Source organism: Sphingopyxis sp., assembly GCF_016793825.1.
Lineage (GTDB): Bacteria > Pseudomonadota > Alphaproteobacteria > Sphingomonadales > Sphingomonadaceae > Sphingopyxis.
Window position 1 is genome coordinate 511,850 of the sequence record NZ_JAEULM010000044.1, and the last position, 57,671, is coordinate 569,520.

General features: G+C 63.4%; 47 protein-coding genes (2 of these 47 running past the window's edge). 21 read left to right on the forward strand and 26 right to left on the reverse strand.

Annotation, left to right across the window (positions count from 1 at the left end; genetic code table 11):
- A protein-coding gene (locus JNM03_RS15360; protein WP_294037861.1) for an alpha-glucosidase crosses the window boundary here: on the forward strand, positions 1-1,422 show its 3' portion. The gene continues 588 nt to the left of window position 1, outside the view; only the last 1,422 of its 2,010 coding nucleotides appear in the window; the start codon falls outside the window, past its left edge; it ends in the stop codon at positions 1,420-1,422.
- On the opposite strand, the gene JNM03_RS15365 is transcribed toward JNM03_RS15360, so the two are convergent.
- Positions 1,368-2,285 (reverse strand): LysR family transcriptional regulator, encoded by a 918-nt coding sequence (locus tag JNM03_RS15365; protein WP_294037863.1) that lies wholly within the window; start codon positions 2,283-2,285, stop codon positions 1,368-1,370. The two genes, JNM03_RS15360 and JNM03_RS15365, sit on opposite strands and share 55 nt — an antisense overlap.
- A gap of 65 nt (positions 2,286-2,350) precedes the next feature.
- Between JNM03_RS15365 and JNM03_RS15370 the strand changes: the two genes are divergently transcribed.
- From JNM03_RS15370 to JNM03_RS15380, 3 genes are read left to right on the forward strand one after another with little or no spacing between them, the layout of a single operon-like run.
- The gene (locus tag JNM03_RS15370) at positions 2,351-3,910 is read left to right on the forward strand and encodes a glycerol-3-phosphate dehydrogenase/oxidase (RefSeq protein ID WP_294037864.1); all 1,560 of its coding nucleotides are present in this window, start codon (positions 2,351-2,353) and stop codon (positions 3,908-3,910) included.
- A gap of 1 nt (position 3,911) precedes the next feature.
- Positions 3,912-5,315, forward strand: coding sequence for an FAD-binding oxidoreductase (locus tag JNM03_RS15375; protein WP_294037866.1), 1,404 nt, complete (start codon positions 3,912-3,914; stop codon positions 5,313-5,315).
- Positions 5,308-6,726, forward strand: coding sequence for an FGGY family carbohydrate kinase (locus JNM03_RS15380; RefSeq protein ID WP_294037868.1), 1,419 nt, complete (start codon positions 5,308-5,310; stop codon positions 6,724-6,726). The genes JNM03_RS15375 and JNM03_RS15380 overlap by 8 nt, the downstream gene beginning before the upstream one ends.
- A gap of 32 nt (positions 6,727-6,758) precedes the next feature.
- Here the strand turns inward: JNM03_RS15380 and JNM03_RS15385 are convergent, their stop codons facing one another.
- Positions 6,759-7,625 carry a hypothetical protein gene (locus JNM03_RS15385; RefSeq protein WP_294037870.1) on the reverse strand — a complete coding sequence of 289 codons (867 nt, stop codon included), beginning with the start codon at positions 7,623-7,625 and terminating at the stop codon, positions 6,759-6,761.
- 136 nt (positions 7,626-7,761) lie between these two features.
- Between JNM03_RS15385 and JNM03_RS15390 the strand changes: the two genes are divergently transcribed.
- Together JNM03_RS15390 and JNM03_RS15395 are read left to right on the forward strand one after the other, a co-directional pair.
- A complete protein-coding gene (locus JNM03_RS15390; RefSeq protein WP_294037872.1) occupies positions 7,762-9,096 on the forward strand; it encodes an MFS transporter in 1,335 nt (444 codons plus the stop codon).
- Positions 9,093-10,259: an iron-containing alcohol dehydrogenase gene (locus tag JNM03_RS15395; protein ID WP_294037874.1), complete on the forward strand. Its 1,167-nt coding sequence runs from the start codon at positions 9,093-9,095 to the stop codon at positions 10,257-10,259. The genes JNM03_RS15390 and JNM03_RS15395 overlap by 4 nt, the downstream gene beginning before the upstream one ends.
- Positions 10,260-10,467: 208 nt before the next feature.
- On the opposite strand, the gene JNM03_RS15400 is transcribed toward JNM03_RS15395, so the two are convergent.
- From JNM03_RS15400 to JNM03_RS15415, 4 genes are all read right to left on the reverse strand, one after another.
- The gene (locus tag JNM03_RS15400; RefSeq protein ID WP_294037876.1) at positions 10,468-11,535 is read right to left on the reverse strand and encodes an LLM class flavin-dependent oxidoreductase; all 1,068 of its coding nucleotides are present in this window, start codon (positions 11,533-11,535) and stop codon (positions 10,468-10,470) included.
- Complete coding sequence (locus tag JNM03_RS15405) at positions 11,532-12,362, reverse strand: aldo/keto reductase (protein ID WP_294037878.1); 831 nt, start codon at positions 12,360-12,362, stop codon at positions 11,532-11,534. The genes JNM03_RS15400 and JNM03_RS15405 overlap by 4 nt, the downstream gene beginning before the upstream one ends.
- 129 nt (positions 12,363-12,491) lie before the next feature.
- The gene (locus JNM03_RS15410; RefSeq protein WP_294037880.1) at positions 12,492-13,739 is read right to left on the reverse strand and encodes an MFS transporter; all 1,248 of its coding nucleotides are present in this window, start codon (positions 13,737-13,739) and stop codon (positions 12,492-12,494) included.
- A gap of 100 nt (positions 13,740-13,839) precedes the next feature.
- A complete protein-coding gene (locus JNM03_RS15415; RefSeq protein ID WP_294037882.1) occupies positions 13,840-14,844 on the reverse strand; it encodes a LacI family DNA-binding transcriptional regulator in 1,005 nt (334 codons plus the stop codon).
- A gap of 148 nt (positions 14,845-14,992) precedes the next feature.
- Between JNM03_RS15415 and JNM03_RS15420 the strand changes: the two genes are divergently transcribed.
- Positions 14,993-16,093: a putative sulfate exporter family transporter gene (locus JNM03_RS15420; RefSeq protein ID WP_294037883.1), complete on the forward strand. Its 1,101-nt coding sequence runs from the start codon at positions 14,993-14,995 to the stop codon at positions 16,091-16,093.
- Between the two features lie 33 nt (positions 16,094-16,126).
- On the opposite strand, the gene JNM03_RS15425 is transcribed toward JNM03_RS15420, so the two are convergent.
- From JNM03_RS15425 to JNM03_RS15435, 3 genes are all read right to left on the reverse strand, one after another.
- Positions 16,127-16,615, reverse strand: coding sequence for a DUF3237 domain-containing protein (locus JNM03_RS15425; RefSeq protein WP_294037884.1), 489 nt, complete (start codon positions 16,613-16,615; stop codon positions 16,127-16,129).
- The gene (locus JNM03_RS15430; protein WP_294037988.1) at positions 16,608-17,693 is read right to left on the reverse strand and encodes a nitronate monooxygenase family protein; all 1,086 of its coding nucleotides are present in this window, start codon (positions 17,691-17,693) and stop codon (positions 16,608-16,610) included. Before JNM03_RS15430 ends, JNM03_RS15425 begins: the two co-directional genes overlap by 8 nt.
- 262 nt (positions 17,694-17,955) lie before the next feature.
- Positions 17,956-18,843 carry a PhzF family phenazine biosynthesis protein gene (locus JNM03_RS15435; protein WP_294037885.1) on the reverse strand — a complete coding sequence of 296 codons (888 nt, stop codon included), beginning with the start codon at positions 18,841-18,843 and terminating at the stop codon, positions 17,956-17,958.
- A gap of 59 nt (positions 18,844-18,902) precedes the next feature.
- Between JNM03_RS15435 and JNM03_RS15440 the strand changes: the two genes are divergently transcribed.
- On the forward strand, positions 18,903-19,202 hold the full coding sequence (locus JNM03_RS15440; RefSeq protein WP_294037887.1) for a helix-turn-helix transcriptional regulator: 300 nt from the start codon (positions 18,903-18,905) through the stop codon (positions 19,200-19,202).
- A 254-nt stretch (positions 19,203-19,456) separates the two neighbouring features.
- Here JNM03_RS15440 and JNM03_RS15445 read toward each other — a convergent pair whose 3' ends face one another.
- The 10 genes from JNM03_RS15445 to JNM03_RS15490 all read right to left on the reverse strand — a co-directional run bounded on the left by JNM03_RS15445 (position 19,457) and on the right by JNM03_RS15490 (position 31,021).
- Positions 19,457-20,284, reverse strand: coding sequence for a P1 family peptidase (locus tag JNM03_RS15445; protein WP_294037889.1), 828 nt, complete (start codon positions 20,282-20,284; stop codon positions 19,457-19,459).
- 709 nt (positions 20,285-20,993) lie between these two features.
- The gene (locus JNM03_RS15450; RefSeq protein WP_294037891.1) at positions 20,994-21,341 is read right to left on the reverse strand and encodes a DUF3325 family protein; all 348 of its coding nucleotides are present in this window, start codon (positions 21,339-21,341) and stop codon (positions 20,994-20,996) included.
- Complete coding sequence (locus JNM03_RS15455; RefSeq protein WP_294037892.1) at positions 21,338-22,936, reverse strand: PepSY domain-containing protein; 1,599 nt, start codon at positions 22,934-22,936, stop codon at positions 21,338-21,340. Before JNM03_RS15455 ends, JNM03_RS15450 begins: the two co-directional genes overlap by 4 nt.
- Before the next feature lie 4 nt (positions 22,937-22,940).
- Complete coding sequence (locus tag JNM03_RS15460) at positions 22,941-23,192, reverse strand: hypothetical protein (protein WP_294037894.1); 252 nt, start codon at positions 23,190-23,192, stop codon at positions 22,941-22,943.
- A 32-nt stretch (positions 23,193-23,224) separates the two neighbouring features.
- Positions 23,225-24,709, reverse strand: coding sequence for a tetratricopeptide repeat-containing sulfotransferase family protein (locus JNM03_RS15465; RefSeq protein ID WP_294037895.1), 1,485 nt, complete (start codon positions 24,707-24,709; stop codon positions 23,225-23,227).
- 18 nt (positions 24,710-24,727) lie between these two features.
- On the reverse strand, positions 24,728-27,211 hold the full coding sequence (locus JNM03_RS15470; protein WP_294037896.1) for a TonB-dependent receptor: 2,484 nt from the start codon (positions 27,209-27,211) through the stop codon (positions 24,728-24,730).
- Between the two features lie 137 nt (positions 27,212-27,348).
- On the reverse strand, positions 27,349-28,353 hold the full coding sequence (locus JNM03_RS15475) for a FecR domain-containing protein (protein ID WP_367235953.1): 1,005 nt from the start codon (positions 28,351-28,353) through the stop codon (positions 27,349-27,351).
- 66 nt (positions 28,354-28,419) lie between these two features.
- Positions 28,420-28,923 (reverse strand): sigma-70 family RNA polymerase sigma factor, encoded by a 504-nt coding sequence (locus tag JNM03_RS15480; RefSeq protein ID WP_294037899.1) that lies wholly within the window; start codon positions 28,921-28,923, stop codon positions 28,420-28,422.
- A gap of 43 nt (positions 28,924-28,966) precedes the next feature.
- Positions 28,967-29,704 (reverse strand): energy transducer TonB, encoded by a 738-nt coding sequence (locus tag JNM03_RS15485; protein ID WP_294037901.1) that lies wholly within the window; start codon positions 29,702-29,704, stop codon positions 28,967-28,969.
- 150 nt (positions 29,705-29,854) lie between these two features.
- Positions 29,855-31,021 carry a CapA family protein gene (locus JNM03_RS15490; RefSeq protein ID WP_294037903.1) on the reverse strand — a complete coding sequence of 389 codons (1,167 nt, stop codon included), beginning with the start codon at positions 31,019-31,021 and terminating at the stop codon, positions 29,855-29,857.
- A gap of 155 nt (positions 31,022-31,176) precedes the next feature.
- On the opposite strand from JNM03_RS15490, the gene JNM03_RS15495 reads away from it, so the two are divergent.
- The 4 genes from JNM03_RS15495 to JNM03_RS15510 are packed head-to-tail and all read left to right on the forward strand — an operon-like array spanning position 31,177 to position 38,433.
- Entirely contained in the window at positions 31,177-34,074 is a 2,898-nt protein-coding gene (locus JNM03_RS15495) for a TonB-dependent receptor (protein WP_294037905.1), read from the forward strand.
- Positions 34,075-34,127: 53 nt separating this feature from the next.
- Complete coding sequence (locus JNM03_RS15500) at positions 34,128-35,660, forward strand: AbgT family transporter (protein WP_294037907.1); 1,533 nt, start codon at positions 34,128-34,130, stop codon at positions 35,658-35,660.
- Entirely contained in the window at positions 35,657-37,495 is a 1,839-nt protein-coding gene (locus tag JNM03_RS15505) for a CocE/NonD family hydrolase (RefSeq protein ID WP_294037909.1), read from the forward strand. Before JNM03_RS15500 ends, JNM03_RS15505 begins: the two co-directional genes overlap by 4 nt.
- Positions 37,495-38,433: a LysR family transcriptional regulator gene (locus tag JNM03_RS15510; RefSeq protein ID WP_294037910.1), complete on the forward strand. Its 939-nt coding sequence runs from the start codon at positions 37,495-37,497 to the stop codon at positions 38,431-38,433. The genes JNM03_RS15505 and JNM03_RS15510 overlap by 1 nt, the downstream gene beginning before the upstream one ends.
- A 146-nt stretch (positions 38,434-38,579) precedes the next feature.
- Here the strand turns inward: JNM03_RS15510 and JNM03_RS15515 are convergent, their stop codons facing one another.
- Positions 38,580-39,503, reverse strand: coding sequence for a LysR substrate-binding domain-containing protein (locus tag JNM03_RS15515; protein ID WP_294037911.1), 924 nt, complete (start codon positions 39,501-39,503; stop codon positions 38,580-38,582).
- 109 nt (positions 39,504-39,612) lie between these two features.
- On the opposite strand from JNM03_RS15515, the gene JNM03_RS15520 reads away from it, so the two are divergent.
- The gene (locus JNM03_RS15520) at positions 39,613-40,485 is read left to right on the forward strand and encodes a pirin family protein (protein WP_294037913.1); all 873 of its coding nucleotides are present in this window, start codon (positions 39,613-39,615) and stop codon (positions 40,483-40,485) included.
- Between the two features lie 145 nt (positions 40,486-40,630).
- Positions 40,631-41,257: an isochorismate family cysteine hydrolase YcaC gene (gene ycaC / locus JNM03_RS15525; RefSeq protein WP_294037914.1), complete on the forward strand. Its 627-nt coding sequence runs from the start codon at positions 40,631-40,633 to the stop codon at positions 41,255-41,257.
- Between the two features lie 244 nt (positions 41,258-41,501).
- On the opposite strand, the gene JNM03_RS15530 is transcribed toward ycaC, so the two are convergent.
- Both JNM03_RS15530 and JNM03_RS15535 read right to left on the reverse strand, forming a co-directional pair.
- Entirely contained in the window at positions 41,502-42,392 is an 891-nt protein-coding gene (locus JNM03_RS15530) for a hydroxymethylglutaryl-CoA lyase (RefSeq protein ID WP_294037915.1), read from the reverse strand.
- A 9-nt stretch (positions 42,393-42,401) separates the two neighbouring features.
- On the reverse strand, positions 42,402-42,788 hold the full coding sequence (locus JNM03_RS15535) for a nuclear transport factor 2 family protein (protein ID WP_294037917.1): 387 nt from the start codon (positions 42,786-42,788) through the stop codon (positions 42,402-42,404).
- 80 nt (positions 42,789-42,868) lie between these two features.
- On the opposite strand from JNM03_RS15535, the gene JNM03_RS15540 reads away from it, so the two are divergent.
- A complete protein-coding gene (locus tag JNM03_RS15540) occupies positions 42,869-45,157 on the forward strand; it encodes a TonB-dependent receptor (protein WP_294037918.1) in 2,289 nt (762 codons plus the stop codon).
- 21 nt (positions 45,158-45,178) lie between these two features.
- On the opposite strand, the gene JNM03_RS15545 is transcribed toward JNM03_RS15540, so the two are convergent.
- The 3 genes from JNM03_RS15545 to JNM03_RS15555 form a co-directional block, all read right to left on the reverse strand.
- Positions 45,179-45,640, reverse strand: coding sequence for a MarR family winged helix-turn-helix transcriptional regulator (locus JNM03_RS15545; RefSeq protein WP_294037919.1), 462 nt, complete (start codon positions 45,638-45,640; stop codon positions 45,179-45,181).
- A gap of 51 nt (positions 45,641-45,691) precedes the next feature.
- The gene (locus tag JNM03_RS15550) at positions 45,692-46,930 is read right to left on the reverse strand and encodes an acyl-CoA dehydrogenase family protein (RefSeq protein WP_294037920.1); all 1,239 of its coding nucleotides are present in this window, start codon (positions 46,928-46,930) and stop codon (positions 45,692-45,694) included.
- A gap of 69 nt (positions 46,931-46,999) precedes the next feature.
- Positions 47,000-48,163: a CaiB/BaiF CoA-transferase family protein gene (locus JNM03_RS15555; protein ID WP_294037990.1), complete on the reverse strand. Its 1,164-nt coding sequence runs from the start codon at positions 48,161-48,163 to the stop codon at positions 47,000-47,002.
- 124 nt (positions 48,164-48,287) lie between these two features.
- On the opposite strand from JNM03_RS15555, the gene JNM03_RS15560 reads away from it, so the two are divergent.
- Genes JNM03_RS15560 through JNM03_RS15570 form a run of 3 tightly spaced genes read left to right on the forward strand, consistent with a single transcriptional unit; the run spans position 48,288 to position 51,348 of the window.
- Positions 48,288-48,875: a VOC family protein gene (locus JNM03_RS15560; RefSeq protein WP_294037922.1), complete on the forward strand. Its 588-nt coding sequence runs from the start codon at positions 48,288-48,290 to the stop codon at positions 48,873-48,875.
- Positions 48,876-48,877: 2 nt separating this feature from the next.
- Positions 48,878-50,023, forward strand: coding sequence for an alpha/beta fold hydrolase (locus JNM03_RS15565; protein WP_294037923.1), 1,146 nt, complete (start codon positions 48,878-48,880; stop codon positions 50,021-50,023).
- Positions 50,020-51,348 (forward strand): MFS transporter, encoded by a 1,329-nt coding sequence (locus JNM03_RS15570; RefSeq protein WP_294037924.1) that lies wholly within the window; start codon positions 50,020-50,022, stop codon positions 51,346-51,348. Before JNM03_RS15565 ends, JNM03_RS15570 begins: the two co-directional genes overlap by 4 nt.
- Here JNM03_RS15570 and JNM03_RS15575 read toward each other — a convergent pair.
- Complete coding sequence (locus JNM03_RS15575; RefSeq protein WP_294037926.1) at positions 51,345-52,865, reverse strand: long-chain fatty acid--CoA ligase; 1,521 nt, start codon at positions 52,863-52,865, stop codon at positions 51,345-51,347. The two genes, JNM03_RS15570 and JNM03_RS15575, sit on opposite strands and share 4 nt — an antisense overlap.
- 280 nt (positions 52,866-53,145) lie before the next feature.
- On the opposite strand from JNM03_RS15575, the gene JNM03_RS15580 reads away from it, so the two are divergent.
- The 3 genes from JNM03_RS15580 to JNM03_RS15590 all read left to right on the forward strand — a co-directional run.
- Entirely contained in the window at positions 53,146-55,125 is a 1,980-nt protein-coding gene (locus JNM03_RS15580) for an NAD(P)/FAD-dependent oxidoreductase (RefSeq protein ID WP_294037928.1), read from the forward strand.
- Between the two features lie 209 nt (positions 55,126-55,334).
- Positions 55,335-55,832, forward strand: a complete 498-nt coding sequence (locus JNM03_RS15585; protein ID WP_294037929.1) for a hypothetical protein — start codon at positions 55,335-55,337, stop codon at positions 55,830-55,832.
- A gap of 2 nt (positions 55,833-55,834) precedes the next feature.
- On the forward strand, positions 55,835-57,671 hold the 5' portion of the coding sequence (locus tag JNM03_RS15590; protein ID WP_294037931.1) for a PQQ-dependent dehydrogenase, methanol/ethanol family. It continues 386 nt past the right edge of the window; only the first 1,837 of its 2,223 coding nucleotides appear in the window; its start codon is at positions 55,835-55,837; its stop codon lies off the right edge, out of view.

Here is a 57,671-nt window from a genome sequence, read left to right on the forward strand (position 1 = left end):
AATGACGATCATCACGAAATCGAGGTCTGGGAGATTCCCGCGAAGATCGAGCTTTGGGCGCGGCCGCGTTTTGCCGCGCTGGTGTCGGCCCTGTCGGACCGCTTCGGACGTCAGCCGCCGCTGCCCGAATGGCTGCTCAAAGGTGCGGTCATCGGGCTTAAGGATGGCGACAACAGCTTTGCACGATTGAAGGCGTACGAGGAGGCCGGGGTCGCAGTGTCGGGGCTGTGGTGCGAGGATTGGGTCGGCCTGCGCATCACCAGCTTCGGCAATCGCCTGTTCTGGGACTGGCAATGGAATGAAGAGCGTTATCCCGAATTGCCGGCGCGCATCGCCGAGTTGCGCGAGCGCGGCGTCCGGTTTCTTGGCTATGTGAACCCGTATCTGGCGGTCGACGGGCCACTCTATGCTGAGGCGGCGGGACAGGGTTTCATGGTGATGCATCCCGACAGGGACGAGCCTTATATCATCGATTTCGGCGAGTTCGATTGCGGGCATGTCGATTTCACCAATCCGGCGGCGGCGGCGTGGTTTGCGGACACGATCATCGGCGAGAAGATGATCGATTTCGGCCTGTCGGGCTGGATGGCGGACTTCGGCGAATATCTGCCGGTCGATGTTCGGCTGGCGAATGGCGAGAGCGGGATGACCGCGCACAACCGCTGGCCGGCGCTGTGGGGCGAGGTCAACGCCAAGGGCATCGCGGGGCGCGGGCAGACCGGCGAGATGATGGTCTTCATGCGATCGGGAGCGGCCGGTGTGCAGGGGCATTGCCCGATGCTGTGGGCGGGCGACCAGTCGGTCGATTTCTCGCGCCACGACGGCATCGGCACGGTGATCTGCGCCGCGCTGTCGGCGGGTATGCTCGGCAACGCGCATCATCACAGCGATTGCGGCGGTTATACGAGCCTGTTCGATACGACGCGCGACGCAGAGCTGGCGATGCGCTGGGCCGAGATGTCGGCGTTCACGTCGATGATCCGCACGCATGAGGGCAATCGGCCGCGGCAGAATGTGCAATATGACGACGATCCGGATTTGCTCGCGCATTTTGCGAAGATGACGCGGATTTATGCGCATCTGGCGCCGTACATCCGGCGACTGTCGCATGAGGCGTCAGAGATTGGGTTGCCCGTGCAGCGGCCGCTGTTCCTGCATTTCGACGACGATGCGGAAACCTATGCGATCCAGACCTCCTATCTGCTTGGTCCGGACCTGCTCGTCGCCCCGGTCATGGCGGCGGGGAAGCGCGAGTGGACGACCTATTTGCCTGCTGGAGCGGATTGGGTTCATGTCTGGTCGGGGCAGAGCCATACCGGGGGCGCGGACGTGACCGTTGCAGCGCCACTTGGGCAGCCGCCGCTATTCTACCGGGCCGGGTCGGCCGACGCGGCGCTGTTCGACGGGATCGTCTCGGCCTGAGCGACTTCACGCAGCACCGTGACGAACGCGGCGACAAGCGCGCTGCGGCTGCGGTTGCGGAGGAGATGGATGGCGTCGCGCGTGACTTCCGACGACGGGAGCGCGATCATGGCGAGGCCCGATCGCATCGCCAGGCGCAGGGGCACGACGGTGATCGCACGGCCGCTTCGCGCCATGTCGAGGCAGGCGGCGGTCGAGTCCAGCTCATAATCGGGAAACTGTCCCGCCGCGAAGCGAGCGCGGAGAGTACGCGGAAGGTTGCTGCCCGGTGCCGGGCGTGGAAGCGCCCAGGGAAAATCGGCACTATCGCCGCCACCTCTCGCCAGCGGATGGTCGAGCGCACAAACGAGTATCAGCGGTTCGGTCGGCAGCGGGATACAGAGGACTTCGTCGGCGTGGCCCGACGCGGCAAACTTCGCACGGTTGCAGACCACCAGGTCGAGCCGCCGGTCGATGAGAGTTTCGAGCAATTGCTGCGACGGACCGCCGGTAACAGTCACCCGCACGCCGGGATGCAATTCGGCAAAGCGCGCGATCGCGTCGGTGAGCAAGGGCTGCAACGGATAGGGTCCGCTGCCGACCGCGACGGTGCCGCTGCTCGGCTGATCGAGCCCGCGCGCCTCCTGTTCGAGATTCGCCGACGCGGCGATAACGTCGCGGGCGGATCGGATAAGCCGGTCGGCGTCGCTCGTCGGACGCACATAATGGGTGGTGCGGTCGAAGAGGGTGGCGCCCAGTTCCTCCTCGAGCTTCTGGATCGAGCGCGTGAGCGCCGATTGGGTAAGACCAAGTTCGTCAGCCGCGCGCGCGTAGCTGCCGAGGCGGTAAAGCGTGTCGAAATGTCGGAGGCGGCGGAGGTTCATGGCGCGCACCATATCATTCCCATAATGCAATACCAATGCCGCTGTGATGCGCTTAGCGTGAACATATGAGCAGCACCCAACTCGATGCGCGGCGGCGCGCGCAGGTCTTTGCCGAGCTGGAATCCCGGACGTTCGACCTTGCGGTGATCGGCGGCGGGATCACCGGCGCGGGGATCGCGCGCGACGCGGCGATGCGCGGGCTGTCGGTCGCGCTGGTCGAGGCGCGCGACTATGCCAGCGGGACGAGCAGCCGCAGCTCGAAGATGATCCACGGCGGACTGCGATACCTCAGCCAGGGCGATATCGCGCTGGTCAAGGAAGCGGCGTCGGAGCGACAGGTGGTACGGCGGATCGCACCGCATCTCACGACGCTCTCGCCCTTCCTGATCCCGACCACGAACATGGCAATGACCGCGAAATTACGGACGGGCCTCTGGACGTTCGAGAAACTCGGCGGCGTGCCCGATGCCGAGAAGCATGAGGTTATCGGGCTGGCCGAGTTGCAACGGCGCGAGCCATTGATGCGCACCGACAAGCTGAATGGCGCGGTACTCTACCCCGAATTCCTGACCGACGACGCGCGGCTCGTTCTCGCCAATATCCGCAGCGCGCAGGGCGCGGGGGCGGTGGCGATCAATCATGCGGCGGCGTCGGAGCTTACGGAGGATGGCCTTGTCGCGACCTCGACACTGAATGACGGGCTGGGTACGCGGATCAAGGCAAGGCTGGTGGTGAATGCCGCGGGAGCATGGGTCGACAAGGTGCGCGGATTGGAAGCCGGCGAAGGCGACGTGCGACTGTCGCTGAGCCGCGGCATCCACCTTGTCCTGCCGCGAGAGCGACTGCCGATCAACGCGACGCTCATCATTCGCGCGCCCGACAAGCGTAGCATTTTTGCGGTACCGCGTGGCGCCTTCACCTATATCGGCACGACCGACGTGTTCCATGACGGCGCCGATTACTGGCCCGCGCCGACACGCGACGACATCGACTATCTGCTGCGCGCGACCGAAGCGGCGCTGCGCATCGATCCGATCCGGGATGGCGAAATCGTCGCGCTCTGGTCGGGGGTGCGGCCGCTGATCGCGCAGCCAGGCAAGAAGGCGAACGAGGTGTCGCGCAAGGACGAGATATGGACCTCGCCGAGCGGACTGGTGTCAATCGCGGGGGGCAAGCTCAGCGCCTATCGCGCGATGGCCGAGCGGGTTGTCGATCTGGTCGTCGAGCGGCTGGGCGCTACCGCCCTCCCCTGTTCGACCGCCGATGCGCCGCTGCCCGGAGGATCGCGCGGCGTCGGCGATAGCCTGAGCCGCCTAGATCCGCGCGCCGCCGAGCGGCTGGCACGCCTTTATGGCGACGAAGCAAACGAGATCGTGATTGCGGGCGGCGATGTCGCCGCGGAGGCTACGCGCGCGGTGACGCATGAGGGCGCCGCCAGCCTTGAGGATTATTGGGTCCGCCGGAGCGCGCGCGCCTGGTTCGACGAGGGGGCCGGTCTGGCCGCGCTCGCTCCTGCCGCCGAGGCGATGGGCGCGCTGCTCGGCTGGGATGACGCCAAGACGGCAGCTGAGATCGCGCATTGCCGCAAGATCAACGAGGAAAGCCGCAGGCTTTTGGGAGAGTGAGATGAGTTCGATTGCCGAAGCCCTTGCCAGCGCCGTGGGCGCCGACCGTGTTGCGAGCGATACAGATGCGCTGAACGCCCGCCGCTACGACCAGTGGGCGGTCAAGCATCTGCGCGACTGGCGCGGCGAAGCCGTGTCCGCGCCGAGATGCGTCGTACGGCCGCAGTCGGTCGAAGATGTGCAGAAGGTTGTACGCCTTGCCGCCGAGAAGCGCATACCGCTGATCCCCTATGGTCTTGGCAGCGGGGTGTGCGGGGGGATCGAGCCGACGCCGGATGCGATCCTGCTCGACATGAGCGGCATGAACCGCGTGCGCTACATCGACAGCGACGATCTGCTCGCGAGCTTCGATGCGGGACTCAACGGCATGGAGGCCGAAGAGGCGGTTGCGGCGCACGGTCTGACGATCGGTCACTGGCCGCAATCGATTGCGATCAGCAGCGTCGGCGGCTGGGTGTCGACGCGCGCCTCGGGGCAGTTCTCGACCGCATATGGCAATATCGAGGACATCATCCATTCGATCGAGGCGGTGCTGTCGAACGGCGAGCTGGTCACGCTGGGCAAGGCGGTGCGCGCCGCCGCCGGCCCGGACCTGCGGCATTTGCTGATGGGTGCCGAAGGCGTGATGGGCGTGATCACCGGCGTGACCTTCTCGCTGCGGGCGAAAGCCCCGCACCGCGACTACAGCATCTTCTACGCCGACGACATGCGCGCGGGCTTCGAGGCGCAGCGGCAGATCGTACGCGCCGACTGGCGCCCGCCGGTGATGCGCCAGTATGACGGGCGCGAGGTACGGCGCTTGTTCCGCGACTATGAACGCGATGGCAAGGCGATGCTGTTGATGGTCCATGAAGGGCCCAAGGCGCGAGTCGACGCCGAGCTGGCGGCGATGCACGAGATTTGCGGCGCCTCGGGGCTCGAAGCGGGCGATCCGATGGCGGCAAAGCAGTGGATCGAAAAACGCAACCATGTGCCAAGCTGGCGCGACATGTTCGAGCGCGGCTATGTCGCCGACACGGTCGAGATTTCGGGGCGCTGGAGCGAGATCGGCGCGATCTATGACGACAGCATCGCCGCGCTCAACGAAATCCCCGGCGTGATCAACGCATCGGCGCACAGCAGCCATGTCTACCGGTCGGGAATCAACCTCTATTTCAGCTTTGCCGCCAGTTTCGAAGACAGTGCGAAGATGGAGCCCGCCTATTTCGCCGGCTGGCGCGCGATCATGGAAGCGACTGCAAAGCATGGCGGCGGAGTTGCGCACCATCATGGCGCGGGGCGGCTTCGCAAGCCCTATCTTCAACATGATCTGGGCGAAAACGGGGTCGCTCTGCTTCGCCGGATCAAGCAATGTCTCGATCCGGAGGGAATCATGAACCCGGGCAATCTGATACCCGATGCCTGAGCTTCTGCTCGCGCTGGATGCGGGTACGACCGGTGCCCGCGCCATGCTGGTTGATCCGGCGGGCGCGGTGCTGGGTATCGACAAGCGACCGATCGCGAGCCGTTATCCGGGCCCGGGTCTCGTCGAGCAGGATGCCTCCACGGTGTGGGATATCTGCCGCGCCGTGATCGCCGGCGCGCTGGCCGCCGGGCGGCGTACCATCGCAGACGTAGCCGCGATCGGCGTGACGACGCAGCGCGCAAGCGTCGTCCTTTGGAACCGAGCCACCGGCGATCCCGTCGCACCGATGCTGGTGTGGAGCGATTTGCGCGGGATGGACGAATATAAGAAGCTGCGCGCGGCAGGCTTTTCGGGCTGGCCGCAGGTACCATCGGCGAAGCTTCCCGCCGCCATCGCGCTGTCGGGACGTCAGCCGGCGGACCTGCAATGGGGAACGCTGGATAGCTGGCTGACCTTCAAGCTGAGCGGCGCGCATGTCACCGATGCCTCGGCAGCGTGGATGACCGGTTATTATGATTATATGCAGGGCGTCGGATGGGACAGCGCCCTGCTCGGCCATCAGCATCTTTCGCCTGACCTGTTTCCCGCGCAGGTCGAAAGCTGGGGCGCGATCGCCGAGAGCAATCCGGCGGTTCTCGGCGGAAGGGTGCCGATCACGGCCCTGATCGCCGACCAGCAGGCCGCTATGGTGGCCCATGGCGCGCTCGGCCGCGGGGCCTGGAAGGCGACTTATGGCACCTCGGGCGTGCTGATGGCCGGAACCGGCGAAGCGCCCGAATCGATTCACGGCAGCATGCCGGCCGAGGCGCTGGTCTTCGTCGGCGGAAAACCTCGTTTCTGCATCGAGGGCATGGTGATCACCACCGGATCGATGATCGAGTGGCTGTGCGACGGACTAGGACTCTTCGCCTCGCCAGCGGCCCTGGAGATCGCCGCGGCGTCGGTGGCCGACGCTGGCAATGTCTTCGTCCGTCCGTCGCTTGCCGGCATGGGCGCGCCGCACGGACAATTCGAAGCGCGTGGATTGATCGGCGGGCTGAGCTTTGCCGACGGACCGCAGCAGATTGCGCGCGCCGCGTTGCAGAGCATCGCGTTCCGCTTTCGCGAAATCGCCGAAGTGATTGCCGACGCGCTGCCGGTGCCTGACGCGCTGCCGGTCGCCGGCGGATTATCGACGAGCGACACGCTGATGCAGTTGCAGGCCAACGCCTTGCAGCGCCCGGTACGCCGTCATGCTGTGCGCGAGGCGAGCGCCTATGGCGCCGCGCTGGCCGCCGGCATGGGCGTGGGGCTGTTCGCTGAGGACGATCTGAAGCGGCTGGCGCGATACGATGCCGAATTCTTGCCCCAAGTGTCGCGCGACGAAGCCGATACGACGTTTGCCCACTGGCGGGATGCGGTGGCGGTGTGATCCACCACCATAGCCGTGGCAGGGGCACGGAGTCAGATGCCGGCGACTTCCACCCACAGTCCCCGCACGATATCGCGCATTCGCTGCGCCTCGTCCCAGCGGTCTGTCAGTTCGCGACCATCAGGCGCCGTAATCGCGTAGGGAGGAGGTCCGAGTTCGCACATGAACGTCAGCGCGTCATCGTCCCGCGCCTGTTCGAGCCACAGTTCGAATCCGCGCCGCCACCAGGCGACATGCTGATCGAGCCAGCCCTGATGCTGTGGAGCGTCCAGCGCGACCTGCACCTGATGCGTCGTCGAAACGCGGCCATGGAAATTGTGGCTGCCCTGCAGGATCGTCTCGATCGCCGCGAGTTGATCGCCCCGAAGCGGCAACTCCATTTCGCCCGCGACGGGATAATGCGACAGGTCGGCCGTGAGCGGCAGGCCGGGACGTTCATCAAGCAACTGCAATGTAAACAGCAGATCGTTGGTGAGCCGCCCGCGGTGGGTTTCGAACCAGACAGGCAGCGGCGCATCTTTCGTCGCGGCGACAAGGCTATCGATCAAGCGCAGCGCGGCACGAAAGTCGGCGGTTGGGCCGGCGATCTGGACATTGAGGTGATGCGCGCCGAGGCGATGCGCCTCGCCGATCCAGTGGGTGAGCTGAGCCGCGTCCTGGACGAGCACTTGCCCCTCCCACGCAAGGCCGAGCGGGTTCATAACGCGCGCGACACCGTCGGTGCGGGCGGTGCGCGCAAGATTGACCCCCACGCCGTCGAAGCCCGCGACGACGACCTGTTCCAGCGCCTCGTCGAGGCGATTTTCGATGTCAAAACCGGGGCATTTGTCGAGACCCCAGACCGATTGAAGAACGAGCAATTCAGGCAATCGCTTTTCCTTTTCAGACAACGCTGTCATATCGTGTCGAGGGACGGAGTCAACGCTCCGTCGTCATGCCGGTATTGATCCGTCATCCATGACTTCCGGCGCCGTGAGAATGACGCCCGGATCACGTCTGGGGTGACGAGCAAAGAGAAAATAGTGAGAGGATCAAATGACCGCCGAAACCCCCACTTCGCCCCTCATCCAGCCGGTGTCGCCGGCGTACCGCCGCTATGCGCTGACGGTGTTGTTGATCATCTATATTCTGAACTTCCTGGACCGGCAGATCGTCGCGATCCTGGCCGAGCCGATCAAACACGACCTGCATCTCGCCGACTGGCAGCTTGGCGTGATGACGGGGCTGGCTTTCGCACTCTTCTACACCGTGCTCGGCATTCCGATCGCGCGCTATGCCGAGACCGGGCATCGGCCGCGGATCATCGCGGCCGCAGCGGGCTTGTGGAGCCTCTTCACGCTGGCCTGCGGCTTCGCGCAGAACTTCTTTCAGCTCGTGGCATGCCGGGTCGGCGTGGGCATCGGCGAAGCAGGTTGCACCCCACCGGCCCATTCGCTGATCACCGACTATACGCCGCGCGAACGGCGCGCCTCGGCGCTTGCCTTTTATGCGCTCGGAACGCCGCTCGGTGGACTGCTAGGTCTCGCGCTCGGAGGTTTGATCGCCGATGCCTATGGCTGGCGCACGGCCTTTCTGTTCGCCGGCCTGCCGGGGCTGCTGATGGCGCTCGTTGCATGGACGACGCTGCGCGAACCACGCCGCCAGCTCAACATCGACATGGCAGCGCTGAAAGCGTCGCGCCCCGATTTCAAGACTGCGATGGCCGAGATCCGCGGCAAGCGGACCTTCTGGCTGATCGCTTTCGCGGCGGCGATCAAGGCATTCATCGGCTACGGCGCCGCAGCCTTCCTTGCCCCCTTCTTCTTTCGCAACCATGCGGCAGAGCTGACTGTGCTGGCCGGTAACGTCGGCCTCGGCCTCACCGGATTTCTGGGCGTCGCACTCGGCATCGTCCTCGGGTTGACGGGCGCGGTCGGGACCTGGCTGGGGGGCTATCTCGCCGATAAATATGGTGCACGCGACTTACGGGCCTATGTCGCGATCCCGGCGATTTCGACGCTGATGGGCATCCCCTTCTACATCGCAGGATTGATGACAGATTCAGCTGTCTTCGCGCTGATCATGTTCGCGTTTCCACCCGTGCTCAACACGCTGTGGTACGGTCCGGGCTATGCCGCGGTGCAAGGGCTGGTCCGGCCGCAGACGCGCGCGACGGCGTCGGCGGTGCTGTTGTTCATCATCAACCTGATCGGCCTTGGACTCGGTCCGCTGGGTGTCGGTGCGGTCAGCGATTTTCTAAGCGGCCCGATGGGGCTAGGATCGGCCGAAGGGGTGCGCTGGTCGCTGATGATCTTCATCCTGTTCGGCGCGGTCGCGTCGGGCCTGTTCTGGCTGGCACGGAGTTCGATCCGCGAGGAGATGGTAAGTTGAGCATTGCAAGCATCGCCCTGCCCCGCATCCTGCGCATCGGCGCCGGCGCGTCGAAGGAGCTGCCCGACGTGCTGGGCACGCTGGGGCTGGGGCGGCCGCTGATCGTGACCGACGGCTGGCTGGTGAGCAGCGGCCGTGTGACCGAGTTGGTCGACGGACTGGCGGCGGCCGGGATCGCGGCGCGGGTGTTTGCGGATACGGTCCCCGACCCGACGGTGGCGTCGGTCGACGCAGGGGTCGCCTTCCTGAAGGACGGCGAGCATGACTGCGTCGTCGGTTTCGGGGGCGGCAGCCCGCTCGACAGCGCGAAGGCAATTGCCTTGCTCGGAAAATTCGGCGGGGCAATGGCAGACTACAAAGCCCCCCATGTGCAGGATGCGCCGGGGCTGCCGATAATCGCAATCCCCACGACAGCGGGCACCGGGTCGGAGGCGACGCGCTTCACGATCATCACCGACGAAACAACCGACGAGAAGATGCTGTGCCCCGGGCTCGCCTACCTGCCCGTCGCCGCGCTCGTCGATTACGAGCTGACCTTCACCAAACCCAAAAGGCTGACTGCCGACACCGGCATCGATTCGCTCGTTCACGCGATCGAGGCCTATGTGTCGAAGCGCGCGAACCCGTTCAGCGACGGCATGGCCTTGCTCGCGATGCGTGCGATCGCGCCAAACTTGCGTCGCGTGTGCAGCGACCCGATGGACGCGGCGGCGCGCGAGGCGATGATGCTGGGCGCGACGCAGGCGGGGATCGCCTTCTCGAACAGCTCGGTCGCGCTGGTTCACGGGATGAGCCGGCCGATCGGCGCGCATTTCCATGTCCCGCACGGGCTGTCGAACGCGATGCTGCTGCCCGCGGTGACCGCTTGGTCGGCGCCCGCGGCGCTGCACCGCTATGGCGATTGCGCAAGGGCGATGGGGGTGGCGGACGAGGCCGAGGGCGATCAGGCGGCGGTAGCGCGGCTGCTCGACGAGCTGGCGGCGCTCAACCGCGAGCTCGAAGTGCCGGGGCCCGCCGCATGGGGCATCGACGCGGCACGCTGGGACGCGCTGGTCCCGACGATGTGCGCGCAGGCAGCGGCATCGGGGTCGCCCGCGAACAATCCGCGCGTGCCGGATAGCGAGGAGATGGCGATGCTGTATGCGCAGGTTTGGGCCGGATAAGATTTTTTGTTCATCGACAGGCAATCCGCCTCCTGCTTAAGCGCGCTCGCCCCGTCTCCCTCTCTCCTACGTCTCACCGAGGAGGCGGGGCATCCCATTCAAAATCGTCATTGCGAGCGAAGCGAAGCAATCTCCAGCTATCGAACCCGCGCGAGGCTGATAGCGAGAGATTGCCGCGTCGCTTCGCTCCTCGCAATGACGGGAGGCGTCAGAGCCCCAGCGGCCCGTGCGTCATCTTCGGCAGCACATGGCGCGCAAAAAGGTCGGCTTCGGCGGCATGGGGGTAACCCGACAGGATGAATGCCTCGATCCCCATGTCCTGATAGCGGTTCAGCTTCGCCAGCACCTGATCGGGGTCGCCGACGATCGCGGCGCCGCAGCCCGAGCGGGCGCGGCCGACGCCGGTCCAGAGATTATCCTCGACATAGCCGTCGTCGGAAGCGGCCTCGCGGAGCGCGACCTGCGCGTTGACACCAAAGCTCTGCGAATCGAGCGATTTGGCCTTGATCGCCGCGCCCTTCTCCGCATCGAGCTTCGAGAGCAGGCGGTAGGCGGCGGTGCGCGCCTCGGCCTCGGTATCGCGAACGATCATATGCGCGCGGTAGCCGAACTTCAGCGTGCGACCGTAAGCGGCGGCACGCGCGGTCATGTCGGCGATGATCTCCTTCACCACCTCCTCGCGGTCGGGCCACATCAGGAAAACGTCGCAGCCCTTTGCGGCGGCGTCGCGTGCGGCGGGGGAAAGTCCGCCGAAATAGAGCGGCGGTGCCTTCCCGGACACCATGCCGATGCGCGCAGGTTCAAGCTTCAGCTTCCAGAACTCGCCATCATGGTCGAGCGCCTCACCGTTCAGCAGCGTCTTCAGGATATGCATCGCCTCGACCGTACGGCGATAGCGCGGTTCGGACTCCATGGTCTCGCCGGGCATGTCCGACGAGATGATATTGACCGTCAGCCTGCCGCCCAGAATGCGATCGATCGTCGCGATCTGGCGCGCGAGCTGCGGCGGCCATGTTTCGCCGACGCGCACCGCCATCAGCAGGCGGATGCGTTTCACCATCGTCGCGATCGCCGCGGCGAAGGCGGTCGTGTCGATGCCGAGCGCATAGCCCGACGGCAGCAGGATATTGTCGAAGCCAAGGGTATCGGCCTGCACCACGATGTCGCGGCAATGCTCCCAGCTCGATTTGAGCATCGGGTCGGGGATGCCCAGAAATTCATAGTCGTCGTCGCAGAGCGCCGAAAACCAGCTCACTTCGCACGTACGATCGGTCACGGTAAATTCTCCCCCATCGATGTTTGCAGCACCGCGTACCATTCGGCGCGCGTCCAGCGCGGCGCGAAGGCTTGCGGGATTTCCTTGATCCGGTCGGGATTTTGGGTGCCGACGATCGGGATCGGGCGCGCGGGATGCGCCATCACCCAGCTATAAGTCGCCGCGGCGCGCGAGACGCCGTACTCCGCCGCCTTCGCATCGAGCAGTCCAGCGACTGCGCGCGTGCGCTCGTCCGCCGGATCGCCGAGCCGGCCGCCGCCGAGCGGCGACCAGGCGAGGAGGCTCATCCCCTCCGCCATCGACTGATCGAAGATGCCATCGAAGAGCGGGTTCAGGTGAAGCGGGGAAAATTCGCTCTGATGGCTGACCACAGGAACCGGCAGGAATTTGGCGAGCGCCGCGGCCTGCGCGGTCGTGAAGTTCGACACGCCGATCGCACCGATCTTGCCCGCGCGGTGCGCGTCTTCGAGCGTGCGTGCAATTTCCTGCGGATGCGTGAGCAGGTCGGGACGATGAATCTGCCACAATTCGACATGGTCGGTACGCAGGCGTTTCAGCGAGATATCGATCGCAGAGGTCAAATAGGAGGCACTGCTGTCATAAGGCACGCCAAGGATGATCCCGCCCTTGGTCGCAAGGACCATCTTGTCACGCAGCGCAGGCGCTTCGGCGAAGACCTCACCCAGCAACGCTTCGGCCGAACCAAAACCCGCCGGCGTATCGCAGCCGTAAATGTCGGCGGTGTCGAACAGGGTCACGCCCGCTTCGAAAGCTGCATCGACGCGCGCCCGCGCCGTGGGGACATCGACACCGGCAAAGCGCCACATGCCCCAGGCAATGGGTGCGACTTTATGACCGGCAAGAGTCAAAGGGGTGGTGGCGGGAAGATAATCTGACATCGCTGTCATATACTCCATAAGAGAGGTCGAGTGAAGCGGGTTTCTTATATGATCCCGTCAGTGGGCGAAAATCGGGGTATCGTCGATGCCATCCTCGTCGATCGCGACGATCCGGGGCAGGATGAGATGAATTACCGCGAGCGCTACGAGGTAGGTGAAGGCGCAGATGAGCATCATCGGCAGATAGCCCCTGCCTGTGTCGAGCGACCAGCCCGCGAACTCGATCATCGCCATGCCCGACAGATTGCCCGCGAAAGCGCCGATGCCGATTGCCGATCCCACGATGCGCGCCGGGAAAACGTCGGTCGTAAGGCCGAAGAGATTGGTCGAAAATCCCTGGTGCGCGAACAGCGCCAGCCCCAGGATCATCGCGGCGATCCATGCGCTGTCCACACCGACCAGCGACGGCACGGGGAGGATCAGCAGCGCATAGAGGAGCATCGTCGTCTTGCGCGCGGCATTCACAGTCCACCCGCGCGCCATCAGCCAGGACGGCAGGACGCCACCGGTAATTCCGCCCAGTGCCGCCATGAAATAGACAAAGGCGACAGGCAACCCCAACGTCCCCTGCGTCAGACCAAAGACGCGGTGGAACAGATCGGGCATGAAGAAAAGCAGGAACCACCAGACCTGATCGGTGAGCGCCTTGCCAAGTATGACGGCCCATTGCCGGCGATCGCGCAAGAGGCTGCTCCACGCGATCTTCGGTGCAGCCGCATCCGCCGCGGCGTTAGGTTGCTCAGGAATGCGGACAGCAAGCCAGACGACGACCCAGACGAGGCCGAGCCCCCCGGCGATCAGAAAGGTCGCCTGCCAACCCCACATCATCGCCATCAAGGGAATGAGCAAGGGCGTGAGGATCGCGCCGACATTGGGCGCGATCCCCCCAAGGCCAAGAACGAAGCTTCGCTCCTTCGCGTTGAAATAGGTCGCGGCCGTCTTGACCGCAGCGGGGGTGCCGATCGATTCGGCGGCGCCGAGCACGGCGCGCGATGTCACGAAGCCTGCCACGGTCGATGCGAAGGCGTGAGCCATCCCGGCCAGGCTCCAGATCCCTACCCCGATAGCGAAACCCCAGCGCAGGCCTACCTTGTCGATGAACCAGCCGGTACCGAGAAAGGCGAGCGCCGCGGCGAACTGGAAGGCCGAGGCCATGTGACTGTAATCGCGGTCGGACCAGTCGAACTCCACCTGCAACGTGGGCTTGAGGAGCGCGAGAATCTGGCGATCGACATAATTGAGAACGATGGCAACGAAGACGAGCCCCACCACCAGCCAGCGGCGCCGATCGGCGTGCGTCGTCACGTTGCTCTCCCCCGAGTCTCTATCTCTGTCCTTGAAATAAGATAACGCTGTCATACGCGAAAAGACAGCCCTTTTTCTTGTCGCTCGGGCAAAAAAGGAGTTATGCCTGCGGCGGCGCTGTCGAGCCGCGCACGATCAGTTCGTGCGGCAGTTGCCGCCGCTCGATCGTCTCGCCGAATTCAAGCAGCAGGTCCGCCGCGGCATAGCCTAGGTCGCGGATCGGTTGGCGGATCGTCGTCAGCGATGGCCAGACGACCTGCGCGAGATCGGTGTCGTCAAAGCCCGCGACCGACAGACGATCCGGAACCCGAATGCCCATGCGGTGCGCCGCGGCGAGGACGCCCGCCGCCATTTCGTCGCTGCTCGCGAAGATCGCGGTCGGCGGATCGTCCAGCGCCAGCAGCGCGTCCGCCGCGGCCGCGCCCGACTGAAAATCGAACTGGCCCGGAAACACAAGCGTCGCATCGAATCCGATCCCCGCGCGCTGCAACGCCTGACGATAGCCCGTCAATCGCTGCCCGCTTGCGAAATAATTGGCGTGCCCGGTGACCAGCCCGATGCGGCGGTGGCCGAGCGAGATCAGATAGGCGGTCATGTCGTCTGCCGCCTGGACGTTGTCGATGTAAACCGCTGACGTCGCTGTCAAATCGGTCCCCGGCTGGACGCGCACGACCGGGATCTTGCGGCGGAACAGTTCGGCGAGCGCGGTGCCGACGTCGGTCACCGGCGGGGTCATGATGATGCCATCGAGCTGCGCCTGATCGATCAGCGCACCGATGTCGTCGATCAACCCCGGCGAGTTCACGTCGCACGGCTGGATGATCATGCGAAAATTCGCCTCGCGGCAGCGTTGCCCGACCCCGGCCTGCATGTTGAAGATATAATAGGGGCTGGGATTGTCGTGGATCAGCCCAATCTGGAATGAGCGTTTGCCGGCGAGCGTGCGCGCGGCGAGACTGGGGTGGTAATTGAGGCGCGCGACTGCTTCCTCGACCTTTTGCCGCATGTCGTCGCTGACATAGCGTTCCTTGTTGAGAACGCGCGACACGGTCTTGATCGACACGCCGGCGACGCGCGAGACATCCTTGATCGTCGCCCGGGTCATGCGCAATTGCGCTCCGCCCCGGCAAGAGCAATCGACTTCACGGCTCCGTTCCCCTGCTGGCCATCGTTGGCTTGCTTAGGCGCGCCGACAGCCATTCCGCAAGAGAAGCCTTGCGCGCTTCCCCTGCTCCGGATTATGGCACATTGATATGACAGCGTTAGACAGAAATGCCGAAACATCGATGCGCCACGCGCATTGGAACAATCTGCCAAGCGGCGGCGACCTGTTCGGCGAACTGCATCTGGCACAGGTCAAGGCCGGAGCGGCGCCGAAGGGTAGCCTCTTTCCCGGGCTTGCCGCCTGCGCGGCAGGATCCGCTGCCGCAGCATGGCTGTCCGACCATTATGGCTTTCCGATCATCCTGCTTGGCTTGCTTGTCGGCTTGTCGCTCAATTTCATCTCGACCAACGAGGCGACGCATCGCGGCCTCGATTTCGCGTCGCGAACCTTCCTGCGCATCGGCATCGTCGTACTGGGGCTGCAGGTGACGTTCGCACAGATCGCCGTGCTGGGGCCGGTTCCGTTCGGCGCGCTGCTGGTCGTGATGGCGCTGACGATGGGCGCGGGGCTCCTCGGCGCGCGGATTGCGGGTCAGTCTTCGTACGCCGGGCTACTTGCAGGCGGAGCGACGGCGATCTGCGGCGCGAGCGCAGCGCTCGCTCTCTATGGCGTGATCGGCAAACAGCGGCTGTCGCAGGCGCAATTCGCGCTGACACTGGTCGGCATCTCGCTCGCAAGCGCGCTCGCGATGACGATCTATCCCCTGCTCGCCGGCCAATTTGGGCTCAGTGACAAACAGGCCGGTTTCCTGATCGGCGCGTCGATCCACGACGTCGCGCAGGCGATCGGCGGGGGTTACGCCTTTTCCGACGCAGCCGGCGCAAGTGCGACCATCGTCAAGCTCGCGCGCGTCGCACTGCTTGCGCCTGTGGTCGCGCTCGTCAGCCTGTTGCTCAAGCCCGAGAGGAGCGGCGACACGCACTTTTGGCGCCGCCTTGCCCTTCCTTGGTTCATTCTGGCCTTTCTGGCTGTCGTGACGCTGAATAGCGTCATTTCCGTTCCCGATACGGCGCGCGACTGGGCGCTGACGGGATCGAAGGCGTTGCTGCTGCTCGCGGTCACCGCAACGGCGATGCGCACACGGCTCGACCTGCTGCTCGAAATGGGCTGGCGTGCGGCGATTCCGGTGGCGCTGGCGACGTTGACCAGCTTTGGGGTCGCACTGTTCTTTGCCTTTACCCTTGGATAGCGGCGAGCCCAGCACGCCAGACCACGCCGCCGATTACAGGATTTCGAAGATGCTATAGATCGGGCCCGCAGGCCGCCGGTGGCCGATACCGACCGCGACAATCCGGTTGAGCCATTCGTAACGGGGATCGACGGTTGCGAAACGAGGCGACGTACGAAAATAATAGTCGGACGGTTCGACAGGCTCGCCGCGTGCGAGCCGCGCCATGACCGTTGGCGGGCCGACGCGGATGCCGGTATAATCCATTGCGATCACCGCGTCGTCGTCGGTGCGCAGCACGACCCGCGCGTCAAGCAAAAGAGCGCCATCCGCGCGCAATATCTGCCAGTCGGTCCCGCCTGAAAACACCTCGCCCGACAGACGCTCGCCCCTGAAGTGCCCAGCACCAATATCGCCGACCCGCCGGTCGATGCCCGCAGGGCCGCCGATCAAGTGCGTCCGATCGACCCCGATCTCCATCACGAACAGCGGGCGCGTCCTCGGCGGGCCAAGCGCGGTAAAGGCCGTGTCCAGATCACCCAAGACCATTCTCCGCTGCCATCGCCTGCGCTATCTCCGCCGCGAGTACAGCGACCAGATCGGCAGTGGACATCGCACGCGCCATCGGCGCACCCTGCCCTGCCCATTGCGCTCCGAACCCATAATCGCCACGCGCCTTAGCTGCCGCATGCAGCGATTTCCCCAGGTCATAGGCGATCGGATAGGCGGGAATGTCGCCCGACGGGGTTTCGGCATCGAGCGCCGCAAAGCGGTTGCCGAGGATGCGTGCCGGCCGGCCCGACACCGCGCGGACCATCGAGGTAATCCGCGCTGCGTCGCTGGCGAGTGCGGTACGATAACCCGCGTCGGCGAGGCTTTCATCGCTCACGACAAACGCCGTTCCAAGTTGGGCCGCCGATGCACCGCTCTTCAGCGCCGCGACGATCGCTGCGCCATCCATGAGCCCGCCCGCGGCGATAATGGGCAGATCGATCGCGCCGACAAGGCGGCGCGTCAGTTCCAGCGTACCAAGCCGATCGTCGGGGCCATCGGGATCGAATATCCCGCGGTGCCCTCCCGCCTCCCATCCCTGCGCGACGATCGCATCGATCCCTGCGGCGACGATCCGCTCGGCTTCTGCGAGGCTGGTCGCCGAAGCGAGGAGGACAATTCCGGCCGCGCGCAGGGCGCTGATCGCATCGGCATCCGGCAGGCCGAAATGGAAACTGACAACCGCCGGCCGCGCGTCGATCAGCATCCGCAACATGGCGTCATCGGTCACAAAGCTATGGTAGATTTCGCGCAGCGACTCGGGAGGCAACGCGCCGAATTCGACAAACAGCGGACGAAAGGTTTCGATCCAGCGGCGTTCGACTACCTCGTCGGCGACGGCCGGGCGGTGGCAAAAAAGATTGACGTTGAACGGTGCGCTCGTCCGCGCCCGCACGTCGGCAATCATGCCACGGGCGCCAGTCGCATCCGTAGCGCCGACGCCGATCGATCCCAACGCCCCCGCTTCGCTCGCCGCCGCCGCCATGGCGGGCGACGACACCCCTGCCATTGGCGCCTGGATGATCGGCAAACGAATGCCGAGCAACGAGAGCAGGTCGCGGGCAGGCATCGTCATTCCCCTTGTTCGCAATGCCGACCGGACAGCAGGCCCCGATCCTATATGATAGCCGCGACGGCGGAAGAACAGGTTTCCTCAGGGTGCGGCGGAGACAGGATTTGAATCATTCTTCAGAAAAATGGATTGCTCTTCGTTTCCATCGGTTATCTTCCATCAGCGCTCCCGAAAGGCCTTAATAATGCCGGCCGGAACAGTCCCTGAAATCAGGCGTGGAATGCGCGACCTCTGCTCATACTGTCATCAACGGGTCTTCTTACAGGCTGATATGACCTTGCAAGACAGGAACACATGACCCGCTCAAAGTCGCCATTATTCCATCTGCGGTGCGATAGGCCTCAACGCGCAATTGGCTTGGCCGCCCCATTTCGACACCCTGATGAATAGCGAAATTGGCCCTCTCGGTTTCCGGCTCCAGTGAAAGAAGAAAACAGGCAAGGGGCACATTTGCGCTACCGGTTGCCGGGTCTTCCCATGTCCCCGCCAGTGGTGCGAACATGCGTGCGCTTAACGTTCGCCCCTCTCTTGAATAGACATGAACCGGGAAACACCCTGCCATCTCGGGATGAGCCGCCGCGGCAGCGCGAAAGGCCTCAAGGTTGGGCATGCAGCGCCGCAGGGCATCATGTGAGAGTTCGGCTATGGCATATGGAGTGCCGCTTGAAACGAAGATCGGCGGATGGCTTGCCATCATCACATCTTGCGGTTTCAGACTCAATAGGCGGCCGATCAGTTCGGGCTCAAATGTATCACCAATCTTGAGCGGCTGGGGAGCCGCGATCGTGACCGACGTCAGCTGTCCATCGCTTTGCCGGTCGATCCTTACGTCGATGATGCCCGCCGGTATTTCGAATTTCGCATGGCTCAGTTCGGGCTGTTGACTGGCAAGTGCGAAAGCTGTCCCCACCATCGGATGACCTGCAAAAGCCATCTCGGCAGTGCAGTTGAAAATGCGGATACGCGCGGTGTTCGCTGGATTGGCTGGTGGCAGCACGAACGTGGTTTCACTCAGATTGAATTCCGATGCGACGGCCTGCATCGTCGCGGTGTCCAGATTTTCGCCGCCCATGACGACGGCTAGCGGATTTCCGCCAAAGCGCTCGTCGGTAAACACATCAACTGTGGTGAATGGATATGTCATCATTCTTCGCCTCCGATTCCCCCGTGATTGACATATATTTCGTTGATTGGCAAACTAACGATATGACTGACGCCGAACTGTTCCGCGCACTGGGCAATGATCGCCGACTGCAAATCCTGACCTGGCTCAAGGAGCCTACGGCGCACTTTCCGCCGCAGCGGGACGGCGATCTCGTTGAGGATGGCGTCTGCGGTCAACTGATCGCGGAAAAGCTGGGCATCAACGCATCGACACTGAGTGAGCATATGCGGGTGCTGCAAGGCAGCGACTTGGTGACGGCCAAGAAAATCAAGCAGTGGACCTTCTATCGCCGCAATTCCGAGCGGTTGCGCGCAATAGCGTCGATCGTCGATGGCCTCTGACAAGGCGGAAAACGGGATCGTCGTTCAGGGCAAGACAAGGCCAAGAACTGGCCGATTGCTTCTCCACTTACCGGAAATGCATGATCTCTGGCCGCGCGGATTGCGCACGATGGCATCTCCCCGACCTCCGCGAATTCAAAAACCGATAGCGGCTTTCGCGGGCGGACCGCGGGTTCGCTTGCCTCACGGCACCGTTTTCACCATCATTCTCGCCGCAACCATCGTCTGCTGGCTGCGATCCATGAGTCTTGACCCTATTGACGATATCCGTGTTCGGCGAGGATAGCGCGAACGCGCTCGATCGGCAGCGCCGGTACGTAGAAACGATTGGCGCCTTCCATCGCCTCGGCGGCGACCATGGCGTTAACGATGGCTTCCTCGGTGGCGTCGATCACGGCTTCGAACATCGGCGTCAGGTTGAGATTCGGAAAATGATCGATGGCTTGAGGAGCGCCCACCTCGCTCACATTGCCATTTGCCGTCGACAACGCCAGGAAAATATCGCCCGACAAGGACGCGCCCACACCGCCAAGATGACCGATGCCGAGCGCCGGGCGCTTGGCAATACGTTTGAGCTGGTGTGGCAAGAGGGGGGCGTCGGTCACCACGATGACGATGATCGACCCGTCCCCAGCTTCGTTCGGCGCCTGTTGTAGCGTATCATTGTAGGTGCCGAGCCAACGTGCGTACAGGCCGGCATGTTCCGGCGGGATCAGATCGGGGTCGAGTGGGCGGGGCATTTCGTCCTGCAGGCGCTCGCCGACCTTGATCCCTCCAATCCGCAACGAATGTCGGGTGCCGAAATTGCTCTGAACCAGCACGCCGACGGTATAGCCCCCTTGTTCGGCGGGCAGCACGCGCGAAGCGGTGCCCGTGCCCGCCTTATATTCGAACGTCATCATGCCGGTACCGCCGCCGACGCTGCCTTCGGCAATCGGGCCGCCCCGCGCGCCGTCGAGCGCCGCAAAGACATGGTCCGGCCGGATATGACCGCCGTCGATGTCATTGAGCAGCCCGTCGAACGTCTCCGCGACAATCGGCGTCAGGAAAACCGCATCGTTGCCACGCCGGCGGTTCTCCAAGGCGCCGCGAGTTTCGATCGTGCACAAAGCTGCAAGCACATCGCGCGGCGTGATGCTGCGAATAGGGCTGCCGCCCAGTAAGGGCATGTCAGGCACGCGATCAAGCGTGCGGCGTGCGCCGGACTGAGCGTATGTTTCGGGTTCTCGCGCCAAACCAACATCACTACCTCGAACGCCCGCCTCACCGCCTGGTGGCTTAGTTCGACCCGCGGATCCTTGTAACAGGTACCGTGCGCGCCGCCTTTCCTCGCGCGTCCGCTATCGACACGCGGGGATCAGAGCCAAACGATGATGTATTTTCATTGCCTTCATGTCGATATTGGAACCGCTACAACTTGGATCCGCCGGGCTGGATCGAGAGGTAGAGCCCGCCGCCGTAAGATATTTTATAGAGCTTCAGGCAGGGTTCGGCTTGTCGAATAGTTGCTTCACTCAATAGCACCTGGTCACACTCCTTTGTTGGAGAGTCCGGGTGCGCCAAAGAGATCGAGATCGTTTCGCAAGCAGAGGTGCGAATGATGAATAGCCAAATCTGCCGTTAGCCACCCTCTCGGTGTAAACGAGATGCTCTACGATAGCGTCAATGGCCGAAAGCAGTACGGCCGTTCTCAGCACTTCGCGCGTCGAAAGCGGCCATGAACGATATTGGCTGCGACCGGCCAGCGGACGATCTCGATATGCGTCGTCACGCGCCTGCGTCCGTGTCGATCTATCTGGGTGAGCACGCCCTGAGAAATCGCGCAAGTCGTCGATAGAAGCCGGTTATCGGGCGAAGGAGAACGGCCCGATAGCTGAGGCTCATCGCGACGAGGAAAGCGGACAGGGCGAAGAGGAGCGGCCAGGCCAGCGCGGCGAAACCTGGACCATCACGGATCGCGCACGGCAGCAGGGCCGCGAACAGCGCCAACCATCCAGCGCGCCGCGTTATGGCCATATCGGTCGCGCCGAGCGGCTCGCCGACGACCGCGAGCCAGTTGCGCGGCAAACTGAGGGCAAGCGATGCACAACCGAGAAATGCAAGAAACGCCGCGGCAACGAGCAGGAGCCATTCGCTCATACAGCTTGCCCGGCGGCAATGTCCGACTCCTCTCGCGGGCGAGCCGGATCTGTGACGGCACCCTGCCCGCTCCGGCCTAATCGCCGGGCGGCAAGGACTGCGAAAGCCGCTCCTCCAAGTAGCAGCGCGTCCATCGCGGCAACGGGCCAGATTGCGCCGTCGATGGCCGCGACCGGATGCATGCCCGTCGTCAGCCAGTTGAGCAGAACCGCAGCGCCCGCACCGACTGCGATGAAGATACTCTGGTCCCGCCAGGCCTTTTTGCGCCTCAGTGCGGCATGCGCGAAGGTCATGAACCAAGTGCCAAAGAATATTCCGATCTCGATCTCATGCCTCGGCACATCTGTGAAGCCGATAACCTTTGGAAGCAGCCGGTTTGCGATCAGGAACGCGCATGTTGCAACAATGATACCGGTAATCGAGCCGATGCTGATCGCGCGCACGACCCGCACACTGGCCGGATCCATGCGCCCCTTCGAAAGGCGCGCCTCGATCCAGAAGAGCAGGCCCGAGCCGATCATGGCGCATCCCGAAAGTCCCGCAAGGAAATAAAGCCAGCGGAGCGGCCAATGGTCGAACTGGATCCAGTGCAGTCCTTCGATCCAGTTATTGACATAGTTGACAGGCTGCGGCGCAAAACGGCCGATGATATCGCCCGACCGCAGATCGAACGTCAGCTGGTCCGGGCCGATTGCGACGCGCCGATCTGGGAAATAGCGCTCGATCATAACATAGGCGTTGGCGTCTTTCGGGTTGAAGATAGCGATCCACTCGGCCGAACTCGACGCTCTCCCTTCCTCCGATCGCCAGATGGCCTCGGCGCGGTCGCGGTACCGATCGATCGCGGCGATTGCTCCTCCCGGAACGCCAGCCGGCTCGATCTTACGCTCCTCATAGCCGAGCTGGTCGGTGCGGAGCTGCTTAAGATCGCCCTGATAGGGGACCCCCATCGACCAGGGCAGATAAGTGGTCGCGAGGATGAGCAGGCCGCTGAACGGAATGAGGAAATGAAAGGGCAGCGCGATCACCCCAGTCAGATTATGGAAATCGAGGACCGCCCGCCGCGCCCTCTTCTTTGGTCGAAAGGTGAAAAATTCCTGGAAGATCTTGCGGTGGATGAAGATGCCCGAGATGATCAGGATCATCATGCCGAGCGCCGCGAGCCCAACGACATAATAGCCGATGCCGTCCGGCAGGTGCAGCATGAAGTGGAAACGGAAAAAGAATTCGCCCGCATCGCTATCGGTCGGCTTGATTAGCTTACCGTTGTGCGGATCGATCAGTTCCTCATGCGACTCCCCCGCTGCATCGTCGTAGAAAAGGCGAATGACGCTCTGCCGGTCTCGCGGCGGGCCGATCCAGATCACCGAATCCGGACCGGTATCGAACGTCGCAACGCGCTGTAGTACCAGACTGTCGAGCGAGACATTGTCCGCCGACGCGATCCGCAGTTCGGGCTTCATCCACTGGTCGATTTCCTTGTCGAACACGGTCAGCGTCCCGGTCCAGAAGACCGCGAAGAGCACCGCCGACAGGGCGATGCCGAGCCAGGTGTGGAGCCAGCCCATCGACTGCCGGAAGCGCTCGGAGATCATCGACTCACGCCCCTCCCGCCAGCATCGGAGCGAGCAGGATCATCGTGAGCGCTGCAACGACAATGACCAGTGCCGTCCGCAATGGCCGCACGCTCGACGCGACCCATATTATGATGACGAGATAGGCCGGCAAACCCAGTATCGCGCCGAGCGTTGCGGCTTCGACGCGCTCCATCCCCCAATGCGGAAGGCCCGCACCGATCATCGCGACCAGACCGGCGGTGAAGGCGTATCCGCCGATGAGGGCAACCGCCAACCGACCGGATCGCGCAAGGGTAGTCTCGCCGCTCAAATCCCCGCCTCCGCGGCCTCGATCAACGGAGCGAGGTGGCGCTCATACTGCCGCCAGCGCGCCTTCGAACTCTGGTAGATCGGCTGGCGTACCTGCCAGCGGCTGGGAGTCTGCACCGCGCGGTCGTTCTCGTGAAACTGCAGGACGCGCTCGTCCCATGGTAGCTCGACGAAGGCGAGAAGCTGCCGCGCCCGTCCCTCCAGATCTGCGACTGTGTCCTCATAGGAAACGTCCAGAATCTGAAGCCCGCTCACCCGCCGCCAATGCTCCATCAGCCGCCGATAGCCGCGCCAGTAATATGCAATATCGCCAAGGTCGGTCGACCAGCTCTGCTGCGCGTTGAAATTCTGGGTGAAGATCGAAAAGCCGCAGTCCCTGATATCGCGTGTGCAGTGGATGATCCGCGCATGCGGAAGCGCCACCGCGACCAGCCCGAGGTGCCAGAAGTTCAGCGGTTGCTTGTCGACGATCCGCAGCGCAGTGCCGGGCGCCCGTTTGCCAACCTCGGCACCATAGTCGCGGCCCACCGCATCGAAATGCTCGCGCGTCAGCAAGGGCGCGCAGTGTGGCCACGGTGGGTCGTCCGTCCCGCGACGGTCGGGCGTGCCCGTGGCGAGATCAGTCAGGACGCTTAGTTCGCCCGCGCCAAAACATTGCGGATGCGAGGCGATAATCTGCTCGGTGAGCGTCGTCCCCGAACGCGGCAGGCCGACAATGAACACCGGACGGTCCGAAGGGTCGCCCCACCCCTTTCGCTCTTCGAAAAATCTTTCGGAGAAGATATCGATCATCGCATCGACGCGGCGGTCGAATGCGGCCCGATCGAACGCCCCGGCCTGCACGCGCCGTGCCTCGTTGGCGACTTGATAGGCCGCAAAGGCGGCATCGTAGGACTTTCGCTGATCGAGCGCCTTGCCGAATCCATAGCCCAGCAAGGCCCGCGCCCGCTGATCGTCACCGTTCAACTCGGTCGTCGCCCTTTCAATTTCGGCGGACACATCGACATGCCGTCCAAGGCCCAAGAGATTGGCTAGCGCCTCATGCGTGCCGGGATCGCTCTCTAGCGCCACACGATAGGATTGTGCGGCGGATTCCGGTTCGCCGATATCCTCGAACAATTGCCCCAGTCCGAAATGGGCCGCGGCCGAACCCGGATCCTGCGCCAGCACCGTGCGATATTCGCTCAGCGCATCGTCGACATAGCCCAGGCTCTTGTGCGCGTTCGCCAAGTGCAGCCGCGCGACAAGATTATCGGGGCTGGCGACCACCGCCTGCCGAAGACATTCGCGCGCATCCTCGAACTGGCTGTTCGCTTCGAGTAGCTGCGCGAGGCCCATCCAGGGCGCCGCATTCCTGGGATTGAGCCGGATCGATTGACGATAGGCTCCGAGCGCACCGGCAAAATCGCCGGCGCGCCGTAGTTCATTGCCCTTGTCGAACCAATCCCTGGCCGACGGCACCGAAGAGGCCTCGATCGTCATGCGTCCTGCCTAGGCCATCTAGAAACGTCCGCGAAGCGTGAACACGAAGGTCCGCGGCGCACCGAAGGTGTGCGAACCGGTCAGGCGCCCGACGAAGGCGCCCGAGCTTTCCTGATAGAGCTTGTCCGTGACATTCTGGACGTTGAGCGAGGCCGTCAGCTTTTCGCTGAACGGATAGGAGACGACGAGGTCGGCAACCGTGTAATCGGCGAAGGAAATGCCGGGCACATTCGAGTTGCGCTTGCCGACATAGCGCGCGCCGCCGCCGAACTTCAGCCCGGCGAGCACGCCGTCCTGGACCGTATAGGTCATGAAGCTGCTGGCCGTATCCTTCGGGAAGGTGTTCGTCGTGACTTCGTCCTGCCCGGCTTCGAGAATGTCGATGTCGGTGTGGCCATAGTTGAGGTTGATGTTGAGGCCGGCGACGGGAGACCAGTCGCCGCTGAACTCGAGACCGCGGGCACGCAGCTTCCCGATCGTCACGCTGAAGAACTCGTCGACCGTGTTCGTCGGGTCGCTGACCGCAACGCCCTGCCGCATGGTCTGGAAGAAGGCAGTCGCGAACTTCAGACGATTGCCGAACAGATCGCCCTTGGCGCCGATCTCATAGCCCTTCGACAACTCCGGCCCGACCACCGAATTGTCGCGCCGCGTGCCGGCCTGCGGCGTGAAGGCCTCCGCATAGCTCGCATAGAGATTGAACCCTTCGGACAATTTGAAGGTCGAACCGAAACGGAAGGTCGTCTTGGTTCCCTTGAGGCCCGACGCAAAGGCGGTGCCGCGGCGATAAGTGATGAAGGACTGGTCGAGATCGTCGTAGCGCACCCCGCCGACCAGCGTGAGCCACTCGGTCGGCCGGATCGCCGCTTCGGCGAAGACCGAATAGAGCTTGCCGTTGGATTCCATCTGCGGCGACAGCGGCCCGAAATTGGTGAGACCGAGCCGCGGCGTGTCGATGTCGTCTAGATCGAAAGGCCCGATCATCGGCGTCGGCGAGAACTGCCGCTCGAAACTGTCCTTGTTGTAGGCCGCGCCGACGACGATGTCCTGCCGCTGGCCGCCCATCTCGAAATCATAGGCAAGCTGGGCGTCAAGGAAGGTACTGCGGGTCTTGGTCGCGCCTGCGTAGGAGTAGGAATAGACGATCGGATTGTTGAGGCCGATCCCCGGCCCACCGTCGTCATAGTTGTAATTATAGAGGCCGCTGGTGTTCTGATAGTCGAAGTCGGTCGACTGATGGCTGCCGCGCAGCGTCAGCTTCAGATTGTCGAGAAATTCGTGGCGGAACTCGCCGTCGACATAGACGTCCTCGGCAATCCCCTCGCCGTTCGCGAGCCCAGTGAAGGTGCTGGTATCGAAATTGTCGGGAATCGATCCATCCGAGAAGAGCGGGAAGCCCTTGTTGGGATTGATCTTGTGCCGGACGTAGGAGGCACTCGTCTTGAGCGCTGTCGCCTCACCCAGCTGGAAGACGAGAACGGGCCGGATCGCGATGGTCTGGCGCTTGGTTTCCTTGGCGTCATACTGGAAATCGCGCGCCGCCCCGCTGATCCGGAGCTGCACGGCATCGGTCCCGAGTATCGAGCCGGCATTGAGGTCGAATTCCGCCCCGATAGAGCCGAAATGATCGACGCGCAGCTCGAACGCCGCGAAGGGATCGCTTTCCGGAAGCTTGGTAACCGTATTGATGATGCCGCCGCTCGACACCGGGCCGAGCGAGATCGAGGCCGGTCCACGCAGAACTTCGTATCGATCGACGAAGCTGTCGTCGCGCGCGCCCGAACCGCGGAACGCATTCTCCTTGCGGTTGTCGACGAGAACCGGCGCCTCGAAGCCGCGTGCCAGAAACACAGGCGAGCCGACATTCTGAAGGTCGGACACGATCGTGATGTTCGGCAAGGTGGTTAGAATGTCGATCGGACGCGCGAAGTTGCGCTCGTCCATCAGCTCGCGATCGGTGACATTCAGCGTGAACGGTAATTCGATCGGCGCGATCGGAATGCGATCGATCAGCGACTGCTGGAACTGTGCGGTGACGATGATCGTGTCCACCTCACCCGCCCGCTGGCGACGTTCCAGATCCTCGCGCTCTGCCGCGCTCACCTGCCCGTCCGTTCCCGCGACGGCACCGCGCACATCGACCTGCGAAAGCGTCATCGTGCCCGTGGTAGCCGGCGCGATCGTCACGAGGTTCGATCCGGCATTCCGCGCGACAAGGCCCGTCCCGGACAATAGCCGCGACAGCACCTCCGATTGCGTCATGCGGCCGCGCACGGCTTCGCTGCGAAGGTCGCCGGCAAGAGAGGCCTCATAAGAAAGCTGGACGCCGCTCTGTGCGGCAAAGCGGTTCAGCGCTTCGGCCAGCGAACCCGCCGGAATGTCATAGGGCCGCTCGATCTCGGCCGACTGGGCGAATACCGGTGCGGCAAGGCCGCCCGCCCCCAGGATCGTGGTTCCCAAAAGCGACGCCGAAAGCAGCGCGCGAGCCGAAACTTGAAGCATGAACAGGTCCCCCAGACATAAGCATAAAGGGAGCGCAATCGCGCTTGTTGCGACGCACTCTCAATAACTAAGTCGGAGGAAGGTCCGATATGACGCCTACCCTCGCGAAAAAATTTCGCGGAAGCGCCCGGCGCCGATCAGCGACTGAGGACGATCACCCGGTCGGAGAGCCGCAATGATCTCAAATTCAATGTCTTTTCGAGCGCGTCGATAGCCTCAAGCGGATGATCGAGATCGTAGACGCCGCTAACGCGGATAGCAGCGGCATCACCACGAACCGTCCAATAGCCTCGCCGCTGGCGCCCGATCTCAGCCACGACCTCGCCGAGCGGACGATCCACGACGATGAGCCGCCCTTGCCTCCAGGCGGTCGCCGCGGCGACATCGGCGCGGGCCGGGACGCTCACGCGGTCAGCACCGAAGCTCGCGGCCTCTCCCTCCTTCACGACGGCTGTGCGCCCCGCTTCGGTCCGCACGCGAACATCATGCTCGGTCACCGCCAATTCAGCCGCATCGTCCCGCTCGCGTATCCCGAACGCGGTGCCGAGCGCGGTTACCGAACCGACGCCGGTCTCGACCGTAAAAGGTCGGGATTGATCAGGCGCTATGTCGAAATAGGCTGAGCCTTCGAGAAGACGAAGTATCCGCCGCCGCCCGCTGTCGTCGTATGCAATTGCCGAGCGACCATCGAGCGTCACGACCGAGCCATCGGAAAGATTAACCAACAGCCTTTCCCCGGCACCTGTCGCATAGTCTGCGCGCAGCCAGATAGAAAACGCCCCGACTTGGGTGAGCGCCAGCACCGCGAGGCTTGCAGCGATCGCGACCGCGGTGCGTCGGCGCCGCATGATCGGCCAAGGTCGGCCATTGCTCGCGGGATGGCACCGGGCGTGGGGCGCTGGCAGCGCGGGCATCCGAGCACCAGTTTGCTGGTACCGGAGCCAGACCGAACGATGGCGCCGATAGGCGGCCTCGTGGACGGGATCAGCGATCCATCTATCGAATGCGGCCTGTTCGGCCGTGCTCAGCCCGTGCCCGTCGTGCTTGACCACCCAAACCGCTGCCTGAGCATCCATACCGCCAACAAGATCATCCTCACTCGACATCGCGCGCCTCGTCGCTCCGCCCCGATGGGCGAGCATCCTTCCACCCTCTCATTCCCTTAGTCGGAGTGGAATTGGAATTGACGCCTAGCGGCAAAAAAATTCTCAGGGATGATCGTCGGCGAGGAAGCGCGCGCACAGCATCAGCGCGTGCGCAAGTTGCTTGTCGATCTGCTTCTGCCCGATCCCCAGACGCTCGGCAATCTCCGCTTTCTCGAGCATTTCGACATGACGCATCGCAAAGACTTCGCGGCAGCGTGGCGGAAGCGTCTGGGTCGCGGCATGAAGCCGCGCGAGCTCATCGCGTCCCACGACATACGCCTCGGCGGAAGGCGCGTCGTCAGCAATTCGCTCAGCGTCAGCATCATGAACGAGCCAGCTCGACCATCGGTACTGCTGCCGCATGGCATCGGCAGCGAGGTTTCGGGCAATACCGAAGAGATAGCGCGGAACATTCTCGACACGCCCTGCCTTGATCGCGGGCATGGCCTGCGCCCATGTTTCCTGGACGATATCGGCAGGCTCGATCGGCGGACGCACTCGTCGCTCGACGCTGGCCAGCAGGCCGGCGCGGTGCTGCGCGAACAGCGAAAGGGCATCAACGGTCATTGCTCGAACACCGGCGGCATGATCAGGAACCGGATCGGCATCGTCACTTCGAGCTGATCCGGAAGCTCGGGGGGATCGGCGGGAACGGCGCGGAGCGGTGCACCATATCGAGGGTCGCGCGGTCGAGAGCCTTGCTGCCCGTGCTGGCGATGATCGACACCTCCGCCAGGCGGCCAATGCGTTCGATCGTGAAACGGATGGTGCCATTGCCTTCGAAGCCGGCGAGCAAGGCGCCGCGCGGGTAACGGCGCTGGGCACTGATCCGGGCAAGGACCGCGCGCTGATAGCTGTGTGTCACAGCGCCTAGCGGATCCGGCTCGGCGCTGTCCGGAGGAAGCACTTGTACCCGAAGCGGTTCGGAGACTTCGATCGGGCGCTGCGCCTGCGGTTCGGCGGCTGGGAGCGAAATTTCGACCGTTTTCGGCAATGGCGTTGCAACGACTGACATCTCGCGGTCGGGCCGCGCCGTCGATCGATCGACCGAATTGGGCAGCAAGGTAACAACGATGGTGTCGTCAGGTGGGTAGGATGTCGTCGGCCCAGTCCAACTGTGGATCGCGATCGCGACGATCCCGAGGAGGATCGCCACCGAGACCGCTGTCGCAATCAGGCGCCCCGGCCAGAGCACCGGACGATAGTGAGATGGCAGCCTGTCTTCGAGAGCAACGATCGAACCTGCGATCTTTTGACTTCGCCTTTCGACACGATCAACGCCCGCCGCCGCTCTTCCGTCGAGGCAGACTACCGTCGGTTCAGCGAAGGCGAGCGCAGTAGAACGCATGATCTCTGCCATAACAGTTTGCGAACGACTCGCAATAAAGTTCTCATTGTCAACACTTGAGGCTCACCGAAACGGCAGAGCCGTCCGCCAGCCGGACCTTTCAGTGCAAACCTCATGACGGAGTAACGGTGCTCGGCCGCTTGCGGCCTGTCAGCTTTGCGGTGAATTCGGAGAAATGCTGATCGACGTGGCGCCTCGACGGCGCCGCCTGTCCGCTCCGAATCGAACGGAGGAACCGAGCGCTGCATTGAGGCGGGCAAGACGGTCGAGAACCTCGTCCGCCGAGGAACCGGTTGCGAGCCGCGGACTCCCTCTCACACGACGCCCCTTATATTCGATCCCGCCGGCGTCGAGCTGAACCGGGATCAAAGACGTGTTCGTGACGCGGCCGCCGACGACGTCGAGTTGTGCAATCACCGACTGCCATGCCTCCGGTCCATAGGCACCATCGGCTTTTTCCGACTGGAAGATGAAGGACGAGAGACCGTGGAAGAGCGGTGCGCCACGATAATATTCAATGCCCTGCAGTTCGGGAACGCCGTGCGCGACAAAGGTCGCGGCGCCGGCATCGATCGCGCGGCGCGCCAGGTCGCGTTGCCATGCCGGCGTATCCGACTTGCGCGCTTCCCAATAATGGCTGTGCAGATAGGCAATGACTGTCGCCCCGCTGCCCGCTGCAAGGCGGATAGCGGCGAGATAGCGCTCGACGTCGACCGCGACAAGCGCGCCGTCCGGTCCGCGCCGCAGTTCGTTGACCCCCGGCCTTGTGTCGGTGGCTGCTGCTCCGTCACGGATCGCCCCCGCAGCCGCCGAGACGAGCGCAATGCGTTCGCGAGCCTGTAGAAATCCGGGGCTGCTCGCGGCGGCGAGGTCGCGGCCGGTGCCGGCATAAGCGAGCTTGCGGGTCTCGAGAGCGTCGATCGTCGACAGGATACCGCCGCTGTCCAGATCCCAGGCATGATTGTTCGAGGTCGCGACAATATTGACCCCGATCGCCTGCAAGCAGTCGATGACCTCCGGATGGCCGACGTGCAGCACCTCGCTGTCCGAAGGCCGCGTCGACTTCCCGGCCAGCGGGCCCGCGATCACCGTTTCCAGGTCGGTGAAGACCGCATCGCGCCCTTTCAGCAAACGCTGAAACCCGCTGAGCCCGTCCCAGCCGAGCGCACGCAGATCGGTCTTGATCAGCGATTGGCCAAGCAGGCTGATCCGCAGAGGCCGGCTGCCGGCCCCAACCAGAACCGGCAGAAAAACGACCGAAATTCCAGCACCGATCAGGTGTCTTCGGGTCGGCGCGGGCAAGCAGGCTGATGTCATAATCCCCCCTTCCTCTTGCCCCTTCCATACAGACTGCGCCGAAAGACGGGCAACATCATGCACTTTCGTTATGAGACTATCCACGACTGTCATAATGTTTTTCGATGGCACGCATCGCCCTAAGCCGGTGAGCGAATCACAATTTGGGGGGCAATATGACCATCGAATCCGCTCGTTTCGTCCGGCGCCGGCAGGGCGCCAAACTGGCCGCCGCGGCCGGCATCAGCCTTGCCGCGCTGGCATGGCCTTCTCTGGTTCAGGCGCAGGATGCGGAAGAAACGGCCGCCTCGGATGCCGACACCGGCGGCGACATCATCGTCACGGGCTCGCGCATCGGACGCAAGGATGCCGATTCGGTCGGACCGATTCTGACGGTCACCTCGGACGACATAACCAAGTCGGGCACCTCGTCGATCGGTGACCTGCTCCAGAAGCTCCCGTCCGCCGGTGTCAGCCTCAACTCGAACGGAACCCAAGGCACCTCCTACGGAGCGAGTTCGATCAACCTGCGCTACCTCGGCGGCGCCGAAGGCAGCGGAAACCGCGTCCTCGTCCTCGTCGACGGGCACCGCTGGGTCGACGGGGTCGGCCAGCGCGGCTTCCGCGACTTCGTCGATCTCAACACGATGCCGCAGGGCATGATCGACGGCATCGAGATCCTGAAGGACGGCGCCTCTGCCATCTATGGCGCCGACGCGATCGCCGGCGTCGTCAACATCAAGACCGTCCAGCCCTTCGACGGGCTACGCGGATCGGTACGCGCCGGGATCACCAGCCATGGCGATGGTGCCGAACTCGGCGGCAAGCTGACCGTCGGCAAGACCTGGGATCGCGCCTCGGTCATCCTGTCGGGCAGCTATTTCAAGTCTCGCCCGATCCGCACCGACGCGCGCGACCTGACGACGCTGACGCTCGTCCCGCAGACTGCGGTCGGCAACAATCCCAACGGGCTGTTCATCCTGCCGGGACTTGCGAACAACGCCTATTTCGGTACGCCCGCTGGCTTCGCCAGTTCGGCGAACCCGATCGTGCTCAACAATGGCGCGACGATCGGCACCGGCAATACCGCGGACAACGCCTTCCACGTCGGCGCGCTGCCAGGCGATTTCTACAACACGCAGGCTCAGGGCATCTACTCGGCGGGCCCGTCGGAGCGTTACGGCTTCTACGGCCGCTTCGATTATGAACTGACCGACGATGCGCGGATCAAGGTCGAGGGCGTCTATAACCGGCGCAAGTCGAACCAGCTCTTCTCGCCCGTCCTGCTCGACATCGGCGGTACGGCCGGAACGGTGCGCGGCTTTGCGATCCCGAACAATCAGATGTTCAACCCCTTCGGAACCGCGAACGGCGTGCCGGTCGCGAACGCGCTCGGCTTCGCCGCAAACAGCGCGTGGCGCATCCGCACGGTGATGGACGACGTCGGCAACCGCAACAATATTCAGGATGTCGAGACGCTCCGCTTTTCGGTCGGCGTCGACGGCAGCTTCATGATCGGCGGCGGCGAATGGCGCTGGGACGTCTTTGGATCCTATTCGAAGAACAGCATCCACACCGTTGCCGAGAACGGGATCAACTATGACAACCTGTTTCTCGGACTCGGGTCACCCGCGACCTGCGCCGCGACGGCTGGCTGCGTGCCGATCAACCTCTTCGCGCCGATGACCGAGGCACAGGCGGCCTACATCCGCTTCACCACGCGCGAGTACAACCGTACCGAACTCTACAACGCTGCGTTCAACGTCACCGGCAACCTGTTCGACCTGCCCGCGGGCCCGGTCGCGCTCGCGGTCGGCTATGAGTATCGCCAGAACCGCGGCTTCGATGCGCCCGATCCGATCGTGAACGCGCCGCCGACCTATCTCAATCCGGCACTTTATGCCAAGACGACCGGGCAGACGCGCACGCCGACGGTGGGCCAATATGATCTCCACGAGGCCTATGCCGAACTCAATGTCCCGATCTTCCGCGACCAGCCGTTCGCCGAGAGCCTCGAACTCAGCCTGGCGGGCCGCTATTCGGACTATTCGACCGTCGGCAACAAGGTCACGTTGAAGGCGGGCCTCGGCTATCGTCCGATCGAAGACATCCTGTTCCGCGGCACCTATTCGCAGGGCTTCCGCGCGCCATCGATCAACGAACTCTATCAGGGAGCTCGCCAGACGAGCTTCCAGGGCGTCGACCCATGCAACGGCGGCGCTTCGGCAAATCAGGGTCTGCCGGGCTGCGCCGGCGTGCCGACCGGCTACAATCAGGCCAATTTCAATCTCAACGGCCTGATCCCCGGCGTTATCAGCGGCAACGCAGGCCTCAAGCCCGAAACAGCCGACACCTACAGCGCCGGCGTCGCCATCTCGCCGAGCGGGATCCGCGGGCTGTCGCTGACGGTCGATTATTACAAGATCAAGATCAAGAACGCGATCGCTTCGCAGACGCCGACCCAGATCATGCAGCTTTGCGCCGTGCGCGGCGGCGTGTTCTGCGACCTTGTCAGCCGTGACGCCGGCACCGGCGCGATCCTGGAATTGCTGCAGGGCGCGCAGAATCTCAACTCGATCACCACCGATGGTGTCGACGCGACGCTGCGCTACGACTTCAATACCGGTATCGGCCGCATCTCTGCGGTGGTCGACGCCTCCTACCTCCACTCGTTCAAGACGACCGCGCCAAACCCCGCGGGCGGCGATCCGATCGTCGACGAACGGGCCGGCAAGGGCGATACGCCGCGCGCGACCTATCCGCACTGGAAGGGACAGACATCGCTCGGCTGGACCGGCGATACCGTCGATGCGACGCTGCGCGCCCGTTACATCGGCCCAACCACCGACGTCGTGAACACGGTGAAAAACGCCCGGACGCGTTCGATCATTTATACCGACTTCGAACTCGGCTTCAGCATCAACGACGACGCGGCGCGCTTCAGCCTCGGCATCAACAATCTGTTCGACAAGGCCCCGCCCGCTTCCTACGCCAATGCCCCGATCAACTATGACATCTACACCTATGACGCGCGTGGACGCTTCGTTTACGCCAGCTTCTCGGTAAAGATGTGATCGGATCGGCCGCGCCGGGGACGGTGCGGCCTTTGAGACGCGGGGCGGCGAATATGCCAGGCAAGACGCAGAAATGGCTCGACCGGGTCGAGCGCTGGGGCAATGCCCTGCCCGATCCGGTATTCATCTTCCTCGGCCTGATCGCGCTGCTGGTCGCGGCGTCGGTCGCCGCAGCGCTGTTCGGGTGGAGCGCGGTCAATCCGGTCAGCGGCGAGATGCTGACCGCGAAGAGCCTGCTCTCGGCCGAAAATGTCGGCAAGCTGTTGACCGAGATGCCCGATACGATGGCGAATTTCCCGCCGTTGGGGCTGATCCTCGTCGTGATGCTCGGCGCCGCGGTCGCCGAGCGGTCGGGGTTGTTCACCACGCTCATGAACCGCGCGATGCGCGGCGTCCCGAACCGTTTCCTCAGCCCCGCGATCTTCCTGATCGGGCTTCTGTCGCATCAGGCGGCCGACGCCGCCTATGTGGTGCTTATACCCTTGTCGGCTATCATCTTCGCGGCGGCCGGGCGTCACCCGTTGTCGGGCATCGCGATTGCCTATGCCGGGATCTCCGGGGCTTTCGCCGCCAACCTGCTGCCCGGCCAGTTCGACGTGCTGATGCTCGGCATCACCAAGTCGGCGACCGCGCTGCTGGTCCCCGACCATATGCTCAACCCGCTCGGTAACTGGTATTTCACCGCCGCGCTGGGACTGATCCTGATCCCGGTGACCTGGTTCGTGAACGACCGTATCGTCGAGCCGCGCCTCGGCACCTGGACAGGTTCGCCGCCCGAGGGCGAAATAGAGGATGAGGCTGATCCCGCTGCCCATCGGAAAGGTCTCCGTCGCGCAGGGCTGGCCGCGATCGCGATTGCGTTCATCTTCGCGGCCTTCACGCTGTGGCCTGGCTACACTCCGCTCGTCGATGGCACCGCAGCCGGGCCAGCGCGGCTCGAGCCTTTCTACGCCTCGCTCGTCGCGGGCTTCATGTTCCTCTTCCTCGTCTGTGGCTGGGTCTACGGCGCAGCGGTCGGTACGATCAGCTCGCACCGCGACGTCGTGAAAATGATGACCGAGGGACTCGCGACGATGACGCCCTTCCTCGTCATTTCCTTCTTCGCCGCGCACTTCATCGCGATGTTCGCCTGGTCGAACCTGGGTCCGGTCATGGCGATCAACGGCGCCGACTGGCTGCGCGCGCAGCAGCTCGCAACACCGGTAATGCTGATCTTGCTGCTGCTCATGTCGTCTGTCTTCGACCTCGTCATCGGATCGGCCTCGGCAAAGTGGAGCGCGATGGCACCGATCGTCGTGCCGATGCTTATGCTGCTCGGCGTGTCGCCCGAAATGACGACTGCGGCTTACCGGATGGGCGACTCTATTTTCAACATCGTGACCCCGGTTGCGTCGAACTTCGTCCTCGTCCTCGTGCTGGCGCAGCGCTGGCGGCAGGATTTCGGCGTGGGATCGCTGATCGCGCTGATGCTGCCCTTCTCGATCGCGATCGGGCTGACCGGACTCTGCCTCGTCAGCCTGTGGACAGGGTTCGAGTTGCCCGTCGGTCCGGGTGCGCCCGCGACCTATGCGATGCCCGCGCGATGATCGAAACCACGGATATCCGGTTCATCCGCAACGCGATGGTCCCGATGCGCGACGGCGTGCATCTGGCGACCGATATCTATCTTCCCGCCGACGGCGCAGCGCTTCCGGTACTGCTCGAGCGTACACCTTACGACAAGGACGGCACCAACCACGCCGATTTTTCAGCGGCCGATCCGACACCGCGATCAAAGCCGGAGATCGCGCGCCTGTTCGCGGCGCACGGCTATGCCTTTGTGTCGCAGGATTGCCGTGGCCGTTACGGCTCCGAAGGCACGTTTCGCAAATATATGTCGGAGGCCGAGGACGGCGCCGACACCATCGCGTGGATCATGGAACAGCCATGGTGTAACGGCCGCATTGGTACGCTCGGTCTTTCCTATGGCGCGCATGTGCAAGCGGCGCTCGCGACGCTCGATCCGCATGGCCTCGCGGCGATGTTCCTTGATTCGGGCGGCTTTTCCAGCGCCTATCACAGCGGCATCCGCCAAGGTGGGGCCTATGAGCTGAAGCAGCTCACCTGGGCGCTGAAGCATGCGTTGCTGGCACGCGAAACCGCCTCCGATCCCGCGCGTCGCGCAGCGCTCGAGGCGGTCGACATCCGCGAATGGATCGGGGTCGAAAAATGGCGCCCCGGCCATTCGCCCATCAGCGCGGCGCCCGAATATGAGGATTTCATTCTCGAACAATGGAGCGAGGACCGCTTCACCGACTTTTGGAAACAGCGCGGCCTCTATGCACGCGGCTGGTACGACGCTTTCGCCGATGTGCCGATGGTCCACATGTCGAGCTGGTACGACCCCTATGCGCTGACGGCGATCGAGAATTTTACCGGGCTTTCGGCACGCAAGCAGAGCCCGGTGAAGCTTATCATGGGCCCCTGGACGCACGGCAAGCGTTCGCTGACATATTCGGGCGACGCCGACTTCGGACCGCAATCGACACTCGACCATTTATTCGGCGACTATGTCGCGCTCCGCCAACGCTGGTTCGATCATCATCTGAAAGGCGCCGGGCCCGACCCGCTACCCGAACCCGTCTATCTGTTCACCATGGGCGGGGGCTCGGGCCGACGGCTACCGAGCGGGCGGCTTGATCACGGCGGACGGTGGCGGAGCGCCGCGGGCTGGCCGCTTGCGGCGATGCGAATGACGCCCTTCCACCTGCACATGGACGGGGGTCTTGGCGAAAATCCCGTCAGTGGTGCCGGTGCCCGCAGCTTCGTCCATGATCCCCATCATCCGGTACCGACGATCGGCGGCGCGATCGCCTCGGGCGCGCCGGTGATGGAGGCCGGGGGGTTCGACCAGCGCGAAGGCCCCGACTTCTTCGGATCGCGCGAAGCCGGACGCGCGCTGGCCGACCGGCCCGATGTCCTGATCTTCGAAACGCCGCCGCTCGATACCGATGTCGAGTTGACCGGTCAGGCTATTGCCGACCTGTTCGTCAGTTCGACCGCCGCCGACACCGACGTGATGATCAAAGTCGTTGATGTTTATCCGCCCAGCGCCGACTATCCGGATGGCTATGCGCTCAATATCGCGCATGGTCTGCTCAGAATGCGGTTCCGCAACGCGTTCGAGGAACCCGAAATCATGGAACCTGGAAAGGTCTATCGCGTGCAGATCGTCTCCTTTCCCATGAGCAACCGCTTCGCGATGGGGCACCGCATCCGAGTCGAGATCGCCGGCAGCAATTTCCCCCATTTCGACATCAATCCCAACACCGACTGGCAGGTCGAGGGCCTTGCGCCAGCGACGGCGGAGACGAGCATCCACCTCGGGCCCGACCGGCCTTCGTACATCCTGTTGCCGGTCGTGCCGATCGAAATCGCCTGATGGTGCATAAACCGCTCGCACCGGCCGGCGTCGAACCCGACAAGGACGTCAGCTTCCGCGCGCTCCGCGTCTTCGCCGAGATCATGCGCACCGGATCGGCGACTGCGGCAGGCAAGCAATTGTCGCTCTCGCAGCCTGCGGTCAGCCGCCTCATCGCGCAGCTCGAGGCACAGGTCGGCTTCGACCTCTTCTACCGAGATCGCGGCAAGCTGGTACCCACGGCCGATGGCACCAAACTGATCCAGGAGGTCGAACTGACGCTCGCCAGCATCGACCGGTTCAACAGTCTGGTCCGCGATATTGCGGGCTATTCCGCAGGCACGGTGCGGATCGTAGCGCCGCCGAGCTTTGCCGAGGGAATCCTGCCCGAGATCGTCTCGCGCTTTCGCGAGCGCTTTCCAGGGGTCGAATTCAATATCGATTCCCGCAGCGTCGAAACCGCCCGGTCGATGATCGCGATGCGCTATGTCGACTGCGGCTTCGTCAAGCTACCAACGGACGAGAGCGACCTTGCGATCGAACAGATCGTGTTGAGCGGGTCGGTTTGCGTGATGCGTGAAGATCACCCGCTTGCCGGCCTCGCGACAATCACCCCGACCGACATCGGACAATATCCGCTGATCCTGCTCGGCGCCGGGCGGCATTGGCGGACGCAGGTCGACACGGCCTTTGCAGCCTTCGGCCTTCGACCCGCGGTGGCGATAGAAACCCATACCCATGGTTCGGCCTGCGCGCTCGCGGCACGCGGCAACGGCATGGCCATTTTGAATGAGCTGCTTGTAAAGCCTTACCTGCATGCGCCATTGGTGACCCGGCCCTTCCAGCCGCCGATCGCGCACGAATACGCCTTTGCCGTGTCGAACGTATCGCGCCCCTCACGCCTCACGCTCGAATTTAGGAACGAGGTACTGGCCTATTTCGCAACGAGAATCGCATAAGCCCATGGGCCGATGGCGGACAGTCAACCTCCCGGCCCGTTTGTGTGGTCGACCTTTCGCTTCACAATGTCTGGGCGATGCAGGGTATCGGACGAGCCGCAAACCATATCTGCACTTGACCGATGGAGCAGCCTGTAACTCCGGAGCTATGAAGTGCCCATCCCGGCAGACGCCTGCCGGCGCTGCCGAGCGCATTCTTCGGCGAGAAAATCCAGCATCGCCCGCACCGACGGCAAAAGTCCGCGCCGGGACGGGAAAACGGCGTGAACAATTCCCGCCTTGGGCCGCCAGTCGGGCAGCACATGAATCAATCGCCCTTCCGCGACATCTTTCCAGATCATCAGCGTCGGCAGCTGGACAATTCCCACGCCCGCAAACGCCGCGTCGCGCAGCGTGGCCATGTCGTCCGTCACGAGGCGCGGGCGATGCGGAAGGATGGCGGTCGTTCCATCGGCATGCCGGAGTTCCCAGCGATGGTCACGCCGCGGGGGGCCAAGGTCGAGCGTGGGAAAACCGCTCAGATCGGCGGGAGAAACAAGCGCTCCGCTGACAAGAGCCGGACAAGCGACGAGGCATTGGCTGCTTTCATCGAGCTGGCGCATGACAAGATCGCTTGCCTCCAGCGGGGGGAACCGCACGCGGATGGCCAGATCGAAGCCCTCCGCAACCACATCGACGCGGCGGTTGGTGCCTTCCAGGTGGATTTCGACTGCCGGATGTTCGGCGATGAACCGGGCGACGAGCGAGCCGAACTGAAACGCCAGCAGCCCGGTCGGGCAGCTCATCCGAACGATGCCGTGCGGTTCCGAACGCGCGGTCGCGATCACCTGCTCGGCCGCCTCGGCCTCGACGAGCATGGCGACGCAGCGCTCATAATAGTCGCGGCCGATCTCGGTGACTGAAAAGCGCCTCGACGAGCGATTGAGCAAGCGAACGCCCAGCCCGTCCTCGAGCAGGCCGATCCGGCGGCTCAGCAATGATTTCTGTATGTCCAACGCGCGAGCGGCCGGCGCAAAGCCTCCATGATCGACCACTTGGACGAAATAGTAGAGGTCGTTGAGGTTTCGCATCGTCCTTCAGATAGGACGATGCGTCCATTTTCTCAATCTTTTCTAATTATCGTCCTGAAGTTATCTCCACTTCAACAGCGCCTCCTCCCATCGAGACGCACGGAGACAGATGATGACGAAAACTATCCTCGGTCGTTACGGCAATGATCTCAGCCACTGGGTCGGCGACGGCTTTCCCGTTCGCTCGCTTTTTTCCTACAACAGCCTCGGCCAACATGTGAGCCCGTTCCTGCTGCTCGACTATGCGGGGCCGCATTATTTCGCCCCAACGACCGATCGGCGTGGGGTCGGCGAACATCCGCACCGTGGGTTCGAAACAGTGACGATCGTCTATGACGGCGAGGTCGAGCATCGCGATTCCACCGGGAACGGCGGGATCATCGGCCCCGGGGACGTGCAGTGGATGACCGCCGCAGGCGGCATCATTCACGAGGAATATCATTCCTCTGCGTTCGCCAAGACCGGCGGACCGTTCCGGATGGTGCAATTGTGGGTCAACCTTCCCGCAAAGGACAAGATGGCGCCCGCCGGCTATCAGGGGATCGTCGCGGCCGATATTCCGGTCGTCGACCTGCCCGAAGCCGCCGGCACCGCCCGCGTCATCGCCGGCACGCTCGGCGATACAACAGGACCGGCAAAGACCTTCACGCCGATCAACATGTGGGACGTGCGACTGAACCACGATGCCGACATCACACTGCCCCTGCCCGACGGGCACACGGCGATACTCGTCGTGCTGACCGGCCATGTCACGGTGAACGGGACACAGGAAGCAGGCGAGGCGGGGATGGTCCTGCTGAGCCGCGACGGCGGCGGCGTCGACATCCACGCCGACGGCGATGCGACGCTGCTCGTCCTGACCGGCGAACCGATCGACGAGCCGATCTTCGGCCATGGCCCGTTCGTGATGAACAACGAGAAGGAAATCCGTCAGGCGATCGACGACTATAACAGCGGTCGCTTTGCACAGGCCGCGACCTGATCCCTCGACCCGGCCCCTCACGGGGCCGGGTTCCCTTTTTCCCGACGTCGAGCGGCGACGTGCTCGCGCCGCTTTTCCCTGCCTCCGGCGGCGCGCCGTGCCGCGCGGAACCTCTGCGAGCATCTGAAACAAATGGAGAAATACCATGTCCAAGCCCTATGTCCGCCTCGACAAGAATGATGTCGCGGTATTGCTGGTCGATCACCAGACCGGCCTCTTGTCACTGGTACGAGACATCGATCCTGACAAGTTCAAGAACAACGTCCTGGCGCTCGGCGACATTGCTCAATATTTCGGCCTGCCAACGATCTTGACGACCAGTTTCGAAGAGGGCCCGAACGGCCCGCTCGTCCCCGAACTCGTCGAACAGTTTCCCGACGCGCCGTACATCGCTCGGCCGGGCCAGATAAACGCATGGGACAACGAGGATTTCGTCGCCGCCGTAAAGGCGACAGGCAAGAAGCAACTGCTGATCGCCGGCGTCGTGACTGAAGTCTGCGTTGCGTTCCCGACCTTGTCGGCTCTGGCGGAAGGTTTCGATGTGTTTGTCGTCACCGACGCCTCGGGCACCTTCAATCCGATCACGCGCGATGCGGCGTGGAACCGCATGTCGGCAGCCGGTGCCCAGCTGATGAGCTGGTTCGGCGTCGCGGCGGAACTCCACCGCGACTGGCGCAACGATATCGAAGGACTGGGCGCGCTGTTTTCAGCTCACATCCCCGACTATCGCAACCTCATCACCAGCCACTCCAAGCTGACACAGCGTCAGTAACAATAAGGAAATGACCGGCTGCCGTGAAACCGACGGCCGGCACTTTCTTCGAAAGACGCCCGACTGACCAGTTGCGAACCCTCGGCTTCCAGATAAGAAAATGCAGCAAGATGACGTTCAAGTCGCAGATCTTGCAATCGCGAGCCACTTGCGCAGCCCGAAAAGTAAGTCGACGAACGTCTCCGCCGCGCCCTCTACAACGTCAAATCAATTAACGATAAACTGATGCAGGCACTTGTACCCGTCAACGGTTTCGCGCGGCGATGGTTGCCCGCATGACGGCGCTTTCGCTCGCTCTGCCGAGCTTTCCGTTGAGCCAACAACCCGTGTCCACCAATTGATCCACATCTATCCCGCCGGCGATCCGGTCACCAAAGGCATAAGCGATGTCCTCGCTCGCGACATTGCCCGCGGCACCGGGAGCGAAGGGACATCCGCCGGTGCCGCCGATCGCGGCGTCGATCGTCGCCGCGCCCGCGGCTGCAGCGGCGACGCTGTTGGCGACCCCCATGCCGTGCGTGTCATGGAAATGGACGCGGACGGGCAACGGCGCAACGGCGTCTCTGACGAGGGCAACGAGTCGCCCTGCCTCGTCGGGGCGAGCGATGCCGATAGTGTCGGCGAGCGAGATTTCGCGAATGGGGGAACCGGCAAGACGTCGCGCCATCGCCACAACCCGAAGGGGATCGACGGCTCCGTCGAACGGACAGCCGAAGGCCACCGCCAGCGTCACCTGTGCCGGCCGGCCGGCCTCCCGCGCCTCTGCCAGAACGCGTTCGGCCATGGCGGCGCATCCCTCGGCCGACATGCCCTGATTTGCGATCGCGAAGCCGTCAGTCATCGGCACAACCAGGCCGATCTCCCCGATATTCGTAGCCAGCGCGCGCTTCGCGCCCCGCTCATTCAGGACGAGGCCGATCGTGCGAATGGCGGGATCGAGGCGCAAGGCCGCGATCACCGCTTCGGCATCCGCCATCTGCGGCACGCGCGACGGGTTCACGAAACTGGCCACCTCGATCCGCCGTATGCCGGATGCGACCGCGCGTTCGATCAGTGCGACCTTCGTTGCCGCGGACAGAATCGCGGTTTCGTTCTGCAGCCCGTCGCGGGGCGACACTTCAACCAGTTCGATCATGCAACGGGGCTAGTCCGCAATCTGCCGCTCGTACATGCCCCAATCATAATATTCGCGCCATGTACGTATCAGCCCGTCCTCGACCTCGAAAATCCCGACCGCGGGCAGGATGCCTGACTTACCGCGCGCCGTGAAATGATCGCGGCGCTCCAGCGTGACGACATTGCCCTCGACGCGGCGGTTGAGCACCTCCATCCGCACCGCCGTCGCGATCGCGAAAAAGCCGTCGAGCATCGCCTTGATCTCGGCCTTCCCGCGATACGGCTCCTTCATCATGCTCTGCATCACCGCGTCGTCATGGAACAACGACAGGATCAGATCGCCGTCGAGCTTCTGCCATCCCTCCTTCATCCGGTCGACCACCGCCAGTGCAGCTTCTTCGTCGGGGCTACGCATGTGAATATCTCTCCCTCTGTCCATTCGATCCCGATGGCCGAAATGGGATTTCGTCAAATCTATTGACAATAATAACTCTCATGCGTCATCTTCAACATGTCAACCAGCTTTACAAAGCGGCAAACCGCGAGGGGCTGGCGAAGCGTGGAGGGAGAGCGAAAATGGGCATTTCCGGCAAAGGAATATGGCTGGTCGGGGCAAGCTTGCTGGCGTCGCCGGCGTACGCGCAAGACGAAAGCGGCACGGCTCGGGATTCGACGGCCCAGATGAGCGGCCCAACCGACATTGTGGTCACTGCCCAGCGCCGCGAACAGCGGCTGCAGGATGTGCCGATCTCGATAGCCGTCGTATCTGGCAACACGCTCGAAGACCGCGCGATCCAGAATTTCGAGCAGCTCGCACCACTGGTTCCCAACCTCACCATCGCGAAAACGCCGGCCGCGAATCTGATCGTTCTTCGCGGCATCGGATCGAGTGCCGGCAGCCCGTCGCTCGATCAATCGGTCGTGATGTTCGTCGACGGCATCTATGCAGGCAATGCGCGCCAGTTCGCGGCACCCTTCCTCGACATCGAACGGCTCGAGGTGTTGCGCGGCCCGCAGGGGGCGCTCGTTGGCCGCAACACCAGTGCCGGCGCCATCAATATTCTGACGCGCCGGCCGGGAGATACTTTCGGCGGCTATGTCCTCGGCGACTATAATTTCACGTTCGACGGTCCCAGCGTCGAGGCCGGGCTCGATATCCCGGTCACGGGCAATTTCGCCATCCGCGCGGTTGGGCGTTATTCGGATACAGAAGGTTATATCTACAATGACCTCGTCGATCAGAATCAGCCCACGCGGCGCGAGCTAATCGGCCGTATTACGGGCAGGCTGGAGAGCGGGCCGGTGACGTTGCTCGCCAAATATGAGCATGCCGACGTCGATATCGAGGGATCGCCGGTGCAGGTTTTCGCCCCTGCGAACAACGAGTTTCGCGACTATCGCAAGAGCAGCCGCCTGCTGAACGGCCCGGAATACGACAACATCGTCACCGACAATGCGGTCGTGCAGTTCGATATCGATCTCGGTGGCCCGACGCTGACATCGATCAGTGGCTTTTCTGCCTTCCGCAACCGCAACCTGATCGATGCCGACTTCTTCGCCGGCAATTTCGCGACAGCCGACTTCGATCAGGATTTTCAACAATTGTCGCAGGAGGTCCGCCTCACCTCTCCGTCGGGCGGCAAAATCGAATATTCGGTCGGGGCCTATTATTCGGTCGCCGACCTTGACGAAGAACGCACGACCGGCGTGCTCTTTGCGCCGGCGGCCAGCACCTTCCGCCAGTTCAATCAGGAAGACCGCGCCCTCTCGGTGTTCGGCCAATTGACGTGGATCGTATCCGAAAGCCTGCGGATCAACGGTAGCGGGCGCTGGACGCATCAGGAAAAGAGCGCGGACTACCTCCGTCTGGGCGGCACCCAGGCCGCAACCGACCGTGTCGGCGCCGTGCAGGCCGATTTCAGTGGCAAGACCAAGGACAGTCGCTTCGACCCTGCCGCATCGATCCAGTTTTACGCCAATCGCAACTCGATGCTCTATCTGAGCTTCGGCAAGGGGTCCAAGAGTGCGGGCTTCCAGGGTGCGATCTCGAACGCATCTGCGGCGACCTTCGCCTACAAGCCCGAACGGTCGACCGCCTTCGAAGCGGGCGCGCGACTGAGCTTTCCCGGCACCGGATATCTGAACCTCGCGGCCTTCCATACGACCTACCGCGACCTGCAGGTTTCGGCAGGTATTTCGGTTCCGGGCTCGCTCGCCGCCATCTTTTTCACCGGCAACGCCCCCAAGGCACGCATCGCGGGGCTCGAAGCCGAATTCCTCGCGCGCAGCGGTCCTTTCCAGCTCGACGGCAGCCTTGCCTGGCTGCCCACCGCCAAATATGTCGATTTCACCGCCGGCCCCTGCTACGCATTGCAGCCGAGCAACGGCACCCTGCCCGGCACCTGCAACCAGACGGGCCAGCGACTGGGCTTCACTCCCAAATTTTCCGGCGCGGTGAACGGCACGGTGAGCGTGCCCGTGGGGGACAGCCTGCAGATCAAGGCGACGATTTCACCCAGCTTCCAGTCGGGGAACTTCCGCGACTTCACCAACGACCCGGTCGCGCGGCAGGACAGCTGGCTGAAACTCGATGCGAGACTTTCGTTCGGGATGATCGATGAAGGCTGGGAGGTCGCCCTGGTCGGGCGCAACCTGACGAACAAGCTGACCAACGCATACAGCAATACCGCGGGACTCGCGAACACCTTCCTCAATCCGGCGGCGCGCGTCACGGTCGTCGATCCGCCGCGCAACGTCTCGATCCAGGCGCGCTACAAATTCTGATCGCGCTTGCGCGGCGGCGGATCAGCCGCCGCGCAGCGTAATCGTTGCGGGCGATCCCCAGTCGGCGACAAAGGCCTCGCGTAGCGCCTGCACCGCGCGCTTGCCGATCCGCCGCGTCAGTTCATCGGTGAGCTGATCGACGATCTGCTTCGCGTCCGCGCGCATGGCATTTCCGAGCGCGGTCAGCACGACCTGCTTGATGCGGCCATCATCGGGATCGTCCTCGAGCGCGAAAATGCCACGTTCGACCAGGGAGGTAATCGTCGAATGCACCGCCTGCCGCGTGATACGCAGGCTGCGCGCAATGTCTGCGGGGCGCGTGATACCCAACTGGACATGCATCATGACCATCGATTCCGGCCGGGTCAACGCGGGCTGACCGTTCGCGACGAGGCTGCGCTGGAGGCTTTCGTCGAACCATTCGAAACCCTGCAGCAAGGGTACAATCAGATAATCCGAACGGTGAAGAGGTATATCGCCCATATCGCCCCTATGCCCGCCGGAGCCGTGCTTTGCCAAGCCTCTTTGCCCCGTTCACAACAGAGCCGAGTTGGGCGGCAATCCGACGAGCGCGCGGCCGTGCAGTTCGGTGGCGACGTCCTGATCATAGACGATGTGGCTCTGCATCACCTGAACGTCGCGAAGCATGCGCTGCAGCGGGTTCGACAAGGCATGGACACTCGACCCGACAGCTTCACAGCAGGTCCGTACCGCCTCGACGCATTGCTGGACCGCAAAGGCGACCTGCGCACGCAGACGGATGCGCTCGATCGTCTGCGCAGGCTCGTCGATAGCACCGATCGCAATATTCTCGCGCGCCACCGAACGGATTGCCAGTTCCGCCGACCGGGCAAGAATGTCGGCACGGGCAAGGCGCATTTGGGCGGCAGGCTTGTCGACCGACGTCGTCGCCATGCCCATCTTCACATGGCCGGCAAGCCGCGCGCGGCAAAGCGCGATCGCGCCACGGGCCGCGCCAAGCGCCGGAATCGATGCCGTGACGCAAAGGTTCGGCAGCATCGGTGACCCATAAAGGCCATTGCCGTGGATCTCGCGCCCGTTTCCCCGACCCGACCGCACCGGCCCGACCGCAAAGCCGTACCCTTCGGGAACGAAATGATCGTCGACCGCAATGTCATTGCTGCCGGTCGCCGCCATGCCCGCCATCTGCCAGGTGTCGATGACGCGCGCGTCGCCCGCGGGCAGGATGAACATGCGAGCATCTGGCGGCGATCCCTCGGGAACCGGCACCATCGCATTCAGCATCACCCAGTCGGCATGCATCACGCCCGATCCCCATTTCCATCGGCCGGTCAGCCTGAACCCGCCGTCGACCGGTTCGGCCCGTCCGGGCGGTGACGCGCAGCTGGGCGCGATGACATAGGGGAAGCGAGCCCAGATCTCGGCCTGCGTCGCCTCGGGCAACTGCGCGATCAGCCAGTTATGTTCGGCAGCAAAGCAGGCCGCCCAGGCCGTCGACGGGCAAGCCTCAGCAAGCGGCAGCGTAGCGCTGATATAGGTATCGGGATCGAATTCGAGTCCGCCGAAGCGCCGCGGCACATAGACATAGAAATAGCCCGTCGCGCGGATCGCGTTCCACACGGCATCGACCGGTCGGCGCAGCCGCTCGGCCTCGTTTGCGTGGTCCGCAGCGAGCGGCTTCAGCGTCGCCATACGGTCGATCAGTATCTCGGGCGTCAGTGCGGCCAGCTCCGCAGCGGAGAGATAGTCGCCACCCGTCGGGATCCGGCGATCAGCCAGCGCTTCGCTCATCCTTGCCTCCCTTATCCGTTCGCCGCGATTGTCGCCGATCGAACAACAATGTCAATATATTTGACGTTATCATTCTGTCGTGCGGTCAAGCCACCGGGCAAAAATCGCGTCATTATCCTCGCCCACGGCGACGGGTGCTGGTTTGCGGATGCTTCCGGGCGTCGCCGACAATTTCGGGAAGACGCCCTGCATGGGGGTCGGACCGCGGGCGGGATCGTCTACCGTCACGATCGCATCGCGTGCCGCGAAATGGGGATCGGCAAGCATGGCTTCGGCGTCATATATCCGCCCCGCGGGTACGCCTGCGTCGATCATCCGTTCTTCAAGTTCGTCGACGGTGAGCGTCCGCGTCCACGCGGCAATCAATGCGTCGAGCTCTTCCTGTCGCTCCCCGCGCGCCAGATGCGTCGCATAGCGCGGATCGCGCGCAAGGTCCGGGCGCCCCATGCTTTCGCACAGCCGCGCAAAGACGCCGTCCTGATTGGCGCCGATCAGATACTCGCCGTCGCGGCACGGATAGACGTTCGACGGCGCAATGCCCGGCAAAGCCGAGCCGGAGCGTGCCCTCTTCGTTCCCGCCACTGCATATTCCGGCACGAGCGACTCCATGACCTGCAGCACCGATTCATAGAGGGCCGCATCGACGACCTGCCCTTCACCGCTGACCGACCGGTGGTGAAGCGCCGCGAGCGCCCCCATGCAGCCATAGGTCGCCGCCAGTGTATCGCCGATCGACACTCCCATGCGCGCGGGCGGCAGATCGGGATAGCCGACGATGCCGCGCCATCCGCCCATCGCCTCCCCGATCCCGCCGAAGCCAGCGCGGCGGGAATAGGGTCCGGTCTGGCCATAACCAGAGACACGAACCACAATTAGCCGCGGATTGCCCGCGCGCAGTCCGGCAGGATCGAGGCCCCATTTCTCCAGCGTCCCGGGACGGAAATTCTCGATCAATATGTCCGCCTGTCCGATCAGGGCGCGGGCATCGGCCTGCCCTTCCGGACTTCGCAGGTCGAGCGCGACCGAATATTTGTTGCGTGCAATCACCCGCCACCATGTCTTCGGCTCGCCCTGCCCCCAGTCGCGCATGGGGTCGCCACCGCCAGGAGGCTCGATCTTGACCACCTCCGCCCCCATATCTCCCAGCAACTGGCCGCAGAAGGGGCCGGCGATAAGCTGTCCCATCTCGACCACGCGAATGCCCGTCAGGGGGCCGCCCGCCTCCACCGTCATCATCTGTCCTCTTCTTTCGCTTGCGGATCGCATCATAGACATTCGTAAATATATTTGACAATCTTCGCCGTGCGAGCTTTGATTTGCGCAAGGGCCCGAACCGGCCTGTAGCAGGAGAGATGCCATGGCCGAAGCGCCGCCGGCGATCCCCCTTGGCGGGATCCATCACAACGCCTTTCGCTGCCGGGATGCGGCGCAGACGCGCTGGTTCTACGAAGAAGTGCTCGGGCTGAAGGCCGCCGCCGGACTGGTCATCGACACCGTGCCGGGAACTGGCGCCGAAACGCCCTACATGCATATCTTCTTCGAACTGGGCGACGGCAACTACATCGCCTTCTTCGATTCGCCCTATGACGCCGACGCCGACTGGTTCGATGCGAAGAACAGCTTCGACATGCATGTCGCGATCGAGGCGAAAACCAGAGGCGACATGCTGGCCATGCAGGACCGGATCAAGGCATTGGGGGTCAAGTGCTTCGGTCCGATCGATCATGATTTCGTCGAATCGGTCTATATGTACGATCCGAACGGCATTCAGGTCGAAATCACCTGCCGCACCGCGGACCACGAGCGGATCATGGCGGACGAAGCGGCGCATCTCGACGACGTCATGGCGGCGTGGAGCGAACGGACGCGCCAGCTCAAGGAAGAGAAATTCGGGGCGGACTCGCTGGCCAATCGTGGCAGTCGCTGGCCGGCGATGAGGCACTGACGATGGCAGTCGAGAAAATCCCCTATCTCGTCGTTTTCGAAGAGAGCGCCCACTTCAAGGACACCTATGGCGGCGTACCCGGACGCGTCGCAATCGAGTGCATGCACCTGAAACCCGATACGCCGTCGGACACGGTCGTGATCTTTTCGCACCCGATCGGCGGCGGTGCCTGGCTGCCGCTGCCGCTCGCGATGGCGCGCGCGGGCATTCATGTCATCTATGCCAACACGCGCTACCGTGGCAACGACAGCGCCCTGATCATGGAAAAATGTGCGCTCGATTTCGGCGCTGCCATTCGCGATGCGAAGGAACGTCTGGGGTACGACCGCGTCATTCTGGGCGGCTGGTCCGGCGGCGGTGCGCTGTCGCTTTTCTACCAGGCGGAGGCAGAAGATCCGCGCGTCGTCGCCACGCCGTCAGGCGACCCGGTCAATCTGGTCGAGGCAGGGCTGGTCAAGGCCGACGGCATCGCGTTGCTTGCGGCCCACCTGTCGCGCAACCGAACGCTTACCGAGTGGATGGACCCGTCGATTACCGACGAGAGCAGGCCGTTCGACCGCGACCCCGCGCTCAACATCTATGATCCCGCGAACCCGGCTCTACCGCCCTATGACGCGGCCTTCATCGAAACCTATCGCGCCGCGCAGATCGCCCGCAACCGGCGGATCACGGCCTGGGTGAAGGACGAGCTGGCACGGATCGAAGCGAGCTCGCATCCGCACGACGAGCGTGGTTTCACGACACATGGCACGATGGCCGACCCCCGCTTCATCGATGCCACATTGGAGCCGAGCGAACGCAAGCCCAACTGGTGCATGCTTGGTGATCCGCGCATGGCGAACGACGGGCCGACGGGGCTGGCCCGCTTTTCGACGCTGCGCAGCTGGCTGTCGCAGTGGTCATATGACGACAGCAACGCCGACGGCATCCGTTGCGCGGCGCGGGTTTCGGTGCCGATGCTGGTGATCGAACATGGCGCCGACGATGCCTGTACGCCCAGCCATGCGGCCCGTTTGATGGCGGCCGCGGTCAAGGCGCCGCAACAGCATCACGTCATCGCTGGCGCGGGACATTATCTGATAGGCCAGCCCGACAAGGCGAAGGAAGGGGTGCGGTTGTTCGGCGACTGGTTGAAAGCCGCCTTTTGACGTCCGCTGCGTGCGACGGGCAGCGAGAGGCGGGCGCGCCACTCGGCTACAGCTATTATGTCGTCGTCCTGCTGATGCTCGCGTATATGCTGTCGTTCCTCGACCGCGTTCTCATCAGCCTGCTCGTCGAACCGATCCGCGGCGAGTTCGACCTCGGCGATACCGAAATCGGTCTGCTCGTGGGCTTCGGCTTCGTGCTGTTTTACACGATCCTGGGCGTGCCGTTCGGCGCCGCTGCCGATCGGACCAACCGGCGCAATCTGATCGTGCTCGGGCTGATCGGCTGGAGCCTCGCCACAGCAGGCAGTGGGCTGGTCGCCGGCTTCGGCGGCCTTTTGCTGATGCGCGCGCTCGTCGGGGTCGGCGAAGCGACTCTCTCGCCCGCTGCGCTGTCCACGATCGCCGACCGCTTTCCGCCCGACAAACTGGGTTTCGCGATTTCGATCTACTCGTCGGGCGTCGTGCTCGGCGGCGGGCTTGCCATGGGGTTCGGCGGCATGATCGCCGAATGGGCCGCACAAACCACCGTCAATATCCCGGGCTGGGGCCTTCTTGACGGCTGGCGGCTTGCGATGCTGCTCGTCGGCCTGCTCGGCCTGCCGCTGGCGCTGGTCCTGCTGACAACTATGCGCGAAGCACCCCGCGGCGGAAGCGCAGACGCGGTTCCGGGCATCGGCGCGCTGATCGCCATGATGAAGTCGCATTCGGCAGCCTTCGCTACCGTATTCTTCGGCTATGGCTGCGCGGTCATATCGGCCTATATTCCGATGCTCTGGGGCCCCGCGCTGCTCGCCCGCGAACATGGGCTGGCTCCGGCAGAGATCGGCGCGGCGCTGGGCGTCATCGTCGGTATTTGCGGATTCGCGGGGGTATTGGCCGGCGGCGCGGTATCCGACCGGCTGGCGCGGCGGGGTATAGTGCATGCGCCAGTCCTTCTGGTGCTGGCAACACTTCCACCCCAGTGCCTGGCGCTCGCCACCGCCTATTTGACGGACGATACCGGGCTGACGCTTGTCCTTCTCGGCCTCGGCACCTTTCTGTCGTCGATCCTCGGCGGACTGCAAGCCACGACGGTCCAGTTGCTGACGCCTGCGCCTATGCGCGGGCGCGCGATGGCGATCTACCTCTTGGTCGTGACCCTGCTCGGTATGGGATTAGGGCCGCTGGCTATCGGCCTGCTCAGCGATCATATATTCGGCGGCTTGCCTTCATCGCTTGCGACCGTCTCCATCGTATCGCTGACGCTTGCGGGGGCTATTTTGTGGACGGGGCGCCGCGCGGTCGCGCGATCGATCCGCGCCGCCGGCCAGCAGCCCCCCGCCTAGTCGCCCGCACCGGTCGCTTCGGCGCGCAACTCGCGTTTCAATATCTTTCCGGCGGCCGAGCGCGGGAGCGGCTCGCGGCGCAGGTCAAAGCTTTTGGGAACCTTATAGCGAGCTATCCGCTCGCGGCAGAATTCCGCGAGTTCCCGCGCATCGGGCTCGGGCACGCCATCGGCAAGGGCGATAATCGCATGGACCCGCTCGCCCCATTCGCGATCGGGGAGGCCGACAACGGCGACTTCGGCAACCGCCGGGTGCCAGCTCAGGGCATTTTCCACTTCGATCGAATAGATATTTTCGGCGGCGGACACGATCATGTCCTTCAGCCGGTCGGTGATCGTGATATAGCCGTTTTCGTCCATCCGACCCGCGTCGCGGGTGTGAATCCGGCCATCGCGTAACACCTCGGCTGTTTCCTCGGGCCGGTTCCAATAACCCATCATCACATTGTCGCCGCGCCCCACGATCTCGCCGACCTCGCCCGGCGCGCACTCTCGCCCGTCCTCATCAACGATCCGGATATCATAGCCGTAGCAAGCACGGCCGCAGCTGCCGAGACGTGCCGGATCGCCCGACCGATGATCCTCGGGCGTCAGGATCGTCGCAGCCGGAAATTCGGTCTGACCATAGCCCTGACAGAAGCCCACGTTCGGGAAGCGTTCGCGCGCCGCCGCCTGTGAGCCCGCCGTCATCGGCGCACCACCATAGCCCAGGATACGAAGCGCGTCGAAACGCCCGCCCCGCGAGGTCGACGAAGAGACCAGCCGTTCGATAATCGTGGGCACCGTAAAGCAATGCGTCACCCGATGCTCGACGAAATCGGCAAGCATGGTCTCCGCATCGAGCTGGCGGCGAAAGACGTGTGTCCCGGCGGCCATCGTGCCGAACAACGTCCCGATATCCGCAAGGTGAAACATCGGCGCCGCATGGAACAGGACATCGCCTTCGCGAAAATCGATATGCGCCAGCAGGTTCGACGCCATCGCGGTCAAATTCGCATGGCTCAGCATGACGCCCTTCGGGAGGCCTGTGGTCCCGCCGGTATAGAATATTCCGGCCAGGTCGCCGGGGGCAGAAGCCTCGGCCAGCGGCGCACTTGCCGTCACCAGGGCCTCGCGCACTCCGGGGCCGTCGCCGTCCATGGCAATTATGGATTTCACCGCCCCCCGTTGCAGCAACGCCTGCGCGACGGCCTCATATTCCCGACCGAACAACAGGATATCCGCACCGGCATCGCGAAGCTGAAAGGCCAGTTCGGGAGGCGCAAGCCGGCAATTCAACGGCACGATAACCCCTCCCGCCCAGGGGATGGCAAACCAGATCTCGAAATATGCGCTACCGTTGTCGGACAGCACCGCAACCCGGTCGCCCGGCGCGATACCGCTCATGGCAAGCGTTGCGGCGAGCCGCGCTACCCGATCGCCCGTTTCGGCCCAACTGCGACGAAGCCCTTCTTCAATCGTAGCAGTCCGCGCTCCGGCAACACGCGCGGCTTTCGCAACTGCCTGACTGATTTGCATACCCACCCCAAAACTTGTGAACTTTATTGACATAATCCGTTGGAGCGACCGTCGTCAACGATTGCCTTGAACGTGGACGTCGAATGGCCGGTGGCGAGCAGTCCGCTTTCGCAGCGAGAAGCTGTGGACAGGACTTTCCGTGGTCTAAAAGCCAAGGCTCGCACCACTCGTATGCTTGGCAATGCGCGGGACCGATACCGATCATTGCGCCATTCGATTTGAAGAGCGATGCCGCGATAAATTACTCCACCGGCAATGGCGCAAGGCCGGGAGAGATAGAATGCAGTTCAGCGCGTTGGAAAACGCTCCCGGCGAAAAATTCGATCCCGATTTGCATGGATCGGGCGCGCCTACCGAAGTCGATGAAGCCTTCATTCGTCGCGCTTTCGATCACGCCAATCTGAACGTTCTGCGTATCGCTCTATTCCAGCATACCGGGGACCCCGAACTCGCGGCGATGAAGGTCATCAAGCATTCGCGCGCGGGTAGCCCATTCCTCTTCTCTATCCTTTCCCCCGAAGACGATGAGCGGGTCCGGCAAAAGGCGCTGGCATATCTGTTATCGAACGCGGCTGCCGCCATGCGGAAACCCGACCGGGCCGAGGCGGGGTATCTGATGGAGCTGTTCACGGGAGACAGCCTTCGCCCGTCCGAACGCGATTTCGGGTGGGAGGAGCTGGCGTTCGAGGGTTTTCCCAGAGCGGCGGCCTGGACGCGCCGGCCATCGCCGGAGGTGATCGCAAATTATAATGTGACCATCATCGGCGCCGGATTCAGCGGATTGATCGCCGCGATCCAACTCGAAGCTCTCGGGATAAGTTACCAGATCATCGAGCGGCAAACGGGGCTCGGCGGCACCTGGTTCCTCAACGATTATCCCGATGCGCGTGTCGACATCACGAGCTTTCTCTATCAGTTCAAGTTCGAGAAGGCCTATCCGTGGAAAAGCTATTTCGCGACGCAGGCGGAACTACGTGATTATGTCGATTATATCGTCGACAAATACCGGCTTCGCGACCGGATTTCGCTCGGGACCAAAGTGACGCACGCCGAATGGTCGGCGGCGGAAGCGAAATGGATTGTGCAAATCGAGAAACCCGACGGCACGCCCGAAACGCTCCGCAGCAATTTCGTCATCAGCGCAAGCGGCCTCTTCAGTACGCCGAAGCTGCCCGACATACCGGGTATCGGCGATTTCAAGGGGGAGATGTTCCACTCGACGGCGTGGAACCACGGCTATGATTACAGCGGCAAGCGTGTCGCCGTCGTCGGTACCGGTTCGACGGGTTCGCAGCTCGTCCACGGCGTTGCCGAGAAGGCGGAATCGCTGACCATATTCCAGCGGACGCCGAACTGGGTCACCGGCATCCCGGGATACCGGAACCGGGTCGAACCCGAGAAGCGCTGGCTGCTCGACAATATGCCGGGCTATGCCCAGTGGTACAGCTATAGCCATCATATATCGCAGCTACAGATGCAGGCGTTTCACCGCATCGATCGAGACTGGCAGGCGAAGGGGGGACTGATCAACGAGAAGAACGACCAGCTTCGCGAAGGGCTGAAAAGCTTTATCCGCAAGCAGGTCGGCGATCGCGACGATCTCTACGAAAAGCTCGTCCCCGACTTCGCCCCCATTTCGCGGCGCCTTGTGGTCGACAACGGATTCTATCGCACGCTGGTCCGCCCGAATGTGACGCTCGAGACGAGCGGGATCGACCGCTTCACGGCAACGGGCATTATCGACAACCAGGGAGTCGAGCGATCGTTCGATCTTGTGGTGCTGTGTGCGGGCTTCAAGGTGTCGCAATATCTGTGGCCGGTCGATTATGTCGGTCGCGACGGGATCCGGTTGCAGGACAATTGGGCGCCGGACGGCGCCCGGGCGCACATGACGATGACGATGCCGGGTTTCCCGAACTTCTTCATGCTCTATGGCCCCAACGCCGGGGTTCGGGCGGGCAGCTTTCACACATGGGTCGAGATTTTTTCGCGCTACATCTGCAACCTGATCACCCACGTGATCGAGAGCGGAAACCGCACGGTCGAGGTCACACGCGAGGCCTATCAATCCTATAACGACCGGCTCGATGCCGAGATGCGGGAAATGTTGTGGGAGGAGGAAAAGGGCGGCGGCGGCAGCTATTATGTCAATGAGTTCGGCCGCTCGGGCGTCAACATGCCTTGGACGCTCCAAGCCTTCTATGAAATGGTCCGCACGCCCGACTTCGCGGATTTCCGACTGACGGGACAACAAGAGTGACGCGCCCCGTCGAGCCCGCACGAAAAAAGCGCCTTGAGGAGAGCTTCATCAAGCATGCCGCGCTCGCAAGGTTTCATCGATGGTGTGCACTCGATGGTCATGCCGTCCAATCTTCCGCGGTCGAGATATTGCCAGGCGGTCGAATCACGGTGGCGGCGGAACTCGGGAGCGACGATCCCCGCACAAACCCCACCCGTTGCCACGCCGAAATGACGGCGCTCGACCCAACGCTTCCCCATCTGGTCAATGTCGACGGTGCGCCTGCGCCGGCAGACGCCTCCCCTTTCAATGCGCGCAACCGGTTGCTCAGCCTGATCCATTATTTCACGAGTCTCGTCGAGAATCCCGCTCGCGATCCCGCGCCGTTCCGCGAACTTCTGGCGGATAATTTCGCGCTGCATTACGTCGATCCGCCGGTCAGCAGCTTCGCCATGCTCAACGACTGGGTGACCGGCCGGCTCGCCTCGGTTGTCGCCAGCAATCACATGATCCACGATGTTTCGTTCGATACGGTTGGCGACGGCGAATATCTCGTGACCGTCGCCATGGAATCCGAAGCGCTCTTTCCCGACGGCAGCGGCATCATCAGCAAGAACCGGCAGAGCTGGCGCGTGATCGACGACGCATCCGAACGCTTTGCCCGGATCGCCGAAATCCGGATCGAGCGCGACGACGTGCGCCGCTTCGACCTGCCCGAGACGAATTGACCATGATGCCGCGCGTCGTCGCGTTGCTCGCCTTGCCGCTTCTGCTGCCGATGCTCGCCGGCTGCGGGCCGGATAAGCGCGAGGCAGGCGCCATTTCGACCGAGCGATTGCTGACGAGCGACAGCGCCCCCGAGGACTGGCTGACAGGCGGGCGCGACTGGCAGCAAAGCTATTATTCGCCTCTGAAGCAGATCGACCGCAACAATGTGGGCCGCCTTGGCTTTGCCTGGGAATATGACATTGAAACGACCGACGGGTTCGAGGCGACCCCGATCGTCGTCGACGGAACGATGTACAGCAGCGGTCCCAAGGGTGCGGTCTATGCGCTCGACGCGAAAACCGGCCGCGCACTGTGGACCTTTATGCCCGACATCGACCCCGGGATCATGCAAAAGCTGTGCTGCGGGGTCGTCAATCGCGGCGTCGCGGTGTGGAAAGGCAAAGTCTATGTCGCCTCGCTCGACGGCTATCTTTACGCGCTGAATGCCGCATCGGGCGCCATCGTGTGGAAGGCCGACACGATCACCGAACGGCAGCGCGGCTATTCGATCACGGGCGCGCCGCAAGTCGCGGGCGACGTGGTGGTCATCGGCAACGGCGGCGCCGAGCTCGACGCGCGCGGCTATATCACCGCCTATGACCTGGACACGGGGAAGCAGGCGTGGCGCTTTTTCACGGTGCCGGGCGATCCCGCGAAAGGTTTCGAGCATCCCGAACTTGCGATGGCCGCGAAGACCTGGGACCCGCATAGCCGCTGGGACGTCGGCCTTGGCGGCACGGCATGGGATGCGATGGTCTGGGATCCCAAGCTGAATATTCTTTATGTGGGGACCGGCAATGCCGCCCCCTGGTATCGAAAACTGCGCAGCCCCGCGGGCGGCGACAATCTGTTCCTATCGTCGATCCTCGCCATCGATCCGAGAAGCGGGCGACTGCTCTGGCACTATCAGACCACCCCCGCCGAAAGCTGGGACTATACGGCAACGCAGAAGATGATCCTCGCCGACCTGCGGATCGGAGGCCGATTGCGGCAGGTCCTGATGCAGGCGCCGAAGAACGGATTCTTCTATGTTCTCGATCGCAAGAGCGGCGAATTGCTGTCCGCCAAACCCTATGTGCCGGTCAATTGGGCCAGCCATGTCGACATGGAGACGGGGCGGCCGGTCGAGACGGGGCAAGGCGATTATTCGACAGGGCCCAGGCTGATATTCCCCGGCAGCGCCGGCGGGCATAATTGGCAGCCCATGTCGTTCAGCCCCGCGACCGGGCTGGTCTATATTCCCGCCTATCAATTCCCGATGATCTTTGCGCTGCCGCCGGGAAAATTCGCTTATCAGAAGGGCGGCGCGAATACCGCGGTGTCGGTGGTCTTTCCGACCCCGGGACCGTTTGGGCTGGATGGCGAAGCCGCAAAAGACCTGCCGCCGATCGCCGAGTTGGCGAAGGGTCAGCCCGATTATCGTCCGCGCGGATTCCTGATCGCATGGGACCCCGTTGCCGCAAAGGAGGTCTGGCGGGTCGATACGTCGGGACCATGGGCGGGCCAGTTCTTCGCGAGCTGGAACGGCGGCGGCGTAATGACGAGCGCCGGCGGCCTGCTTTTTCAGGGCCGCAGCACCGGCGAACTCGCGATTCTCGATTCCGCGAGCGGTCGATCATTGGGCACCATCGCCGTCGGTACGAGCATGATGGCCGCGCCGATGACCTACAGCATCGACGGCGTACAATATGTCGCGATCATGGCCGGGCTCGGCGGTGCGTTCGGGCGTACCAGCCTGCCCGGCACAGCGGCTTATGCCTATGGCAATCGCGGACGCATCGTCGCCTTCAGGCTGGGCG

Bases quoted from the DNA above. Each gene is read 5' to 3' on its own strand.
- JNM03_RS15440 (WP_294037887.1), top strand. From the start codon at position 18,903: ATGACTGACGCCGAACTGTTCCGCGCACTGGGCAATGATCGCCGACTG.
- JNM03_RS15485 (WP_294037901.1), bottom strand. From the start codon at position 29,704: ATGCGTTCTACTGCGCTCGCCTTCGCTGAACCGACGGTAGTCTGCCTC.
- JNM03_RS15390 (WP_294037872.1), top strand. From the start codon at position 7,762: ATGACCGCCGAAACCCCCACTTCGCCCCTCATCCAGCCGGTGTCGCCG.
- JNM03_RS15565 (WP_294037923.1), top strand. From the start codon at position 48,878: ATGGCAGTCGAGAAAATCCCCTATCTCGTCGTTTTCGAAGAGAGCGCC.
- JNM03_RS15550 (WP_294037920.1), bottom strand. From the start codon at position 46,930: ATGAGCGAAGCGCTGGCTGATCGCCGGATCCCGACGGGTGGCGACTAT.
- JNM03_RS15375 (WP_294037866.1), top strand. From the start codon at position 3,912: ATGAGTTCGATTGCCGAAGCCCTTGCCAGCGCCGTGGGCGCCGACCGT.
- JNM03_RS15450 (WP_294037891.1), bottom strand. From the start codon at position 21,341: ATGAGCGAATGGCTCCTGCTCGTTGCCGCGGCGTTTCTTGCATTTCTC.
- JNM03_RS15490 (WP_294037903.1), bottom strand. From the start codon at position 31,021: ATGACATCAGCCTGCTTGCCCGCGCCGACCCGAAGACACCTGATCGGT.
- JNM03_RS15430 (WP_294037988.1), bottom strand. From the start codon at position 17,693: ATGCCTGCCCGCGACCTGCTCTCGTTGCTCGGCATTCGTTTGCCGATC.
- JNM03_RS15475 (WP_367235953.1), bottom strand. From the start codon at position 28,353: ATGCTCGCCCATCGGGGCGGAGCGACGAGGCGCGCGATGTCGAGTGAG.
- JNM03_RS15380 (WP_294037868.1), top strand. From the start codon at position 5,308: ATGCCTGAGCTTCTGCTCGCGCTGGATGCGGGTACGACCGGTGCCCGC.
- JNM03_RS15495 (WP_294037905.1), top strand. From the start codon at position 31,177: ATGACCATCGAATCCGCTCGTTTCGTCCGGCGCCGGCAGGGCGCCAAA.
- JNM03_RS15365 (WP_294037863.1), bottom strand. From the start codon at position 2,285: ATGAACCTCCGCCGCCTCCGACATTTCGACACGCTTTACCGCCTCGGC.
- ycaC (WP_294037914.1), top strand. From the start codon at position 40,631: ATGTCCAAGCCCTATGTCCGCCTCGACAAGAATGATGTCGCGGTATTG.
- JNM03_RS15560 (WP_294037922.1), top strand. From the start codon at position 48,288: ATGGCCGAAGCGCCGCCGGCGATCCCCCTTGGCGGGATCCATCACAAC.
- JNM03_RS15585 (WP_294037929.1), top strand. From the start codon at position 55,335: ATGACGGCGCTCGACCCAACGCTTCCCCATCTGGTCAATGTCGACGGT.
- JNM03_RS15500 (WP_294037907.1), top strand. From the start codon at position 34,128: ATGCCAGGCAAGACGCAGAAATGGCTCGACCGGGTCGAGCGCTGGGGC.
- JNM03_RS15515 (WP_294037911.1), bottom strand. From the start codon at position 39,503: ATGCGAAACCTCAACGACCTCTACTATTTCGTCCAAGTGGTCGATCAT.
- JNM03_RS15385 (WP_294037870.1), bottom strand. From the start codon at position 7,625: ATGACAGCGTTGTCTGAAAAGGAAAAGCGATTGCCTGAATTGCTCGTT.
- JNM03_RS15555 (WP_294037990.1), bottom strand. From the start codon at position 48,163: ATGACGGTGGAGGCGGGCGGCCCCCTGACGGGCATTCGCGTGGTCGAG.
- JNM03_RS15415 (WP_294037882.1), bottom strand. From the start codon at position 14,844: ATGACCCGGGCGACGATCAAGGATGTCTCGCGCGTCGCCGGCGTGTCG.
- JNM03_RS15545 (WP_294037919.1), bottom strand. From the start codon at position 45,640: ATGGGCGATATACCTCTTCACCGTTCGGATTATCTGATTGTACCCTTG.
- JNM03_RS15580 (WP_294037928.1), top strand. From the start codon at position 53,146: ATGCAGTTCAGCGCGTTGGAAAACGCTCCCGGCGAAAAATTCGATCCC.
- JNM03_RS15540 (WP_294037918.1), top strand. From the start codon at position 42,869: ATGCGTCATCTTCAACATGTCAACCAGCTTTACAAAGCGGCAAACCGC.
- JNM03_RS15435 (WP_294037885.1), bottom strand. From the start codon at position 18,843: ATGATGACATATCCATTCACCACAGTTGATGTGTTTACCGACGAGCGC.
- JNM03_RS15530 (WP_294037915.1), bottom strand. From the start codon at position 42,392: ATGATCGAACTGGTTGAAGTGTCGCCCCGCGACGGGCTGCAGAACGAA.
- JNM03_RS15465 (WP_294037895.1), bottom strand. From the start codon at position 24,709: ATGACGATCGAGGCCTCTTCGGTGCCGTCGGCCAGGGATTGGTTCGAC.
- JNM03_RS15455 (WP_294037892.1), bottom strand. From the start codon at position 22,936: ATGATCTCCGAGCGCTTCCGGCAGTCGATGGGCTGGCTCCACACCTGG.
- JNM03_RS15370 (WP_294037864.1), top strand. From the start codon at position 2,351: ATGAGCAGCACCCAACTCGATGCGCGGCGGCGCGCGCAGGTCTTTGCC.
- JNM03_RS15510 (WP_294037910.1), top strand. From the start codon at position 37,495: ATGGTGCATAAACCGCTCGCACCGGCCGGCGTCGAACCCGACAAGGAC.
- JNM03_RS15575 (WP_294037926.1), bottom strand. From the start codon at position 52,865: ATGCAAATCAGTCAGGCAGTTGCGAAAGCCGCGCGTGTTGCCGGAGCG.
- JNM03_RS15505 (WP_294037909.1), top strand. From the start codon at position 35,657: ATGATCGAAACCACGGATATCCGGTTCATCCGCAACGCGATGGTCCCG.
- JNM03_RS15405 (WP_294037878.1), bottom strand. From the start codon at position 12,362: ATGTGGCGCTTTGCCGGTGTCGATGTCCCCACGGCGCGGGCGCGCGTC.
- JNM03_RS15480 (WP_294037899.1), bottom strand. From the start codon at position 28,923: ATGACCGTTGATGCCCTTTCGCTGTTCGCGCAGCACCGCGCCGGCCTG.
- JNM03_RS15470 (WP_294037896.1), bottom strand. From the start codon at position 27,211: ATGCTTCAAGTTTCGGCTCGCGCGCTGCTTTCGGCGTCGCTTTTGGGA.
- JNM03_RS15535 (WP_294037917.1), bottom strand. From the start codon at position 42,788: ATGCGTAGCCCCGACGAAGAAGCTGCACTGGCGGTGGTCGACCGGATG.
- JNM03_RS15520 (WP_294037913.1), top strand. From the start codon at position 39,613: ATGATGACGAAAACTATCCTCGGTCGTTACGGCAATGATCTCAGCCAC.
- JNM03_RS15420 (WP_294037883.1), top strand. From the start codon at position 14,993: ATGACAGCGTTAGACAGAAATGCCGAAACATCGATGCGCCACGCGCAT.